Raw genomic sequence first — 56,602 nt, forward strand, 5'->3', positions numbered from 1 at the left:
CGGAGCGACCCAGCAACCGCCCCAACTGCCTTGCGCTCTCGCCACGGGCCTTGCCCACCATGATCGCACCTCGCTCTTCGGCGCTCAGATGGCTGTAGTGCTGTCCCATGCATCACCTCGTCGTGGGGTGTTGCACTTGATGTTAGAGACCGCCTTACTTTTCTTTTGGGCCAGCAAAAGAAAAGCAACTCGGCCGCCGGCAGGACGTCGAAACGCCCGCTGCGTAAGCGGCACGCTGGCGGTACGGCGACAATCGAAGATCGGCATTACGGGATCACCCCCTTCGACTGTTCACTGGGATGCCGAGAAGTGAAGACTGGCGCGAAAGGATCTCGCGCACAGGGTGCGCTCCTACAGGGGTAGGCTGCGCGTCGGTACATGGTGAGCACGGTGTTGCGAACGCAAGCCCGAGAGCCAGAACAAAGCGCCACTCACCCCCAGGCAATCAACCCGATCGCCCCCAACGCCAGCCCCAGCCCCAGCACATTCACCCCACTCAACCGCTCGCGGAACGCCGCCGTGCCCACCACCGCACCCAAGGCCACCACACCCAGATTCATGCTCGCGAACACCAGCGAAGGATGATCGGGCAAGGCCTGGTGGCCGCGTACGTAGAACACGATGTTGCCGAAGTTGGCCAGGCCCAGCAGCAGGCCGGCGATGGCGTCGCGCAGAGTGAAGAAGGTGCGGTCGTGCCAGCGGCGCCACAGCAGGATCGCCAGCGATACCACGAAGGCCAGTGCGAACATGGCCTGCAGCGAGGCCGCGAACGGGGTGCCCGCGCGCGCCACCTGCTTGAACAGGATGTCGATGAGGCCGAAGCCGGCGAATACCACCAGTGGCCACAGCCAGCCCCGCGCCTCGTCACTGCCGCGCGTGTCGACCTTCCACACCATGCACAGCAGCGCGAGCAGGCCGATCGCGACGCCGGCGCCCTTGGCGAGGCTCAAGGTCTCGCCGAACCACAGGAAGGCCGCCAGCAGCGAGATCAGCAGCGACAGGCGTTGCGCGGCGTCCGTGCGCACGATGCCGGCGCTGCGCACGGATGACGCCAGCGCGAGGAAGATCAGCGGCAGCAGCAGGCCCAGGCCCACGAAGCCCAGCCACGGCGCCTGCGCGCTGCGCAGCACGGCGAGTGCCGGATGGAACACGCTCCAGGTAAGCACGCTGGTCGCCACGTAGTTCCACGCGATGGCCTGGCCCACGTCCACTTGCAGCCGCCGCGCGAGCTTGAGCAGCACCGACACCAGCACGCTGCAGGCGACGCTCATCAACACATAGATCATGGAATGTCCTTGTCGGGCGGTGGCCGGGCGAGCCCCGCCTATACAACGGATCGCCTTGCGGGCGTCATCCGGCGGAATGAAGCTGCTCGGGGATCAGCTCGCGTGCGCGAAACGTTCGCGATAGCGCGCGGGGCTGAGCTTCACATGATGGCGGAAATGGTGGCGCAGCGTATCCGCGCTGCCGAAGCCGCAGACGTCCGCCACGCGCTCCACCGGGAGGTCGCTGCCTTCGAGCAGCTCGCGCGCGCGATTGAGGCGTTCGCGCGTAAGCCATTGCTTGGGCGAGCAGCCGGTGGCGTCCTCGAAGCGACGCAGCAGGGTGCGTTCGCTCATGCGCGCGCGTTCGGCGAGCTCGGGCAGCGGCAGGGGCTGGTCGAGGTGGCGCCGCATCCACTCCAGCAGCTTGCCCAGCGTCGCGCCCTGCTCCGGCAGCGGCGCCTGGATGAACTGGGCCTGCCCGCCATCGCGATGCGCCGGCACCACGGCGCGGCGCGCCACCGAGTTGGCCGCCTCCGGTCCGAAGTCGCGGCGAATCAGGTGCAGCGACAGATCCAGTGCGGCGGCGGAGCCGGCCGAGGTGAGCACGTCGCCTTCGTCGACATAGAGCACGTCCGGTTCGATGCGGATGCGCGGAAAGCGCGCGGCCAGTGCATCGGCGTAGCGCCAGTGCGTGGTCGCACGACGGCCGTCGAGCAAGCCCGTGGCGGCCAGCACGAACACGCCGGAACAGAACGACAGCAGTCGCGCGCCGTTCGCATGCGCCTTGCGCAGCGCATCGAGCAGGGCCGGTGGCGGCGCGGCATCGATCCCACGCCAGCCGGGCACGATCACCGTGCCGGCCCCGGCCAGGTCTTCGAGGCCCGCATCGGCCAGTACGCGCATGCCGCCCGCCGCGCGCATCGGCCCGCGGTCGACGGCACACAGCCTGAAGCGGTACCAGTCCTTCAGTTCGGGACGCGGCAGTCCAAACATCTCGACGGCAATACCGAATTCGAAGGTGCACAGGCCGTCGTAGACCAGCACCGCCACGTCGCGGTTGATCGGTGCGGATGGACGTCTGGAACGCTTTGGCGGATTTTTCATGGTGACTGGCATTCTTGCCAATGTCGGACGCCGGCGCCAGTGCCGATACTGGCGCCGCCTTTTCACATGGAGTCCGTCATGAGCAGTGTCGTCCAGCGCTTTCCCGCCGCCGCCAGCACCGATGCACTGGCGCATTTCCAGGCCCGCCTCGGCTTCGAAACCGACTGCGCCGACGTGTACTACGCGACCAACCACGAAACCAAGGATTTCGTGCTGCTGGACGTGCGCACCCCCACGCTCTACGCCGCCGGCCACGTGCCCGGCGCCATCAACATGCCCACGCGCACCATCAGCGAGCAGCGGCTGGCCGAGTATCCGGACGACACCTTGTTCGTCGTCTACTGCGCCGGCCCGCACTGCAACGGCGCCAACAAGGCCGCGGTGAAGCTTGCCCAGCTCGGCCGGCCGGTGAAGGAGATGATCGGCGGCCTCACCGGCTGGATCGACGAAGGCTTCGGCCTGGAGCGTTGAGGTGGACCACGTGCCCACCATCCGGCGCGCGAGCGGAGCGGACGTCACCGCCCTGCTCGCGCTCGTGGCCGAGCATGCCGCCTATGAACGCCTGCCGCAGCGGGCTGGCGAGCGGCCGGCCGCGCTCGCGGACGCACTCGACCATGAACCGCCGTGGCTGTATGCGTGGCTCGCGGAAGTCGATCGGGACGTGGTCGGCTATGCGAGCGCCACCCGCGATTTCTCCACGCTCGATGCCGCCTTCTACCTGCATATGGATTGCCTCTATGTGCGCGAAGACTGGCGAGGCCATGGCATCGGTCTCCAGCTGTGGCGGACCGTCCGCGATTTCGCCAGCACGCACCGCTGCGCCGCGCTCCAATGGCAGACACCGTGGTGGAACCTCGATGCCGCGCGTTTCTATCGCCGGCTTGGCCCGTCGGAGGTTGCCAAGCTGCGCTACCGCCTGTCGCTCGGCGAGGCCTGAGGCGCTACGATCGCCACTCCCATGGGCCAGGAGGTTTCATGCTGGAGCTTCGCCCCACTTGTGAGCAATGCAACAAGGCGCTGCCGCCGGATTCGACCGAGGCGATGATCTGCTCGTTCGAATGCACGTTCTGCAGCGATTGCGTGGCAAGCCTGCAAAACGTCTGCCCGAACTGTGGCGGCGGCTTCGCGCCTCGGCCCATCCGGCCCATGCGCGACTGGAAGAACGGCAACTCGCTGCTGCGCTATCCCGCGACGACGCACGTCACCTACAAGCCGGTCGCGCTGGCGAGCCACGCCGAATTCGCCACCGCGCCAGGCGCGCTGCCACCCGACCGGCGCTGACCGCGGACTAAGCGCAACGACAAAGCGTTGACGTACGCGTCCTAAAGATGGCGTGGCGAGTCCGCCCCTCGTTGCCGACCATGGTCATGCACCAGCCATCCCAGCCCTACCGCGAGCGATGGGTCCTGCTCGCCAAGATGGTCGCGGTACTTCTGGCGATCTTCATCACCGTCGCCGGCTCCCTATTGCTCGCGCAGCACACCGGCAGCGTGATGTCGATCTGGGTCCCCAACGGCGTTCTGGTCGCCGTGCTGCTGTATGCGCCGGAGCGGCGATGGCTGGCCTATCTGCTGCTCTACATCGCGGCCTTCATGCTGGCGCACTACGCGACGGCCGGAGGCCTGCTGGGCATGCATCCGTGGATGGCCCTCGCGCTGGCGCTGATCAACTGCCTGGAAATCCTCATCGTGGCGGCGGCGATCCACCATGGCTTTCCGAGGATCGCCGAAGACACGCGCTTCCTGCGGCTGGGCCGCATCGCGTTCGGCGCCACCCTGGTCGCGTGTGCGGTTTCCGCGCTGATGGCGGCCTTCATCCTGCGGGTGGCCATCGGCGCGCCCTACTGGAACACCGTGGACTGGTGGTTCCGCTCGCGCGTGCTGGGCATGGTGATCGTGGGCACCCTGAGCCTGGTGACGCTGATCCAGCAGCGCCGCATGTTCGGCCAGCCCGGCAGCCGCCTGCGCATGTCGCGCGACATCGCCTTGCATGCCGCCATCACCATCGCGGCCTTCGCGCAGTCACGCTATCCCCTGCTGTTCATCGTGTTCGCACCGCTGCTGTACCTGGTGTTCCACTATCGGTTCCCCGGCCTGGTGATCGGCATCGCCATCGTGTCGGCGGTGACCACGGTGGCGACGGCGCTGGGGCGCGGGCCTTTCGACCTGATCCTCGCCGTTACGCCGGGCGAACGCGCCCTGCTCGCGCAGATCTATCTCGGCGTGCTGTGCGTCGTCGCGGTGCCAGTGGCGCTTGCGCTGGCCGATCGCCGGCGGCTCGAGCGCCGGGTCAAGGACAGTGAAAGCCGCTACCGGTTGCTGGCCGATTACGCGAGCGACCTCATCATGCGCATCTCGCGCGATGGCAGGCGCCGCTATGTATCGCCGTCGGTGAAGGACCTGCTGGGCTGGGACATCGACGAGTTCATGGACAGCGGCGTCGAGCTGATCCATCCCGACGACCGCGAGCATGTCGCCGCGGCGGTCGCCCGGCTGTGGGAAACCGGCAAGCCCTCGCTCACCGAGTACCGCGTCCGCTGCCGCTCGGGCCACTACCTCTGGCTGGAAGCGCTGGCGCGCGTGGCGCCCAGCCCGGATCGCTCCGGCGAGATGGAGCTGGTCTACACCGGCCGCGACATCACCGAGGCAAAGGTGGCCCAGGAAGCGCTGGCCGAAAGCGAGCAACGGCTGCGCACGATCACCGACAACGTGCCCGCCGTCATCGCGCATATCGATGCCGAACAGCGCTACACCTTCGTCAACGGCTACGTGAGCGCCATGGTGGGCGTCGAGCCTTCCGCGATGATCGGACGCTCGGTCGAAGACGTCCGCGGCCCGGAGGTCTACGCCGTGCTCAAGCCGCACATCGAACTGGCGCTCGAAGGCACCACGACCACGTTCGAATACGAGGCGGACTACGCCAACCGGCGCTACTACTTCCAGGCCACCTACCTGCCGGCCCGCACCGCCAGCGGCGAGGCCAACGGCATCTACACGCTCACCACCGAGATCACGCGCATCAAGCAGGCGGAACAGCAGCTCGCCTTCCTCGCACACCACGACACGCTGACCGGCATCGCCAACCGGCGCTCGTTCAGCGAAGGCATCGACAAGGCGGTACGACATGCTGCATTGGTCGACGCGCCACTGTTGCTGCTGATGATCGACGTGGACCACTTCAAGCAGATCAACGATACGCACGGCCACGCGGCCGGCGATGCCGTGCTGCACGAGGTGGCGCACCGGCTGCGGGCAGCCATACGCGCATCGGATCTATTGGCGCGGCTGGGCGGTGACGAGTTCGTGATCCTGTGCGAGGACGTTGCCACGCGCGAGGAAGCCGAAGCGCTCGCGCGCAAGGTCACCGCCACCATGGCCACGCCCGTCCTGTTCGGGCATCGCCGGTTGCAGGTCACGCTCAGCGTCGGCGTGGCCCTGTGCCGCCGCATCGACACGGCCGACACGCTGATGCATATCGCCGACCAGGCGCTGTATCGCGCCAAGGAGCGTGGCCGCGCCCGCTACGACATCACCTCGGACGACGCGTGATCATCGGCACCAGCCGCCCATCCCGCGGCTTTCCTGCAGATGGAAATGGGTCTGGTGCGCGATGTTGTAGTCAGGTCCGAGCACGATGCCGAAGTAGCGGCAGCCTTCGTCTTCCACGCGGTGCAGGAACACGCCGGACGATCCGCGATGCCAATCGCTGCCGATCCGCACCACGCGGCCATCGCCCAGCCGGAACGCGGTGACGTCGATGGCCTCGGCGGTGGCATGCGAGCTCAGCGCCGCGTCCTGTTCGCCATACACGTTGCGGCAGGCATAACTGCCGACGTGATCCATCGTACGGACCGGTTGCCCGAATACCGCTTCCGCCGCCGGCTGCATCACGTGGCGGTCCAGCATCACCAGCGATGCAGCCAACGGGCAGGTCACCGTGGTGGGGTGCGTCAGCTGCGCGATGCCGGTGCCGCTCAACTGCACGGCATCGTGCCAGCCGCATCCGTCGCGGCCGGCGTGGTCCGGCAGCGGGGTGAACCGCGCGCCGGCCTGCGCGAGCGCGGCACGGCAGCGCGCGGGATCCTCATCCAGACGGTGCAGCTTGTAGCGCAGGAACAGGTCGGGTTCGGCGCGCACGTCCAGCGGCGCCCACGGATTGAAGCGGTCCGGCGGACGCCAGCCGCTGAGCCAGAGGCCCAGCACCACCACCACAAGCAACAGCAGCAGGAGCAGCGTGACGCGCATGAGGCGACGCTAGCCGCGGTTTCGTCATGGCGGGGTATGCGCGGCGTCGCGCCCTAGGGCAACACTGACTGCGTATCGCCGCCGTCATGATCCTGGAAGGCTCGCCGGCTGCGTCGCGTGGCGCCGGGAAGACTGGCCGTCTTGCCAAGCCGCGCGGCGCAGCCGGCGGGCCTTCCAGACATCACCCATCATGGAAGAACTCACCGGTTGGGTCCGCCCCGTCTGTCCGCAGGCCATAGGGCGGGTGACGACGCGAAGCTAGTCCCGTGGGGCGACGCGAAGCTAGTCCCGTGGGACGACGGCGATACGCAGTCAGTGTTGCCCTAAGGCTGGGTCCGCTTCTTCGCGAGCGGCGTTGCCTCCGGCGGCGCGGGTTCCCAGCCGAACACGCTGCGTCCGCCGTAGGCGTGCGAAAGACGGCGCTCTTCGGCAATCAGCCCGGGGACGGACGGACCACGCGCATCCCGCTCCAGCCGGCGCGACTGCTCGTCCAGCCGACGCAGCGCCGCCATGCGCTCGTCGTTCCCCAGCTTCGACTGCGTGATCGCGCTCTTCAGTACGTCGATGGTGTGGTCGTACACGCGCGTAGGCACGGGGAACGGGTGGCGATCCTTGCCGCCGTGCGCCATCGAGAAGCGCGCCGGGTCGGTAAAGCGGCACGGTGCACCATGCAGTACCTCGGCCACCATCGCCAACGCACGCACCGTGCGTGCACCCACGCCCGGCACCTGCAGCAGTTCGGTGAAATCCCTGGGGCCATTCGCCGCGGCGGCCGCGAGATTGCCGTGCAGGCGGCGCGTGACCACGTCGCTGGCGCGCACGTCATGATGGTCGGGCAGCATCAGGTGCGGCAGCAGTCCGAGTTGCAACGGCGCCTCGGGCCGTGCGCGATCGCCTTCGAGCAACTGCAACTCGCGCAGGATGCGGTCGGGGCCCAGCGTATGCAGCAGTTCCAGCTGCGCATCGCGCGAGTCGCGCGCACGACGGTCGGCGAGATTGATGATGCGTCCCTGGCCGGGGCCATCCACCGCGGCATGCGGATCATCGAGGAAACCTTGCAGGCCTTCCGACAGCCAGTGATAGCGACGCGCCTGGCGGCGCTCGCCGTTCATGCCCTGCTGGATCACCACCCAGCGGCCTTCGTCGCTGACCACGAAGCCATGCAGGTACAGATCGAAACCGTCCTGCACCGCGGCGCTGTCCACCTTCGCCACCAGCCGGCTCGCCTGCGCCAGCGCGGCGCCGTCAAAACCCACGCGCTCGCCGATGCCCATGAGCTCCGCCGGCGTCGCGCGCGAGTGCTTGCCACGGCCGCCGCACACGTGGATGCCCAGCTCGCCGGACATCGGCGCGAGCCCACGCTTGAGTGCGCCGATCACGCTGGTGGTGATGCCGGAGGAATGCCAATCCATGCCCATCACGGCGCCGAAGCACTGGAACCAGAACGGATGCGCAAGACGACGCAGCAGTTCGTCGCGGCCGTATTCGCGCACGATCGCCTCGGCCATCAGCGCGCCAAGCTTCGTCATGCGATCGGCCAGCCAGCGCGGCACGCGGCCGCCATGCAGCGGCAGGTCGGCGCTTCCGGATCGTCGGCTCATGCGTTGGGAACTCCACGAACGGCGCGCACCCGCGCGCATGCGGGGTGAAGTATCGCAAAGCCGCGTCTCGCGTCGCGCGACGACAGCCACGCCCGCGGCCGGCTTTTGTCGTGTACGCGATAAGCGGGCGACAGGTTCAGACGCGCGCTCGGCGCTCGTACTGATGGCTCATTCGCGCGCGGCCAGCGCGCGATTCACCCGCAGCGCCAGCAGCGTGCACAACACGCCCGACAGCAGATAGGCACTGACCGCCACCAGCCCGAAGCGCATCGACAAACCCAACGCGACCAGCGGCGCAAACGCCGCGCCGATCAGCCAGGCGAAGTCGGTGGTGAAGGCCGCGCCCGTATAACGCAGGTGCATCTCGAAGTTGGACGTCACGCTGCCGGCCGCCTGCCCGTAGGAAAGACCCAGACCGCCGAATCCAAGGATAATGAAGGCGTCCTGCCCCCACTTGCCGCCGCCCAGCAGCCATGGCGTGATCAGCGCGAAGATCGCGATCAGCGCGGCCATGGTGCCCAGCGTGGTGCGTCGACCCACGCGATCGGCCAGCAGGCCGGAGATGATCATGCCGAGGATGCACGCGAACGCGCCAATGATCTCCGCCACCAGCACCGAGTTCACCGGCTGCATCGAGCCGAGCACGATCCATGACAGCGGGAAGATCGTCACCAGGTGGAACAACGCGTAGCTGGCGAGCGCGGCGAACGCGCCGATGAAGATGTTGTAGCCCTGCGTGCGCAGGATGGTCAGGCTGCCGACGGGTTCGAGTTCGCGCTCTTCCATCGCGACGGTGTATTCCTCCGTCACCACCAGGCGCAGGCGTGCGAACAAGGCCACCACATTGATGGCGAAGGCGACGAAGAACGGATAGCGCCAGCCCCAGTCGATGAAGTCTTCATCGGAAAGGCTTTCGTGCAGGAACAGGAACAAGGCGCCGGCCACCAGGAAACCGATCGGCGCGGAGAGTTGCCCGAGCATCGCGTACCAGCCGCGCTTGTCCGGCGGCGCATTCAATGCGAGCAGCGAGGGCAGGCCGTCCCACGAACCGCCCAGCGCAATACCCTGCAGGATGCGGAACAGCACCAGCAACCCGATCGCCCAGTCACCGACCTGTCGGTAGCTGGGCAGGAACGCCATGCCCGCCGTGGCGCTGCCGAGCAGGAACAGCGCGATGGTGAGCTTGGTGCCGCGACTCCAACGCCGCTGGAAATCCATGAACAACGCTGTGCCGAACGGCCGCGCGATGAAGGCCAGTGAAAAGACCGTGAAAGCGTAAAGCATGCCGTGCAGCGTGTCGGTGAAAGGAAACAGCACCTGCGGAAACACCAGTGCGCAAGAAATACCGAACACGAAGAAATCGAAGTGCTCGGACGTACGACCGATGATCACGCCGACGGCAATCTCTCCGGGAGCCACCCTTGCGTGCGCATGCAGGCGACCGATCTGCTCCGCCGAGTGTTCCGGTGCGCCGCCATGTTCGGGGTACGTGCTTGACATAGTCGTTACTCGGGAAGGGGGAGGATGTCCCGGCCAACTGCATGGCGCCGCCACGCCTTGGCCGCGACAGAAGAGGGTGGATGCGCTTCTGTCCGGCGCCGATCGGCGGACCGTTCAACCATACCCATAACATCGGTTGCGCCGGTGACGTCTATGAAGGCTTTGCGTGGATGGCTGCTTTTCACCGTGACTCTGCCGCTGGCGGGGTGCCAGTCGGTGCTGATGTCGCCGTCCGGCGACCTGGCCAGGCAACAGCGGGACCTCATCATCACTTCAACCGTGTTGATGCTGCTCATCATCGTTCCCGTGATCGTGCTGACGCTGTGGTTCGCCTGGCATTTCCGCGCATCCAACAAGAAAGCCACCTACGATCCCGACTGGGATCACTCGACCATCCTTGAACTGCTGATCTGGTCGGCGCCGCTCCTGATCATCATCGCGCTCGGTGCCATCACGTGGGTCAGCACGCACAAGCTCGATCCGTACCGGCCGCTCGACCAGCTTGCACCCGGCCGTCCCATTCCCGCCAATGCGCGACCGCTGACCGTGTACGTGGTGGCGCTCGACTGGAAGTGGCTGTTCATATACCCCGAACAGGGCATTGCCACCGTGAACGAACTGGCCGCACCGGTCGATCGGCCGATCAACTTCAAGATTACGGCGTCGACGGTGATGAACTCGTTCTTCATTCCCGCGCTCGCCGGTCAGATCTATGCGATGCCCGGCATGGAGACCACGCTGCAGGCGGTGATCAACCGACCGGGCGAGTTCGAGGGCTTCTCCGCCAACTACAGCGGGCTGGGTTTCTCCGGCATGCACTTCGTCTTCCACGGCATGAACGAAGGCGATTTCGGCCGCTGGGTCGAACGCGCGAAGGGCGGCGGGGGCGACCTGAGTCGTGAGGCGTACGTGAAGCTTGCCCAGCCCAGCCGCTACGAGCCCGTGCATGCCTACGCAACAGTGGCGCCCGGTCTCTACCAGGCCATCCTCACGCAATGCGTGGACCCCAACAGCCGCGCATGCATGACCAGCACGCGCCCGGCGGGCGACACGCATACCGGCGACATGGAAGGCATGTCGATGTCCTCCCGTACCGAATGAATGCCGTGGTGATGCCATGCCCGATCTGACCAAACTGCTGTTCGGCCGTCTGACGCTCGAATCGCTGCCCTTCCACGAGCCGATCCTGGTCGGCACGTTTGCCGTGGTGGCGCTCGGCGGCATCGCCTTGCTCGGCGTGATCACCTACTACCGGCTGTGGGGCTACCTGTGGCGCGAGTGGTTCACCAGCATCGACCACAAGAAGATCGGGATCATGTACATGATCCTCGGCTTCGTGATGCTGCTGCGCGGCTTCTCCGACGCCATCATGATGCGCGCGCAGCAGGCCATCGCCTTCGGCGACAACATGGGCTACCTGCCGCCGCATCACTACGACCAGATCTTCACGGCGCACGGCGTGATCATGATCTTCTTCGTGGCCATGCCGATGGTGACGGGCCTGATGAACTTCGTGATGCCGCTGCAGATCGGCGCGCGCGACGTGGCGTTTCCGTTCCTCAACAATTTCAGCTTCTGGATGACGGTGGCCGGCGCACTGCTGGTGATGGCCTCGCTGTTCATCGGCGAATTCGCGCGCACCGGCTGGCTCGCCTACCCGCCGCTGTCGGATATCGTGTCCAGCCCGGATGCGGGCGTCGACTACTACATCTGGGCTTTGCAGATAGCAGGCGTGGGCACGTTGTTATCGGGCATCAACCTGCTGGTGACCATCGTGAAGATGCGTGCGCCTGGCATGACGCTGATGAAGATGCCGGTGTTCACCTGGACGGCGCTGTGCACCAACGTGCTGATCGTGGCCGCGTTTCCGGTACTTACCGCGGTACTCGCCATGCTGGCGCTGGATCGCTACGTGGGCACCAACTTCTTCACCACGGCATCGGGCGGCAACGCCATGATGTACATAAACTTCATCTGGATCTGGGGCCACCCCGAGGTCTACATCCTGGTGCTTCCCGCCTTCGGCATCTATTCCGAAGTCACCGCCACCTTTTGCCGCAAGCCGCTGTTCGGCTACGCCTCGATGGTCTACGCCACGGTGGTGATCACCGTGCTGTCGTTCCTCGTGTGGCTGCACCACTTCTTCACGATGGGCTCGGGCGCCAACGTCAACGCGTTCTTCGGCATCACGACGATGATCATCTCCATTCCCACCGGGGCGAAGATCTTCAACTGGCTGTTCACCATGTACCGCGGCCGCGTGGAGTTCGAGATACCGATGATGTGGACGGTGGCCTTCATGGTCACCTTCGTCATCGGCGGCATGACCGGCGTGCTGCTGGCGGTACCGCCGGCGGACTTCTCGCTGCACAACAGCCTGTTCCTGGTGGCCCACTTCCACAACGTGATCATCGGCGGCGTGCTGTTCGGCCTGTTCGCCGGCATCAACTACTGGTTCCCCAAGGCGTTCGGCTTCCGGCTCGATCGCTTCTGGGGCAAGTGCTCGTTCTGGTTCTGGCTGATCGGCTTCTATTTCGCCTTCATGCCGCTGTACGTGATGGGCCTGATGGGCGTGACGCGCCGCCTCAACCATTTCGACGATCCCTCGTTGCGCATCTGGACCTACCTGGCAGCGTTCGGCGCGTTCCTCATCCTGCTCGGCATCGGCTGCACCATCATGCAGTTCTACGTGAGCTTCCGTCGCCGCGTGGAGCTGCGCGACGTCACCGGCGATCCCTGGCACGGCCGCACGCTGGAATGGTCGACCTCGTCGCCACCGCCACCGTACAACTTCGCGTTCACGCCGCGCATCCACGACCACGATGCGTGGTGGATGATGAAGAAGCACAAGTACGAACGGCCGCTGGAAGGCTTCCGTCCCATCCACATGCCGCACAACACCGGCACCGGGTTCATCCTCGGTGCGCTGAGCTTCGTGTTTGGCTTCGCGATGATCTGGTACATGTGGCTGGTGGCTGCGCTGTCGTTCCTGGCGATCCTGGTGGTCGCCATCACGCACACCTTCAATTACGAGCGCGAGTACTACATCCCTGCCGATGAAGTGCACCGCGTCGAACAATCCCGCACGGAGCTACTGGCCAGCCATGTCTGACATGTCCTCCACGATGACGCCGGGCAGCGGGCCGACCGAGAAGCTGCTGTTCCACGAGGCGCAGGATTACCACCCCGCGAACGGCACCCTGCTCGGCTTCTGGGTGTACCTGATGAGCGACTGCCTCATCTTCGCCTGCCTGTTCGCGGCCTACGGCGTGCTGGGCCGCGAATATGCCGGTGGCCCGACCGGCGCCGAGGTGCTGGAACTGCCCACGGTGGCGCTCAACACGACGCTGCTGCTGCTTTCGTCCATCACCTACGGTTTCGCCGTGCTGGAAATGCAGCGCGACCGGAAGAATCCGATGCTGCTGTGGCTGGTGATCACCGGCCTGCTGGGCCTGGGCTTTCTCACCGTGGAGCTGCGCGAGTTTGCGCACCTCATCGCCGAGGGCAACGGTCCGCAGCGCAGCGCTTTTCTCACCTCGTTCTTCAGCCTGGTGGGCACGCACGGCCTGCACGTCACCTGCGGCATCCTCTGGCTGATCGTGCTGATGGTGCAGGTGATGAAGAAAGGCCTGATCCACGCCAACAAGCGCCGACTGCTGTGCCTGTCGATGTTCTGGCACTTCCTCGACGTGGTGTGGGTGGGCGTCTTCAGCTTCGTGTACCTGATGGGGGTGTTGCCATGAGCGCGCATGACGAACTGCAGCACGCCCACGACGACCACGGCCACGACGACCTGGGCATCCACGCCACCTTCAGGGGTTACATGACCGGCTTCGTGCTGGCGGTGATCCTCACCGTCATCCCGTTCTGGCTGGTGATGGGGCACGTGGTCAAGGACTCGGCCGCCGCGGCGGTGATCATCCTTGGCCTGGCGGCCGTGCAGATCGTGGTGCACATGATCTACTTCCTGCACATGAATTCGAAATCCGAGGGCGGCTGGAACATGCTGGCGCTGGTGTTCACCATCGTGCTCGTGGTGATCACGCTCAGCGGCTCGATCTGGATCATGTACCACCTCAACCACAACATGATGCCGCTGATGGATACGTCGAACCTGCCTTAGGGCAACACTGAATTAGTATTGCCCTAGACTATGGCGCGTTCCCACCGCAGCCCCATCGATGACTGACGAACCGATCCGCCGACCGCGCGGCCCCGTCGCACTGGCCTTGTTCGCCCTGTTGGGGCTCGTGCTGTTCAGCAGCTTCGTCGCGCTTGGCACCTGGCAGGTGAAGCGGCTTTCCTGGAAACGCGACTTGATCGCCCGCGTGGATGCGCGCGTCCACGCGACGCCCGTAGCGACACCCACGCCCGACCAATGGCCTGCCATCACGGCCGAATCCGCGGAGTATCGGCACGTGTCGCTGCATGGCCGCTTCCTGCACGACCGTCAGACGCTGGTATGGACGGCCACCGATTTCGGCAGCGGCTATTGGGTGATGACGCCGCTGCAACAAGACGATGGCTCGATCGTGCTGGTCAATCGCGGCTTTGCGCCCGCCGACTGGTGTGGCGCCAAGCGCGCCTGCCCGCTCGGCCCCGTGGGCGAGACGGCACTCACTGGCCTGCTGCGCATGAGCGAGCCCTCTGGGCTACTGCGCAGCAACGATTCCGCGCGCAACAGCTGGTACACGCGCGATGTGGCGGCCATCGCCAAGGCGCGCGGCCTCGATCGTGCTGCACCGTTCTTCGTCGACGAAGATGCCGCGCCCGGCACCCTCGACCAGGGCAAACCCTCATGGCCACAAGGCGGCCTGACGGTGACCGCGTTTCCCAACAACCACCTGAGTTATCTGATCACCTGGTACGCATTGGCGCTGCTGGTGCTGGGCGCCGCGATCTATGTAGGCCGCGACGAATACCGCTTGCGCAGAACTCAGCCCGGCCCATTGTAGGAGCGCACCCAGTGCGCGACCGCAACGTGTGCCGTCCCCGGTGCACTCGATGGTCGCCATGCCACGCACCGTGCAGGTGGGGCAGGTTGATCGCGCACTGGGTGCGCTCCTACAAAAGAGGCACGATGCCGTTACATATGCAGGAACGACTTGCCCTGCTTCAGCACCGTATCGCACACCTTCGTGGTGATCTGCGACTTCAGGTCGCTCGAACCGCCGCCGACGCTGTTGAGATCCATGTGCTGGCCGTTGCTGCCCTGCAGGATGCCCTTCGCGCCGCTGAGATAACCGGGATCGCTGGTGCCGCCCGATGTGCCGGAGGCATCGGCATGGGACGATGACTTCTTCTTGCCGGTGAGCTGGCCCAGCATGTCGCTGGTGTTCGAACCCTGATCCGAATTGCTCGAGGCCGACGTGGAACCGCCGCCCAGCTTGCCCATCAACTGCTGCTGGATGCCCGAGGCGCCCGAATCGCCGCCGAGATAGTTGTTCTTCACGCAGTACTCCAGCAGGCCGGCCACGTTGCCCATGCTGCCCGACGTCATGGATCCGCCGCCGGGAATCATGCTGCCCAGCTTGCCGAGATCCTGCGCGCCGCCCGTGCTGCAGGCGAGGCTCAAGGCGATGGCCACACAGCCCGTGGTGATGCCGCTGATGCGCTTGTTCATGTCTGTCTCCCTCCGTCAGGTGCGGGCATTCAACACCCTGGATCGTTACGTCCGTGTCACTGGCGAACTGATCCACGACGGCTTCACGAATCCGCCGCGATAGTGGATTCGCCGCGGAGTTGGGGAACCGTCCGGCACACCCGACAGTGACAGCGCACCACTCGTTGTTCGTTCAACGGAGTCGCAGCCATGGTATCGATGAAGAAGCGCGAGCGCGCCTGGACCGCCGTCTTGCTGTTCGTCGTCGTCGCCCTGACAGGCTTCGGCAGCGTCGCCTCGGAACGCGTCAGTTTCGACAAGGGCGCCAACTCCGCCACATTCACCGCCGCGCTGGGCGAAGGACACGACTACGTGCTGGGCGCCAAGGCCGGGCAGACACTGACGGTAGCCTTGCAGGGCCCCAGCGGCGTGTATTTCAACGTGGTGCCGCCGAACAGCCAGGAAGCGCTGGTCAACACATCGATCACCGGTGACGCGCGGTGGAGCGGCGACGTGAAACGGGATGGCGATTACACCGTGCGCGTGTACCAGATGCGGTCCGCGACGCCCCAGGGCAAGAACCCGACGTTCACCATCACGCTCGCCGTGCGTTGATCCTCGATCGGGAGCGCACCCAGTGCGCGACCGCAGCAATGCGAGGGGTCATTGCGGGGATCGCGATCGCGCACTGGGTGCGCTCCCGGCGTGGCTTACTTCGCGCGCAGCGCTGCCGCCTCGCGGGCAAGTTGTTCGATGCCGGCCCAGTCGCCGTTGCGCAGCTTGTCGGCCGGCGTCAGCCATGAACCGCCGACGCAGATGACGTTGGGCAATGACAGGAAATCCGGTGCCGTCGCGAGCGAGATGCCACCCGTGGGGCAGAACTTCATCTGCGGCAGCGGGCTGGCCCATGCACCCACCAGCTTGGCGCCACCGGCCGGCACCGCGGGGAAGAACTTCACGTGGCGATAGCCGCGTTCGAGCAGCGTCATCACTTCGCTCGCGGTGGCCGTGCCCGGCAACAGCGGAAGTTCGCTGTCGTCGGCCGCGTCGAGCAGGCCGGGTGATACGCCGGGCGATACCGCGAAGCGCGCACCGGCCTTCTGCGCCGCGCGAAGATCCTTGGCGCTGAGCACGGTGCCCACGCCGACCACGGCGCCTTCCACTTCCTCGGCGACCGCCTTGATGGCGTCGAGCGCGGCGGGCGTGCGCAGCGTGATCTCGATGGCTGGCGTGCCACCGGCGACCAGTGCGCGCGCCATCGGCACCGCGTCACGCGCGTTTTCGATGATCACCACCGGCACCACCGGCGCCAGGCGCAAGGTGGCTTCAACCTGCTGCTGTTTCTGTTCGATGCTCATGGTGTTCCGTGAATGCGGTCAGAAGAAATGCGTTGCGTCAGAACACGCCCGCACCGAGATCGGCGGTGGTGGCGTTGCGGCGGAACATGCCGAAGAGCTCACGTCCCAGCCCGAACTGATGCGTGGACAGGTCCGCCGTGGCCGGCACGCGCGCTTCGAATTCGGCCGCTTCCACCAGCACGTCCAGCTTTCCGTGCACGGCATCCAGGCGCACGATGTCGCCGTCGCGGATACGCGCGATGGCGCCGTTGTCCTGGGCTTCGGGCGTCATGTGGATCGCCGCCGGCACGCGTCCGGAGGCACCCGACATGCGGCCGTCGGTAAGCAACGCGATGCGATGGCCGCGGTCCTGCAGCACCGACAGCGTCGGCGTCAGCTTGTGCAGCTCCGGCATGCCGATCGCCTGCGGACCCTGGAAGCGCACCACGGCGATGAAGTCGCGGTTGAGCTCGCCGCGCTCGAACGCCTTGCGCACATCGTCCTGGTCGTGGAACACGATGGCCGGCGCTTCGATGACGAGACGGTCGTCCGGCACCGAGGATACCTTGATCACCGCGCGCCCCAGGTTGCCGCTGAGCATTCGCAGGCCGCCGTCGGTCCGGAACGGCTCGGCCACGCCGCGCAGCACGCCGCGGTTGCCGCTGTCCTTCGACACCGGCTTCCATACCAGCGCGCCGGCGTCATCCAGGTGCGGCACCTGCGTATAGCCGTCCATACCGGTGCCGAACACGGTGCGCACATCGGCGTGCAGCAGGCCCTCGCTGAGCAGCTGGTCGATCAGGAAGGCCATGCCCCCGGCCTCGTGGAACTGGTTCACGTCGGCATAGCCGTTCGGATACACGCGTGCGAGCAGTGGGATCACCGAGGACAGTGCGTCGAATTCATCCCAGCGCAGCTCGATGCCTGCCGCACGCGCGATGGCGACGAGATGCAGCAGGTGATTGGTGGAGCCGCCGGTGGCGTGCAGGCCGATCACGCCGTTGACGATGGCGCGCTCGTCGATGATGTGGCCGAGCGGCAGGTGCGACGAACCCGGTGCGCTCAGCTCGGCCACGCGCAGCACCGCTTCGCGCGTCAGCGCGTCGCGCAGCGGCGTGTCCGGCGCCACGAAGCTCGCACCCGGCAGATGCAGGCCCATGATCTCCATCAGCATCTGGTTGGAGTTGGCGGTGCCGTAGAACGTGCAGGTGCCCGGCGCGTGATACGAAGCCGCCTCGGCCTCCAGCAGTTCGGCCTTGCTGGCCTTGCCCTCGGCGTAGGCCTGGCGCACCTTCGACTTCTGCTCGTTGCTGATGCCGCTGGGCATCGGGCCGCTGGGCACGAAGATGCCGGGCAGGTGGCCGAAGCTCAGTGCGCCGATCAACAGGCCAGGCACGATCTTGTCGCAGATGCCCAGGTACAGCGCGCCGTCGAACATGTTGTGCGAAAGCGAGATGGCCGTGGCCATGGCGATCAGGTCGCGCGAGAACAGCGACAGCTCCATGCCGGCGCGGCCTTGCGTGATGCCGTCGCACATGGCCGGCACGCCACCCGCCATCTGCGCGGTGATGCCGATGTCGCGAGCGACGTTGCGGATCAGGTCCGGATAGCGCTCGTACGGCTGATGCGCCGAGAGCATGTCGTTGTATGCGTTGATGATGGCGAGGTTGGGCGTATGGCCTTCGCGCAGGCGTTCCTTGTCGGTGGTGCCGCAGGCGGCGAAGCCGTGGGCGAGGTTGCCGCAGGAAAGACGCTCGCGATGCACGCTGCCGCCCTGCGCGCCATCGATGCGACGCAGGTACTCGGCACGCGATGCGCGGCTGCGCTCGCGCAGTCGCTCGGTGACTTCGGCAAGAACGGGGTGAAGCACGGTCATGTTCTGACTCCGGGGAATTTCAGGTGGCGCATGGCATGAGGCGCCTTGATTCGTGATGGCGACGCGCTTACGGGCACCAGTACACGGCGACCGGCACGCGCTCCTGCGTCAGCACCGAGCGCACCGGGAAATGCGCGGCTTCGCCCAGGCCCAGCCGCGCATCGGCCAGCAGCTGGCGCTTGGCTTCGCCTTCGATGTGCAGGTACAGCGCGCGCGTCTGCAGCAGCGCGGACAAGGTGAACGTGATGCGCGGCTCGCCGGCGCCCGGTGCACGCATCGGCAGCACGCGCACGTCGCTGTGGGCATCGAGCGCTTCGGGCAGGCGATCGCCGCCGGGAAAGAACGACGCCGTGTGACCATCGTTGCCCATGCCCAGCACCACCGCATCGAACGGCAGCGGCAGCGACGCCACGCGTGCGCGCAGGGCGACGAGTCCAGCCTCGGGCGTCGGCGCATCGGCATACAGCGGCACGAATTGCGCGACCGATGCGGCGTGCTGCAGCAGCAAGGCCTTCACCATGGCGGCATTGGAACGCTCGCTGGTTTCGGGCACCCAGCGTTCGTCCACCAGGGTGACCTGCACCTTGGCCCAATCCACCGCCTGTCGCGACAGGCGCTCGAACAGATGCTTCGGCGTGCTGCCGCCGGATACGGCGAGCAGGGCATGGCCGCGTTCGGCAATGCCTTCGCGCAGGCGGTCGGCGAGTCGCTCGGCCAGGGCGTCGGCCAGGGCATGGCAATCGGTGAAGCTGTGGGTGGTGACGTTCAAGATCGGCGGCATGTCGGGGAAATGTGGGCTGCGCGGATGACACACGCGTGGCGGGAAAACGAGTCTAGGCCCGGCGCCGCAACGCACAGGTGAAACACCTGTGCATGGCGCTCGACGGTGTCGGACATCGGCTTATTCACTGTCCTCGTTCCAGGTGCGACCGTCGCGCTCGATCAGCGCCACCGCCGCGCTCGGGCCCCAGGTGCCCGAGGTGTACGGTCGCGGCGACTCGCCGCTGTCCGCCCACGCGGCGAGGATGGGATCGGCCCAGTGCCACGCCGCTTCCACTTCGTCGCGACGCATGAACAGGGTCGGGTTGCCGCGCACCACGTCGAGGATGAGGCGCTCGTACGCATCGGGCTGCTGCACGCCGAAGGCCTCGGCAAAGCTCATGTCCAGCGACACGTGGCGCAGGCGCAGGCCGCCCGGACCCGGATGCTTGATGGTGACCCACAACTTGATGTTCTCGTCCGGCTGCAGGCGCAGCACCAGGCGGTTCTGCGCCAGCACGCCGGCCGACGGATCGAAGATCGAATGCGGCACCGGCTTGAACACCACCACGATCTCGGACACGCGCTCGGGCAGGCGCTTGCCGGTACGCAGGTAGAACGGCACGCCGGCCCAGCGCCAGTTGGCGATCTCGGCCTTCACGGCCACGAACGTTTCGGTGTTGGACTTGTGGTCCTTCAGCTCGTCGAGATAGCCCGGCACGCTCTGGCCTTCGGCCGCGCCCGCGCGGTACTGGCCGCGCACGGTGAGCTGGCTCGCGTTGCTTTCGTCGATGTGCTTGAGCGAGCGCAGCACCTTGAGCTTCTCATCGCGCACCGCGTCGGGCGACAGCGAGGAGGGCGGCTCCATCGCCACCATGCACAGCAGCTGCAGCAGGTGGTTCTGCACCATGTCGCGCAGCGCGCCGGCATGGTCGTAATAGCCCGCGCGCTGACCCACGCCCAGCGTTTCGGCCACGGTGATCTGCACGTGGTCGATGTGCTCGGCGTTCCACAGCGGCTCGAACAGGATGTTGCCGAAGCGCAGCGCCAGCAGGTTCTGCACCGTTTCCTTGCCGAGGTAATGGTCGATGCGATAGGTCTGCGATTCGTCGAACACGCGACCGACCGCGTCGTTGATCTGGTTGGCGCTCTTGAGGTCGCGGCCGATGGGCTTTTCCAGCACCACGCGCGCCTTGCCCTTGTTGAGGCCGTAGGTGCCAAGGCGGTTGCAGATGTCCACGAACAGCTCGGGCGAAGTGGACAGGTAGAACACGCGCACGTGATCGGGCTGGCCGCCGATGAGCGCGGCGAAGTCGTCCCAGCCGTCGTCCTTGCGCGCGTCCAGCGAGCGGTAATGCACGAGCTTGAGGAAGGCGTCGATCTTGCTCTTGTCGCCGCCGTTTTCCTGCAGCGCCTTGCGCGTGCTGGCGCGGTAACCGTCGTCGTCGAGACCCTCGCGGGCGATGCCGATGATCCGGCTGGTCTCGGGAATCTGCCCGTCCGCGTAGCGGTGGTACAGCGCGGGCAGCAGCTTGCGAACGGCGAGGTCGCCGGTTCCGCCGAAGATCACCAGGTCGAAGGGGTCGACCGGCAGGGGAGAAGCAGTCACTTCAGTCACCTCGAGCGATGCGGGGAGCGACACGTGGCATGCATACCACGTGCGATGCCTGACGATCGTACCAGTGAAATACCAGACAACACCAGTTCCCCGGCGCGCCTTGGTCGGCCTACGTTGAGGAGGGATTCGACACCCGAATTGGTACCACCGGAAAGCCGCGTCGCAGCGCCTGATTGCGCGATTGGTATTCTCATTGGTATCGTGCAGGCATGGAAACCGCCCTCGTCAACGAATATCGCCGCCTCAGCCGTGACCCGGCCGTGAACCAGCCGCTGGCCTATCTGCGCCTGCGCCGGGCCATCCGCAACGTGGTCGAGCACCGGGACATCGAGCCGGGCCAGGCCCTGCCGAGCGAACGCGACCTGTCGCGCCTGCTGCAGCTGTCGCGCGTCACCGTGCGCAAGGCCATCGCCGGCCTCGTCGAAGAGGGCCTGCTGAACCAGCGGCACGGCGCCGGCACCTTCGTGGCCGAGCGCATCATCAAGCCGATGTCGCGCCTCACCAGCTTCACGGAAGACCTGCGCGCGCGCGGCCTGAACCCGCGCTCGGAGTTCTTCGAGCGCAGCGTGGGCGAGGTGACGCCCGAGGAATCGATGGCGCTCAACCTTTCGCCGGGCGTGCTGGTCGCGCGCCTGCATCGCGTGCGCTATGCGAAGGAAGAGCCCCTGGCGATCGAGCGCAGCGTGGTGCCCGCCAGCGTGCTGCCCGACCCGATGATCGTGCACGACTCGCTGTACCAGGTGCTGGAAACCCTCGGCGCGCGCCCGCGCCGCGCCTTGCAGCGCCTGCGCGCCGTGTCGTTGGGTGCCCAGCAGGCGCGCCTGCTGCACGTCCCGGCCGGCAGCGCGGGCCTCAACATCGAGCGGCGCAGCTTTCTCGACGACGGCCGCGTGGTGGAGTTCACCACCTCGTGGTATCGCGGCGACATCTACGATTTCGTGGCCGAACTGCAGACGGACTGAGGTCCGGCACTAGAACGCCAGCGCCACCGACTGGCCCACGCCCGTGGCCTGCCACTGCGCGGTGAGTGCGAGGATGCATGCCCGCACGGCCTCCATGTCCTGCTCGTCCACCGCCAGCGGTTCGCACTGCCTGGCCTGGCAGGTCACCCGGTAGAGATCCAGCATGTCCGTCGGTGCGCTGCTCCATCCAGCCCATCCGTCGGCCTGGAACACTTCGACCAGCCGCTCCACGCCATCGCTTTCGGCTTCCGCGCCCATGCGGACGTCCGCTGTCTCGCCCGCGGCCAGACGCGTGACGAAGCCGCGCCTGCGCAGCACGCTTTCCACGGCGAAATGCACCATATCGTGCGGAATGATGCCCTGCTTCGGGCAATCGACCTGCTCGTTCGGCGCATCCTCGCGGACGACCTCCATGCGATCGTGCTTGCCGGCGCCTTTGGTGAAGATGAGCTGCATGGGCCACCTGTCGCGGGACGATTCATCGCCGTGCTGAATAGCATCCGGGCAAGGTCGTGTCTGCGCCGGGGCGTCTTCGCTCCATAACCGTGTAAAATATGGAGTTTTTGACGTCCGTAGTATGGCGCAGGACTCTCCACGAACAAGCATCCGCGGCTCGACGTTCATTCGCCTGCTGGCTCGCCTGACGGACGCTGACGTTTCCCCGTCCCGCTCGTCCCTCTCGGACCGGTTGAGCCAGTGGCTCGACTGGACGCATGCGATCGCGCTGTCCACCGCGATGGATCGCCGGGCGTCCACGGAGGCTTTCGATGCCCCGCCCTTCGGCGATGCCGAGGCGGAAGAGTGCGCGCGCGTGCGCGCCTCGCTCGCGGAAGTGATCAAGGGCGCCGGGGAGAGCACCGACGGCGACGTGGAATACCCGGCCTTCCGCCAGCGCTACCTCACCATGCAACGCCGCATGCAGACCGCCACGGGCAACCTGCGTGGTCGGCTGCGCGACATGCTCGCGCAAAAGACGCCGGACATGGCGCGCCTCGCCGAGGTGGACGCGGTGATGGAACGCGCGCTGAGTCCGCGCGAACATACGCTGCTCGCCGCCGTGCCCCATCTGCTTGGCGATCATTTCGAACGACTGCGCAAGCGCGCGCAGGACACACCGGCCGATGCGCCGCCCGCGGAGAACATCTCTGCCGGCGCATGGCTCGACACTTTCCGCAAGGACATGCAGAGCGTGTTGCTCGCCGAACTGGATGTTCGTTTTCAACCGGTCGAAGGGCTGCTCGCAGCGCTTCGCACCCGCTAACTGGTCAATCATGTTCAGAAACCTCCTCAATCTCGGCGTGTTCCTCGTTGGCCTCGCCGCCATCGGCTGGATCGGCATCGGCTACATCGGTTCCAACCCGCTGGGCGCAGCCGTCGCGGCACTGATCGCCGCGTGCTACCTCGCCGGTGCCTTCGAACTGCATCGATATCGCCAGGCCACGGGCTCGCTGCTGCGCGCCGTTGCGGATCTGTCCACCGCGCCCGCCAGTCTGGGCGCATGGCTGGAACGCCTGCATCCCAGCGTGCGCAACCATGCGCGGCTGCGCATCGAAGGTGAACGCGCAGCGATGCCCACGCCGGCATTGACGCCTTACCTGGTCGGCATGCTGGTGCTGCTGGGCATGCTGGGCACGCTGCTTGGCATGATGGCCACGCTGCGCGGCACCGGCCTCGCACTGGAAAGCGCCACCGACCTTGAGGCGATGCGCGGCTCGCTTGCCGCGCCGGTCAAGGGCCTGGGCTTTGCGTTCGGTACCTCGATTGCCGGTGTCGCCAGCTCGGCCATGCTCGGCCTGCTGTCCGCGCTGAGCCGCCGCGAGCGCATGCAGGCGACGCAGCTGCTCGATGCGAAGGCCGCGACCACGCTGCGCGCGTTCTCGAAGACACACCAGCGCGAGGAAGCGTTCAAGCTGCTGCAGCAGCAGACGGCGCAGATGCCCGCGCTGGTCGAGCATCTGCAGGCGATGATGACTGCCATCGAACAACAGAACGTCGCGGCGCACGAGCGCCAGATGGCCAGCCACGAGGCCTTCCACGCACGTACCGAAGCCGTCTATACGCAGCTGGCTTCGTCCGTTGAAACGTCGCTGAAGGAAGGCATCGCCGGCAGCGCCAGTGCGGCCAGCGCGGCACTGCAACCGGTGGTGGAGGCGACCATGGCCGGCCTCATGCGCGAAACGGGTGCGCTGCACGACAAGCTTTCGCAGGCCGTGCAGCGCCAGCTCGACGGCGTGTCGGCGCAACTGGAGACGACGACCAAGGACGTGGCAGGCCTTTGGCGCGACGCAGTGGCCGAACATCGCGACGCCAATGGCAAGCTCGTCGGGCAGCTGGGCGAGACCCTTGATCAGTTCAGCGCCACGTTCGAACAGCGCGCCAGCCACCTGCTGCAGAACACGTCGACCCAGCTCGAGACCGCAACGAGCAACACTGCCCAGGCGTGGAACGATGCGCTGTCGCGCCAGGACACGCTCAACGCACAGTTGGCCGAGCGCAACCAGCAGGGGCTCACTGCGGCCGCTGCTGCCTTCGAGGAACATGCGGCGTCGCTGGTGCGCGTCGTGCAGGCTTCGCACACCGACCTGCAGGCCGCTTTGGAAGCCCGTGACCAGCAGCGACTGTCGGCCTGGACCGAAACCCTCGGCGCGATGACGGACGCCCTGGGCAAGCAGTGGGAGCATGCCGGCGAACAGGTGGCCCAGCGCCAGCAGGATATCTGCGACACGCTCGCGCAGACCGCGCGCGGCATCACCGCCGAAGCGCAGTCGCACGCCAAGGAAACCATCGCGGAGATCTCGCGACTGGTACAGACCGCCTCCGAGGCACCGAAGGCCGCTGCCGAAGTCATTGCCGAGCTGCGCCAGAAACTTTCCGACAGCATGGTGCGCGACACCGCCATGCTGGATGAACGCGCACGCCTGCTGGGCACGCTGGAAACCCTGCTCGACGCGGTCAACCATGCCTCGACCGAACAGCGCGAAGCCGTCGATGCGCTGGTCGGTACGTCGGCCGCGCTGCTCGAACGCGTCGGCACACGCTTCACCGACCACGTCGAAGCCGAAACAGGCAAGCTTGAGACGGTGGCCGCACAGCTCACCAGCAGCGCCATCGAAGTAGCGAGCCTGGGCGATGCCTTCGGCGCCGCCGTGCAACTGTTCGGCCAGTCGAACGAGATGCTGATGGAGCGCCTGCAAGGCATCGAAGCCGCGCTGGACAAGTCGCTCGCTCGCAGTGACGAGCAGCTCGCGTACTACGTGGCGCAGGCGAAGGAGGTCATCGACCTCAGCATGCTGTCGCAGAAGCAGATCATCGAGGAAGTGCAGCTGCTTGCCGAACAGCGTACCGCCGGGGCCGACGCGGCATGAACGAGGACATCGACCTCGAAGGCGAATCATCGGCGCCGATCTGGGCCGCCTTCGGCGACCTGATGTCCGTGCTGCTGGGCGCGTTCGTGCTGATCCTGGTCGGCGTGATTGGCGTGCAACTGCAGCTTTCGCACCGGCTCGACGAAGAGGTGAAGCAGCGCCAGGCCGAAGCGCAACGACGCATGACCTTGGAACAGGCACTGGCCGCGCCGCTGGCTGCCGGCCGCGTCACGCTGGTCAATGGGCGCATCGGCATCCGCGGCAACGTGCTGTTCGCACTCAACTCCGACCAGCTGCAGCCGGAAGGCCGCGAGCTGCTGAAGAGCCTCGCCGGCCCGCTCACCAATTACCTGAAGTCCCGCGACGAGATCCTGATGGTGAGCGGCTTCACCGATGATCGCCAGGTGCGCGACGGCAACCGCCAGTTCACCGACAACTGGGAACTCTCGGCCGAGCGCGCACTCACCGTAACGCGCGCCTTGATCGCCGAAGGCGTGCCCGCGTCGTCGCTGTTTGCCGCCGCGTTCGGCGCGGAGCAGCCGGTGGGTTCGAACACCAGCGAAGAAGGGCGCGCGAAGAACCGTCGCGTGGAGATCGCGCCCATCCCCAAGCCTTCCAGCGCGACCGCCGCCTCCCATGACTGATGCGGCGACGCGCGCACGAACCATGCTCGACGCGTGGCGCGCACAGCGAGCCGATCGCATCGACACCGTGCGCTTTCACTTCATCGACGCGATGGAACGACGCGCCCGCGAACAGACGGGCGCGGTGCGCAAGTTGCTCGACGGGAAGCTGTCGGCACTGCTCGATGCGTATGCGAACGACGTAGCGAAGGCGGCCTCCGCTCACGTCGCGACGACGGAATCGCCGGCCCGCGGCCCGCTCGGCGAACTGGTCGATGAACTCGCCCGCCACGCGGGCGACCGCCGCGTGCAACCGGATCCCGACGCGGAAGAGGCCGTTTCCCTGCCGCCACTGGAAGCACTGGACGAGTTCCAGCAGATCTGGTCGCAGGTGCGCACGCAGAGCCAGGTGCGCCAGTCGCTGGAACAGGCGCCGACGAACGCCGGTCCACTCAATTCGAGCGCACTCGTGCATCGCTCGATCGCACTCATGCGCGATCTCTCACCCGGCTACCTCCAGCAGTTCCTCGGCTATATCGACGACCTGGCATGGCTCGAACAGCTGGGCGCGAGCAGCGGGCCGGTCATCAAGGACGCGCCTGCGCCTGCCGCGAAAAAGCGCAGCAGGCGCAAAGCCAAAGAACCCTGATGGCGGCGGCGCGGAGCGGCTGAGTCGCGTACTCGCCGGCCTGATGTCGGAAGGGCCGTTTGCGCCATGGCGTGCCAGCAGCGCCACCTGCGTCAGTGCTTCTGGGCCACGGCCGTCCATGCGGCCAGGCAGGCAAGCTTCTGCTCTTTGCGCCAGGGCTTGCCCACGGCCATGCCCAAAGGCTTCAACCGCGCGGTCATCTCATCCACCGACTGCCCGAGCACCTGCGCGGCACGATCAGGCAGCGACTTTTCGTCCAGCTCGACGAGCGCGATACCGCATCGCAGGGCCGCGGCACGAAACGCATCGCGCACGGCCAGCGCTTCGGCCACCGGCACGTGTTCGGCCCATGCCAGGCTGTAATCGAGCAGGTCGGTGATCCAACCGGCCCGGTTCACCAGCAGTGCGATCACGACGGGCTTGCAAGCCATCGCCTCAAGCTGTCGCGCGATCGCCTGAAGTCCCTCCGTTGCCCGGTGCTCCTGCCGACGGCGTCCTTCCGCCACGGTCGCTCTTGCCTCGTCCGTTGCGCGGCCCGAGGCATCTCGCGCCATCTCGGCCGCGAGTCGATACGGCTCGAAGGACAACCTGTCGTCGACCGTGCCGGTTTCAAGCGACACGGAGAGGACGACGCGGGGCTCGCCCCGTTCAATGGAGACACCGACCGCCACGGCACCGCCCTTGTGCGCATGCAGACCAATGGCGGCGATGGTCGACGGATAGCGTTCGGGCCGTGGCATCGACATCTCCCGACGATCGGCAGGAACTCGCCGTGTTGGCCAGCCCCGCGAAACGGACGTCCAAATCAACCCATCCTGGCGTCTGTTCGACGCCAGGGGCTTCAACCGCCGCGATGCGCCAGCGCGTAATCGATCGCCGCACGCACTGCCGCCACCTGCGCGTCATTGCACTGCTGCGGCGTGGCGCGAGGACTGTCCGGGTAGACCTCGGTCGTGGTCGCGTAGCGCGCGTTGGTGATGCCCGCGCACAGGCTCCACTGCTTCACCGGAAACTTGATCACGCCAGGCAGCAGCAGTGGCGAGCCGATGATCTCGCCGCGGGCGTCGGCATCGGCGATGTGGGTCACCTTCGCCACGGCCTCGACCACGGCCTGCTGGAACGCCGGCTGCGGCTGATCGGCATCGTCCACCAGGTAGAAACCATCGGGCACCTCGCCGGGCTCGAACGGCTTGCCGTCGCGGGCAGCCAGCGCCGGGCGGAACTCCGATTCGTCCGAATCGGTCGTTTCGTGCAGGTCGATGTGCATCAACACCACATCACGCAGCGGTTCCAGCAGATTCACCAACGCCGCCGACTCCCCCGCCGGGCTGTCCTTGCGGAAGTTGCGATTGGGATCGAGCGCATCGGGATTCCAGCGATGGATGCGCTCGTACGCCCACGGACTCACGCACGGAACCACCATGACGTTCGCGCGCCCGGCATACTCGCCTGCGTGCTGCTGCAGGAACTGCAGCGCGCCATGCACGCCGCTGGTTTCGTAGCCGTGCACGCCGCCGGTCACCAGCACGACCGGCAGGTCGTCCCGCCAGCCGCGGCTGCGAACGACGATCAACGGGTAGTGCTCCGCACCGTAGGTCAGCGCGCCGTACTCGGACACGTCGAAGGCATCGCGCAGGCGATCGATGGCGCTCAGCACGTCCTGCGCGTAGCTGCGATGCTTGACCTGCTTCGCCAGCCACGCGGCGCGTTCCTGCGCACCCCACGGCTGGCCGGGTGTACCGATCGGATAGAAAGCTTCGTTGCCCATGGCGAGACCGTCGTGTGGGAAAGCGCGCATTTTATCATCCGCGCCCGGCCGTCACGGCGTCGATCGCACGTGCGTCGTCGGACCCGCAGCTCCACACCTGCGACTGACGCGGCCACCCCGGCCTGCACGGACGGCCAGACGGCCAAGTCACACAGCGGCCTCCCCAGCGTTAAAGAGAGTTGCCATACTGGCGTCCGGGGTTTTGAGGCCTGCCTTCCACGCAAGGCAGGCGCGGGACATCAGGGGGAAGACATGAATCTTTGGGCCGTCATGGCCGTCGGGGAGGGCTTCGCCCATCTCGAGGGAACCGCGAGTTTCGAACTGTATGGCGTGGTCTCGGCCGCCGATGCGCACGCGGCGCTGGACAAGGCGATCGACCTCGCCGTCCAACGCTGGCCCGAGATCGCGCAAGGTCGCGAGGGCGCCGGTGCGATGATCCACGCCGAAGAGGTCAACGAAATCACCATGACGCCGGGCATGGAAGTCGACGTGGTCGACGTCTCCTGGGTGTAAGCGCACTCTTGGGCGCAGCTGCTTCGGCAAATCGATGACGCCGCATCGCTGCCGAGCTCGCGTCCACTGCACGCCTTTTCGTTCATCGCCGGAGAAGACCATGAAGCGCCACACGACCACTGCGTTCCTGGCGGCTTGCCTGTTGACGGGCCTGGCCCTGTGTCCTTCGTCTGCCACCGCGGAAACCAAGGCGATCAGCGATGCCACGCACCTCGTGCAGAAGCCGCAGGGCGACAGTCGCGCCTCCATGGAAACCATGCAGATTCCCAGCCATGGCGCACTGATGAACGCCCTGGTCTACGTGGCGGCAGGCGCCGGACCGCATCCGACGGTCGTGCTGCTGCATGGCTTCCCCGGCAACGAGCGCAACCTGGATCTCGCGCAGGACATCCGCCGCGCAGGCTGGAACGTTCTTTACTTCAATTACCGCGGATCATGGGGAACGCCGGGCGACTTCTCCTTCTCGCACGGCATCGAGGACGTCGCTTCGGCCCTGGCCTATCTGCGGCAGCCGGAGAACGCCAAGCGGCTCCGCGTCGATACCACGCGCATCGTCCTGATCGGGCACAGCATGGGTGGCTTCATGACCGTGCAGGCCGGCGCGGCCGATCCTGCGGTCAAGGCCATCGGCATGATCTCGGCCGCCGACATGGCCGGCAGGGTTCAGGGCCTGCTCGGCAAGGGCACTCGCCAGGCCGCCATCCAGAGCACCAGCATGGGCCTGGCCGATGAGGGCATGGCACCGCTCAGCGGCTGCACGCCAGATGGCCTGGCACAGGAACTGGCCGAGCATGCACGCGATTGGAGCTTTCTATCCAAGGTCGCCGCGCTCAAGGATCGCCCGGCGCTGGTCATCACCTCGGACGATGGCCTCACGACGTGGAACGATGCTTTCAGCGCCGCGCTTCGCAAGGCCGGTGATCGACAGGTGACCACCCTGCACCTCGCCACCGACCACGCGTATTCCGACAAGCGCACCGAGCTGTCGCGCGCCGTGCTCGCGTGGCTGGCGCCATTGGCGCAGTAGCAACGCTATCGCTTGCCCGCCCTGGCGTTTACGGGGACGCCCAGTACGCACGCCCCATCCACGCGCCGGCCTGGCTGGGGTTCCACACGAACGTGGCCACGCTTTCGGCGGGCATCGTGTAGTCGAAGCGGCTCTGGCTTTCCGCGACGGATACGCGGCGAGCTTCCTTGTTGCTGTTCACCATGACCAGCACGATCGAGCCGTCGGCCTCGTTCTGGAAGGCGACGTTGTCCAGATGCTCCTTCTCCGTCGCGGTCGATTCCACGCGCACCGCGCCAGGCAGCACGAACTTGCTGAAGTGGGCCAACGCGTAATATTCATCGTTGCGGCTCACTTCGCCGGTCTTCGAGTTGATCAGGATCACGCCCTTGCAGAGCGCGCAGCCGCCGAAGTGCGGGCCGTGGTTTTCGTCCAGCGCCAGGTTCCAGTAGATGACGCCGCGCGCCCACTGGCGGATGCCCGTGACCAACAGGTTGCGCGAAAACCACAGCAGTTCGCCGTTGGCGGCGGATGCCCAATCGCCGCCGGAACATTCGGTGATGTAGGTGTCCTTGTCGGGATAGGCGCGATGCACGCGGCCCTGCGCGTACTGGCTGCCTTCGTAGCAATGCCAGGCCACGCCATCGATGTATTTCGCGGCATCCGGATCGGACAGCACGCTCAGGGGCTGCTCGGGCTGGTTCCAGTTGTGATCCCACTCCAGGATGCGCGTCTTCTGCTTGCGACGCGCCAGCTTCGGGCCGAGGTACTGCCCGATCACGCGCGCACGCGTGGATGCCGACATTTCCATGCCCGGGTACGTGATCGGCACGTAGCTCGGCTCGTTCTGCATCGTCAGCGCGTAGATCGGGATGCCGTAATTGCGATAGGCATCGACGTACTTGACCAGATAGCTCGCGTACGCGTCTTCGTACTGCTCCAGCAACTCGCCGCCAATCACATTCTGGTTGGTCTTCATCCATGCCGGCGCCGTCCACGACGACGCGACGATGAGCAGCGAGGGATTGATGGAGAGCGCCTCGCGCACCGTCGGTATCACGTTGCGCAGATTGGGCGTGACGTTGAAATGCGTCAGGCCCGGATCGTCCTGGCCGAAGGGCACGTCATCCAGCGTATACGGCTTCAACGAAAAATCGGACGCGCCGATGGTCAGGCGCATCATGGTCAGGTTGAGGTTCGGCGGCGGGCCGTACATCTCGTGCAGCAACTCGCTGCGCTGCAATCCACTCAGCCTGTTCTGCAGCAGCCACGCCGACGAATCGGTCATCGCCGCGCCGAAGCCGGTCATGGTCTGGAATTTCTTCTGGACATCGATGACGACGTCGACGGGCTCCGTGCCACGCGGTTTCATCTCGATCTCCGGCTGCCGGTCGAGCCTCAACCGGCGATCCTGGGTGCTCAGCCATAGATCAACCGACGGCGCGACGGGGCGCGCCGTCGGAACGATCTTGGGAGCGATCTTGGGAAACTCGAAATGCGGTGCGCGCAGCACCACCAGGGTGAGCAGCGTGATCAAAGCGATGAAGACGGGAGCGCCCCGGTTCGAACCCTGCTTGTACTCATCCATGGCGCTTGTAAAACCCGTCGTTCATGCTGCAACCCACTTGGATGACGAAGCTCCCGATGCTTCCGCGTTAAACATGCGCCGCTTCGCGCCTGACGAAACGGCTGCGTATGGTGACCCGGGACGAGATGGGCCCGCGGCTAGAGCGGACGGTAGCACTGAATCCCGATGGAAAGTGCCTCGGCCTCGGTAAACCTATCGGCACCGTGACGCGCTTCCTGAGGCCTTCGGACAATTCGCAAGCAAGAGACAGCGCTCAGCGCTGAATGATGCGGGTTTCAACTTTCAGCAGCCTTTTCCCGCAGGCGGATCTGCTGCGCGTCGGCTTCTCGCCGCCACGGCCAGGCGCAGGCGCCGCCCTCGGTCGTTCAGCCGCCGTGGCCCTCGGGCGATGCTTCCGGCGTCTTCGCCATTTCCGTGGTGCCGTTCCAGCCCATTCCCAGATAAAGCGGGCGGCCTTTGTCGGTGGCATGCAGGACGGCATAGCCGATGCCGCGCCTGCCGAACTCCTCGTCCGCGAGACGCATCAGTGCACGCGCCAGGCCGCGATGGCGGTAATCGGGCTCGACAAACACGTTCAGCACATAGCCGCGCTGGTCCTGCAGCGGATGCGCGGGATGCGGCGGCCAGTCGATCAGCATCAGCCCGATGCCCGCGACGACCGTGCCGCCGTCCGACATCATGAAGCCAAAGTACGATCCGTTCGCCAGGCGCGGCCTCAGCCATTCGCGGAAATGCGCCGTCATGGGCCTCAATACATCGTCGCCCTTGCCTGCATCGCGAAACATCGCTTCGCGATGCCTGCAGATCAGCTCGAGATCGTCTGCACAGAGTGTCCGTATATCCATCGTGCTGCCGAAGAAGGAATGAAGCCGTCCACATGACGACGCGCCACATGGGTACGCGAGCGGCACCCGGCCCTAGCGAACGCGCGTGAAGTAGCTCGCCTTCATGACGAGCGGGCCGTTGTTGCCCGGATAGACCGCCGTCTCGACGAGATGCTGGCCATCCGGCATGACGGAATAGATCCGGGTCGAAACGAGCACGCCTTGCTGCTGCAGCGCCATGACGAGCACGTTGGGCGCCGGTTGCTTCACCGACGCGGTATCCGCCTCGGGACTGTCCTTGACGGCGGCCGCCGTTCCATCGAGCGCCACCGTGGAAGCGGAATGCGCCTCCTGACCGGGTGCGTACACGATGTCGACACGTACGCTCAGCTTGTCTTCGCCCGCGTCGGCGAACGTGAACCGCACGCTCCTGGGGCGCTGCGCCGGCGGCATGGGCAGCCGCGATGTATCCAGGGCCCAACTTCCGAGCAAAGGCGACGTCGCCGTGCGACTGGGCACAACATCGTTTGCCGCTCCAGCCGCAGCGGCCGTGGTCAACAGGGACGTCAGGGCAACCAGCAGCGATACGACCAAGGTTTTCGGCAAGAGCTTCATGTCCTGTCCTTCCATGCAGACGGGTCAACGGGAAGTAGTGCGCGAGTGGGCAGGGCGAGTATGCCGCTTCGCGTGTACGAAAAGCAGCGCTCGATCGGCGACGGGGCGGCGTGATGAAACCTGGCCGCAGGCATCGCGACGCAAGATCCGATGCCGGAGACCCCAGCCGTTATGATGGACGCATGAACAATCGCGCAGACTCGTTCGACGCCACGCTGTCAGGCCAGGTAGACGCACAGGGCTTCGCCTTCGTCGAGGGCGACCGCATGCGATCGCTGCTCATCGCCGAAGGCGAACTGACGGACTGGGCGGCCTTCGTGGACAGCTGGAATCATCTGGAGCTGGACGAATACCTTGCCGCCAAGGGTCGGTTCCGCCGCAGGCGCCACGCGACGTTTTCCGCCGCGGCCGATGGCCCCGTCGTGCCGCAACCACACCAGGCCCACTTCCAGAGCCTGCAGTACAACACGCTGCAAGGCGACATCCAGCGCTGGTTCGAGCCGGTCGATGCCTCCGTGGTCAACGGCGCCACGCTGCGCACCATCCTTCGCTTCTGCCATGGCTTCTTCGGCAAGCTGGCGACACCTGCGATTCGCTGGCATATCGAAGTGCATCAGTTCCGCATCGAAGCCACGGCCGATTCCGCCGGCGAGCCCACGCCCGAAGGCAGTCATCGCGATGGCGTGGATTACGTGCTCGTGCTTCTCGTCGATCGCAAGAACATCGCCAGCGGCACGACCACGATCCACTCGCCCGACGGAAAACTGCTCGGCGACTTCACGCTGACGCACGCGCTGGACGCGGCATTGATCGACGATCACCGCGTCTACCACGGCGTGACACCAGTCATACCGCTGTCCGCAGGCGAACCGGCCTTCCGCGATGTACTCGTGGTGACGTTCAGGGCGGTGGCTGAACTGCCCGGCTGAGTCTTCGCAGACCGCTGCTTGCTTGCAAGCGCTGCGATGTACTCGCACAGCCTTGGCCAGGCGCGGACATCCGGTTACGGATCATCAAATACGGCGATTGTCGTGTCTTCCCGAGTCACTTCACAGCGGTAAGTCACGGCCTTGCCGCCCACATCGGCGGCAAACGTCAGCACGAAGCCATGCGGTTCCGAAACTTCATCCCTCAACTGCCATCTGGCGACCGGCGCACGCAGACTTGCCTGCACCTTTGCCTCGCAGGACCGGACTGCCGCTTCCATCGCGACGCGATCAGGGTTCGGGCGAGGGCGCCAAGGCCCGCTCAGCAACACCAGGCCCATCACCAGGCCGACGATCGCCAGAGTGAGCGAGCCTCTAAAAATCCTTCGCTTCGTCCGCCGCTTCACGGCCACCTCTTTGAGGACTGGTCTTCGCCCCTTCGAGGATACGTGACCTGGTGGGTCTTGGCGCGGCCGCGAAGTGGCTAGGCGGCGGCCACGGGATATTTCCAAACAAAGGTCCGGTTTGAGGAAAAGCTCCTCAGTGCCACAACTGGTCTTCGTTGGCGTCAATCATCCGCAGGGTCACGCCCGTCATGCAGGTGGGCAGACCCTCCCTGGGCGAGTACTCGTCGAATCCGACGGCGAACAAGCCCCAGGGCATTCGGCGATAGCGTCCTTCGTGATAGGTGATCGGACCGTTCGAGACAGGGTAGCCCGCCGCGGGCGGCGCCGGTGCCGGGCCCGGCGGCGTCAAGCCGGCCAGTTCGTAGCGGGAAATCAGACTGGCCGGCGAAATACACGGCAAACGGTTGACAACGATACTTATCAGCCGAACCTTCGGATTCTCCGGCGGATAGACGCGAAGCTCGATGCCATCGATTCGTGTGCCATCCGGCAACGTCAGTGCGTCACTTACCCACTCGCGCGAACCATGGAACTCCGGGTGGAAACGCATGCCGAGAGTCCGTTCGACATCTCCTGGCGTCGTTGGCACGACCGGATGAAGGCTCAACAATCTATCGACCAGCCCGGGCAACGTGACATCGTTGTGTGCGGCTGCCTGGGCATGGCCGAGAAGTGGACAACACCACAGGATCGAAAAGGCAAACCTAGCTGGAAACCGCATGGGTTCTTCCATGCTCCTTCGTTGTCATTCCATCGCCAAGGATATCCACTCGGGCAAATGGAAGCGTCTCCCTGGGCCGACATCCGGCGCGCGAGGATCCAGCATCCTGCGATGCCGATTACTTCGCAGGACATTCGACGCGATTGTCTTGAACCGCGATGATCTGCCACTTCCCGTTGCGACGTAACCACATGTCGGTCCATACCAGGCAGTGGCGTTCGTGCTTGGAATCCGGCAGCGCCACCGTTTTCGATTCCGCCCCATACACGACCGCGACGTCGGCGGAAAAGAACCGGACGTCCGCACTATCGAGGCGACAGTCGGTGGACCACGGTGTCTTGGGATCATAGGCGGGCGCGCTCGCCGGCTTTCCGTAGCGCATGCCCTTGGGTGCCGTACCCTGGAAGTCATCCGCCAGGATTTCCGATGCGACCCACTCACCTCCGCACGCCATGTTCGCCCAGGCTCTTTCCTTCGCGATCATCCACTGCGCCGTAGCACCATCCTTCGCTGGAACGTCGTCCGCCAGAGCGGCTCCGGCGCATAGCGCGGCAAGGATAGCTGCGGCAAAACGGCCGGTGTGACTCGTCATCGCTCTCTCTCCCCATCTCCTGGTTTCCCCTGGCGCTTCCGTCTGCTCGACCGTGGACAGTGCGTACCCATGGCGAACTAGATTGCCGTATCGAAGACGTTCTTCTCGATGCAGCCATGTCTGACGAGTGCGTACAGGCAGGCACTTCGGTCGCAAGCGGACATGGCATCCAACGGATCAGTGGCCGGGCTAGACGATTCGGTGTCGCTCATGATGCCTCCCGGCTGTCGTGGCAGGCCCGCCTTGGTCGAAAGCGGATGCAGAAGCGGACCTGGGCCACGCTAGATGGCCGGCTGATCAACGCCATAACGTATGGCGGCTTTCAGTGTCTCTACCCTGATATCGCGCAGCGCCTTGAACTTGATGCAATACCCGGTGATCTTTGCCTTTCCGAGGTCCTTTCCATATGTCTGCGCCAGGTACTTCCTGTCTTCGATGCCAAGAATGTAGACGGAAATTCCGGTTGTGTTTGCGCTGACGCCAATTCGGTAGAACTCCCTGGTGCTTCCGTTGGCGTACTGAATGGTCCGGGCTCCATACCCTATGCTGGGGTTGGAAACCGTTTTGCCCGCATCGTCCTTGCCATCCAGGAACCACAACCTGCCATCCGGCATCATCTCCAGAATGAGGCGGTGCAACGCCATCATGTCCAGGCGCTTCGGTTCAGGCTGGGCGGCGATATATTCCTTGATCTGTTCATCAACGCTCATACAGCCCCCTGCTTGGAGCGGGTACGGTGCTGGCCGCAACCGCTTCGAACCAAAGCTTCATGCGATCACCGACCTGCCAGGCCCGTTACCAACGGGGAGCCGACACCATCGCTCCTCGTCCTGCCCGATCGAATCCGATCAAATCGGATCGTCGATCGACTTGGCGAGTTCGGTGAAGAGCTTCGGGCCTGACTCGGTCATATGCCAGCAGTCTTCCAGGCGGATGCCGAATTCGCCGGGGATGTAGAGGCCCGGTTCGTCGGAGAAGCACATGCCGGCCGCCAGCGGCGTGGCGTCGCCGTGGACGAGGTAAGGAGATTCATGGCCGTCCAAACCGATGCCGTGGCCGGTGCGGTGGGGCAGGCCGGGCAGGTGGTAGCCGGGGCCCCAGCCTTCCTTTTCGTAGTAGGCGCGCACGGCGTCATCGATGGTGCCCACGGGTACGCCCAGCTTGGCGGTGGCCAGCGCGAGTTCCTGGCCGCGCTTGACCGTGTCCCACACCTTGCGCTGTTTCACGGTCGGCTGGCCCATCACCCAGGTGCGCGAGATGTCCGACTGATAGCCATGCACGGCGCAGCCCACGTCCATCAGGATGACCGAACCCTCGTGCAAGGTCTCCGGCTTGTGCGAGCCGTGCGGATACGCGCTGGCTTCGTTGATCAACACCAGGGCGAACTCCGGCGCGCCGCCCAGGGCGACGGTGGCGGCGTTCATCATGGTGGCGATCTCGCCGGGGCTCATGCCTGCACGGACGTTGCCGTGGACGTAGCGCAGCGCCGCCAGGGTGACGTCGTTGGCGATCTGCATCAGCGCCAGTTCCGCGGGGGATTTGATCAGGCGGACGGCTTTGACCAACGCATCGCCGGACACCACGGTGTAAGCGCCGCCACTTGCCTCGCGCACGCCGTCGACGATGAAAAGACGCGTGGTGGCTTCGAAGGCGATCGAACCGGACGTGACCCCGCGGTCGCGAAGCGCGCCAACGAGGCGGGCGAACGGGCTTTCGTGCTCGTTCCAGGGACGCACGTCGCCGCCCACCGCCAGGGTCTCGCGGATCGAGGGTTCTTCGAAGGCCGGGGTCACCACGACGATGTCGCCACGCGCCGGGATCACCGCGGCCGTCGTACGCTCCGAACGATGCCACTGGATGCCGGTGAAGTATTCCAGGCTCGAACCCGATTCCAGGATCAGGGCGCCGACCTTCTGGTCGACCATCAGCTGTTGCAGCTTGGCGATACGCGCACGTCGCTCCTCCACCGAAATCGGCCTGGCGCCGGTGGTCATGGAGGTCAGGCCAGTCAGCCCAGCCGGTTTGGCGGGCGCGGCCTGCGCTGCCCGGCCGGGCAGCAGGAAGGCCGTGGAGGCCGCGGCGGTGGCAGCTACAGCTCCGGTGAGAAAGTCGCGACGACGCATGGAGACTCCGGACCGAGGGTAAGGATGTCCCGCAGTATGCGACCGGAATCGGCGACGCGACTACTGCCGGGCAGGGTGCCGAATTGCATTTGCGCCGGCGCCGCGGCCCGTGCAGGACGGCAAGGGCGGGCAGGCTTAAACCTTGTCGGACCGAACGACATCCGACCAGCACCTTGCCTGGCCCGGAGATGCCGATGGACGGCTTGCTGATGTCGCGGAAGCGAATGGATCGACGCGCCGGCTGGCGGATCGCGCTAGCGCTGCTGGCCTTGCTCTGCTCCTTTCCGGTATGGGCGGACTGCGCCGAATGCGCGGTTGTCGCCCGGCGCTTCGTGGTGAACGAAGGATTCAACGGCGTGGTGCTGGTGGGTCATGGCGCGACGATCGATTACGTCGAGAGCTTCGGCGTGGCGGACGCCCAAACGGGACGGGCCTTGACCGTCGATACGCCGTTCGAGACGGGCTCGATCTCCAAGTGGATCGCTGCCGTGGTGGTGATGCGGCTGGTGCAGCAAGGTCAACTCGCGCTGGATCAACCGATTTCCAACTATCTACCCGACTACCGCCGCGACAACGGCGCCAGGCTGACGCTGCGCACCCTGATGAGCCACGCCAGCGGCGTTCCCAACGAGATCGATGACGCCATCAAGCGGGATCCGGCGACCCGCACGCTTTCGCTCGACAACAGCGAGGCCGTGCAACGCTTCGCCAGCGGCAACCTGCGTTTCGAGCCGGGCGCGGACTGGGACTATTCGCACTCCAACTGGCTGCTGGTGAAGGCGATCGTCGAACGCACCACGGGAAGGGACTACGCCTCGCTGGTCGAGGGATATCTGGTCCAGCCGCTGGCCCTGCACCATAGCGGCGTCTTCAGCGGAAGCTCGTTGGGCGTGGCCGGCATGGCGCACGGCTATCGACGACTCGCGCCAGACGCGGAGCCGCTCGACAAGCCTTCGCCGGACTTCATGATGCTCGCGGGCGGTTTCTACGCCAGCGCGAACGATCTCTTCGTCCTGATGGATGGCCTTTTCGCGGGCAGGCTTCTGTCGCCGGAATCCGTGCGCATCCTGATGGCGATCGAGCGACCACCCCAGCACTACGCGCTGGGTGGACGCACCAAGACCTTGCCGTTCGCCGGCAAGGATCATCCTGTTGCCTGGGAATACGGGTCCAACGGCGCCTATCGCGTGCTCGCCTGGCGCACGCTGGACGATGGGCACACCGTCATCCTGATGAACAACACCAGCTTCGATCACATGAAGATCGGCGAGCTGGGTACGGCGCTGATGGAAGCCAGTTATCGCTGAGTCATCCGGCGAGCAGGGCGACACGGGCCGCGTCAGGCGGCGCTGTGTTGAACGTCGCCGCGTCGGCGCCGATGATCACGGCGCGGCAGCGACGGCCGTGTCCCGCTCCGCCTGGAAACCCGGCCCGTGCAGCACCTTGCCCGGCAGTGCGGGCGTCAGCTTGCCATCGCGGATGACGGGAACGCCGTTGACCAGCACGTCGCGCATGCCCTGCGCGAGCTGTCGCGGCTGTTCGAACGTGGCCGGCGCGCGCAGCCGGGCAGGGTCGAAGATGGCGATGTCCGCCCACATGCCTTCCTTGATGACGCCACGCTGCTTCAGGCCCATGCGTTGCGCGGGCAGGGCCGTCATCTTGTGGATCGCTTCGGGCAGCGTCAGCACGTGGTCTTCGTTGACGTACTTGCTGATGATCCGCGCGAAAGCCGCGTAGGCGCGTGGATGCGGATGGCCCTGGCCGAGCGGGCCGGTGGGCGCCTGCGCGGCCGCGTCGTCGCACACCGACATCCAGGGCTGCCTGAGCGCGAGCGTGACATCCGGTTGCGCCATGCCGAACACGGCGACGTCGGTGGCGGCGTGGTCCTTGATCAACAGGTCGATCAGCGCATCGATCGGCTTCTCGTGCCAGGCCCGCGCGACCTCGTCCAATCGCCTGCCTTCGAATCGCTTGAGCGAGGGCTCCTGCACCGAGGTGATCTCCACGGCCTCGGGGCCGGGCACCTCCAGCCAGTCGTTGCTCCACGCCTCCGACGGCGTCTGCATGTCCTTCTGGATGCGCGCGCGTGACTGCGGATCCTCGAGTCGCTGCAGCAGCTTGGCGGTGCCGCCCACGTGCGCCCACGGCGGAATGAACGAAGCCAGGCCATTGCCCCAGGCGGTATAGGCGTAAGTGTCGGCGGTGACGTCGAGACCGGCGGCGCGCGCCGCATCGATCCTGGCGATGACCTTGGGCATGCTGCCCCAGTTGGCGTGCCCGGCCACCTTCAGGTGGAAGATCTCGACGGGAATATGCGCCTGGCGCCCGATCTCGAAGGCCTCGTCGAGCGCGGCCATCTCGCCGTCGCCTTCGCTGCGCATGTGCGTGGCATAGATGCCACCGTAGCTGGCCGCCGTTTCCGCCAGCGCGATGAGTTCCGGCGTGGTGCTGTAGGTGGCCGGGGGATATTGCAGGCCGGTCGATACGCCGAACGCGCCGTCGCGCATGGCACTGGCCACCACCGCCTGCATCCGCTGCAGTTCCTCGGCGGTCGGCTGGCGATCGCCGTAACCCATCACCATTTCGCGCGCCGTCGCGGCGCCGACATAGCTGCCGAAGTTCACCGCGATGCCGCGGCTTTGCAGGCGTTGCAGGTAATCGCCGAGCGTCGCCCAGTCGGGCTTGGCATGCGCGCCTTCTTCGCGGGTGATGGTGTCGTTGACCGGCGCCACCGATTCGCCTTCGCCGGTGATCAGCGTGGTGACGCCCTGGAAGATCTTGGACTGCGCATGGCCATCCACCAGCAGCGTGTGGGCCGACTGGTCGAGCATGTCGATGAAACCGGGCGTGATGGTCATGCCCTGCGCATCGATGACCTGCTTCGCACTCGCCTGGCCAAGCGTGCCCACGGCCGCGATGCGGCCGTCCTTGATCGCGATGTCGGCCGCGTAGGCCGCTGTGCCGGTGCCATCGATGACCTGGCCGTTGCGGATGAGGATGTCATAGGACGATGCGGGCGTCGCCGTCGCGCCGTGCACGGACATGCCAAGCGAGATGACCAACAGACAGGTGAGCAGGCGCATACCGGTTCTTCCATCCCTATCGTCGACGATGGTGGGTGGCGCGGGCGTTGGGACGTGCCCGCGACCGTGCGGCGGAACGGCAACGGCGGTCTCGTCACGCAGGCGGTCGAGGAGAGCCGTGCCGAAGCGTATCGGCACGGCTGCTGGCCGTCCATCTCGGTGACAGGTGAGGCACGCTCGCCTATGCTCGGCAGCCTGCGCATCGCACCCGCTCGCATGAGTGCATGCCGTGTGCGCGGCTCTTCAACGCAGGCGCACACGCAGCGGATCGGTTCGATGGCCTATCGGCACTTTCTCTTTGACCTGGATGACACCTTGCTCGACTTTCGCGCGAGCGAGCGGCTCTCGTTCCAGACCATGCTCGAAAGCTTCGGCGCGCGCGCCGCGAGTCCCGCGATGTTCGCCGACTACCAGCGCGAGAACCTCCAGCTCTGGAATGACTTCGAGCGCCGGCTGATCACCAAGGAAGCCCTGAAGATCGAGCGGTTCCGGCGAACCTTCGCACCGCATGGGATCGACATCGATCCCGCCGAGGCGAGCACGCGCTATCTGGAATGCCTTGCGGAGACCGTCGTGCTGATCGACGGTGCGGCGATGCTGTGCGAGGCGCTTTCGGCGATGGGCGAGGTGGGCATCATCACCAACGGCATCGAGCACGTGCAGACGAGGCGTATCGCCAAGTCGGGGCTGGAGCGCTGGATCCGGTTCGTGGCGACGTCGGAGGCGTGCGGCTTCGCCAAACCGGATGGCCGGTTCTTCCAGTACGCCCTCGACAAGTTCTCGCGTGTTAGCAAGCCAGAGACCATCATCGTCGGCGATCGCCTGGACGCCGACGTGCTGGGCGCCAATCGCTTCGGCATCGACAGCTGCTGGTTCAATCCGGGCCGGCTGGAGGGCGATGGTGTCGCCGTCGCCACCTTCGAGGCGGCGACCCTGGCGGAGATTCTGCAGGCGCTCACGCCCCCATAGCGCGGCGGTGGCCTTCGGTGACATGCTGCGATGGCTCCTGGCGCGGCGCATTGGCTATCTCGGGAAGGTGCAAGCAGGGCCGCCCCGCGCCGGGCCGTCATGGGGCGATTCATCGACCTGACTCAAGGACCACGCATGGCTGCCACGGATATTGCGGTTTCGCGCGCCCGGGAAGGGCAACGGGAAAGTGCCATGCCTGTGATCCTCATCGCCGTGCTCTTCGGCGTGGCGCACATGCTGACCAACGGCCAGTACGGCTTTCATCGGGACGAATGGCAGTTCCTCAGCGATGCGCAGCATCTGGACTGGGGCTTCGTGCCGTATCCGCCGCTGACCGCCGCACTGGAACACGTGGGTCTGGCGATGTTCGGATTGTCGCTGGTGGGCCTGCGCCTGTTCTCGGTACTTGCGCAAACGCTGGTGATCCTCGCCGCCGGCCTCATGGCGCGCGACCTTGGCGGCGGCCGGCGGGCGCAGGTGTTTGCGGCGCTCGCGGTGGCGCTGTCGCCATTGCCGATGTTCGAAGCGACGGAATTCCAGTACTCCTCGTTCGACCTGTTGTGGTGGGTGCTGATCGCGTGGTGCGTGATTCGCCTGCGGCGTGACGACGAACCGCGATGGTGGCTGGCGATCGGTGCGGTCGCCGGGCTGGCCCTGCAGACGAAATATGCAATCGCATTCGAACTCGCTGGCGTGCTGGCGGGCGTATTGCTCACCGACGCACGGCGCTATGTCATGAACCGCTGGTTCTGGGCCGGAGGCGCCGTCGCGCTGCTCATCGTTGCGCCCAACCTCGTCTGGCTGATCCGCCACGATTTCGTTTCCTACCATTTCCTGCAGGGCATCCACGCGCGCGACGTACACCAGGGACGGGCGGAAGGATTCCTGCGCGATCAGTTCCTGCTGAACGCCAACCTGTTCGCCGCACCGGTGTGGCTGGCGGGCCTGTACGCCTGCTTCAAAAGCCGACGCTATCGCATGCTGGCGTGGATGTACGTGGTGCCGCTGCTGTTATTCATGGTGGCGCAGGGGCGCTTCTATTACACCTGCGGCGCGTACCCGATGCTCCTGGCCATGGGCTCCGTGGTCGGCGAGCGATGGCTGCATACGCTTCGCCCCGCATGGCGCACCGGCATCGCCACGCTCATGTTTGCCGGCGTCCTGGCCATCGGCGGCTATGCGGCGCTTCGCATCGTCCCCATCGCGTCGAGCGGCCCATTGCGTGATTTCGCGCTACGCAACAACGGTGATCTCCGCGAAGAAATCGGCTGGGACGAGTTGGTCGCGCAGGTGGCGGCCATTCGCGACGCCCTGCCCGCCGAGCAACGCGCCCAGGTCCAGATCGCCGTGGGCAACTACGGCGAGTACGGCGCCCTCGCCCTGCTCGGCCCGCAGTACCACCTGCCCACGCCGATCACCACCATCAACTCCGGATGGCTGCGCGGCTACCCGCAGACGCCACCCACCACGCTCATCGTGCTTGGCAACTCGCGCGAGCGTGCCGATGAGCTTTTCACGGGATGTCGCCTGGCGGGACATACCCGCAACGCCCTGGGCGTGGACAACGAGGAAACCCGGGATCATCCCGACATCTTCGTGTGCGGCCCGACGCGCAAGCCGTGGGGCGACCTGTGGAAGCTCGGGCCGGAATTTGGTTGAGCCGCGACCACGAGGCTGTCAGCTGCTGTGCAGGCCATCCCGCGAGGAGGTGGCAGAAACGGGACAACACGCGGTTGCAAGGCTTGAAGCCGCCCGCACAACGCTGCACGCTCCGCGCTGAGGTCGGGGGTCCACGCCGGGGAACAGGATGAAGCAGCGGCATATCGATCTGTTGGTGGTGCTCGGCATTTTCGTGGCGTACTCGGTCACGATCCGGTTGGCGATGCACCTGGGCGTGCTGGAGAGCCTGCTTGGCGGCGCCGCCAACACCATTCCCGTGGTGGTGTTCGGCGCGATGGTCCGACGCATCATCCTGCGCAGGCTCGTCGGAAAGCCCGCCGCCGTGCAATGGCTGGCCCATGTTCCGCTGTGCGCCGCGTTCTCCGTGCTCTCCTATGGCCTGCTGATCGTGCTGCTGGGCTTGTTCAATGGCGGCGAGTCTTCCGGCTTTCTGGTCAAGCCCTTCTCGGTGAGCGGAACGGCCTGGCAAACGCTGGAGAACGTGACGACCTACGCACTCATCGCGGCGATGTCGTACCTGCAGGCCCAACATCGGCAACAGGACGTGTCGCCCGTTCTCTCCGAGACGCCGCCGGTCGACCGGCCGGAACCACTGCCACCGCGCGTGAGTGTCGGGCTGGAGTCGGCGCCAGACCATCGCGCCGCTCCGGTCACGCCTTCGGCCGACGGGGCCGCCAAGGAGCGCGACGATGCCGGCATGCAGCCGGACCGGTCACGCTACTTCGTCCGGATCGGTGACGAGCTGCGGCCGATCGACATGAATGCGGTGGTGAGCATCGGCGGCGCGGACGACTATGCCGAAGTGTGGACGCTCACAGGCAGGCACCTCGTACGCATGACCCTGGCGGAGTTCACCAAGTCGCTGGATCCGGCCAAGTACGCCCGCGTCCATCGTTCGTGGATCGTCAACGTGCATCGCATCGCGCGGGCGGAGCCCGCCGGTGGCGGACGGTTGCTCCTGCACATGGAAACCGGACAGACGATTTCCACCAGCCGCACGGGAGCGAAGCTGCTGCGCGACCGCGTCATCTGACCGTTCGCCGATCCGGCGTGTCCGTTCACCGATTTTCTTCCTGCATTCCCGCGTCGACCGGAATCATTCCTCCGACATGGATACCGCGCCGCCATGAACGCGGATCCGGAAATCGTCCCGGGAGAAACGCTTCATGCACACCGTCGCCTCAACCTCGGCTGCGACAGATCAGATCCACGGTTTCGCACCCGCATCACCCGCAGATGGATCGCCCGCCGCGCTGAAACGGGAAAGCGGCAGGGCATTTAGCGCCCTGTGGCTACTCGCACTCTGCATGCCTCATACCGTGTTTGCGCAGACGTATGCGTGGAAGGCCCCGACGACCTCGGATGCGACGGCGTCGCAGGAAGCCATGCCGGAACTGGCCACGCGCGTGCTGCACGACCTTCCGGACGATCCGAGCGCCGCGGGCCTCGATCGCCGCTACCGGCTCGAACTGGTCGCCGGCGAGTACGACGCGGCCTCGCACACCATGGCCTCGTTGAACGAACGGTGGCGCCACGAGACGGCGATTCCTTCCCGGGCGGCATGGGTCACGGTGCCTTATGAGATCTACGCCGATGCCCGGAAGGAGGCGGCCGCAGGCCACCTCGATGAGGCCGCAGCCTACGCCAAGGCGTTCCGCGCGCACTTTGCCCGGCTGGACGATTGGCCGTCCGCGGAGGTCGCGCGCACCTTCACCGACACGAGCCTGGCGGAGATGCATGCCGCCTTGCAGTCGGACCTCGAGGCGGCCAAGGGCGCATCCAAGCTCGATCAGGCCGGAGCCACCCGCCTGCTGGGCGACTATCTGGATGTCTCGGTCTTCCGGCAGGCGTCACTGTTCGCGCCGTCGCTGATGAAGGAGGACGACGCCCGTCGATATGTCACGGAGGAAAACGTCCTCGTCGAGGAAGCCGCCGGCGCCAGTGTCTGCGCCTACGTCATGCGCCCCAGGAAGGCGGGCCGGCTTCCCGCGCTGCTTGAGTTCACCATCTATGCCTCGTCGCCCGAGGCCATCCGCGGCAGGGCCCGCCTGTCGGCGGCAAGGAATTATGTCGGCGTGCTGGGCTTCACGCGCGGCAAGGTGTGCAGCCCCGGCCAGCCTTCCGCGTACCTGACCGATGCGGACGATGCCAGCGCGCTGATCGACTGGATCGGCAAGCAACCCTGGAGCGACGGCCGCGTCGGCATGTACGGCGGCAGCTACGAAGGCTTCGCGCAATGGGCAGCAGCCAAGCGCATGCCCTCGGCGTTGAAGGCGATCATGCCCAGCGCACCGGTGGCTCCCGGCATCGACGTGCCGATGGAAGGCAACGTGTTCTGGAATTTCGTCTATCCGTGGCCGTTCTTCACGCTCGACGGGAAGTTCAACGACAAGGCCGCCTACGGCGATGCACAGCGCTGGAGGCAGCTGGACCAGGCGTGGTACGCCAGCGGTCGCGCCTATCGCGACCTGGAGAAGATCGACGGCACGCCAAACCCCACGTTCCATGCGTGGATCTCGCACCCGTCCTACGACAGCTACTGGCAGGCCATGATTCCGTACCGCACGGAATTCTCGCGTGTCACGATTCCCGTGCTGCTGGTGGCCGGCTATTACTACGGCGGGCCTGGTGCGGCGGTCTACTACTTCCAGCAATTGGAGAAGTACGCACCGGCCGGCGAGCACTATCTTCTCATCGGCCCTTATCACCACCTCGGCGCGCAATACGGCGTGCTCGACGCGCAGGGCCGGCTGGTCGACACGCTTGCCGGCCTGCCCGTCGATGCTGTGGCCCAGCTCGACATGTACGAGCTGCGCTATCCGTGGTTCGACTATGTGTTCAAGCGTGCGCCACGACCCGCGTTGCTTCGCGACAAGGTCAACTACGAGGTGACGGGTGCGAACGTGTGGAAGCATGCGCCGTCCTTGGCCGCCATGGCCGATGCGGAACTGCGCTTCCATCTTGGCAGCGGCATGGCGGAACGCGGGTTCCACTCGCTCATCGAGCAGGCTCCTTCAGGAAAGCGGACGTCCATTCCCTTCACCATCGATCTCGCCGACCGAAGCGACCGGCATGATGCCGCCATCGGCGGCCGCGTGATGGACACGGCCATCGACACCCGCCATGGCCTGGCCTTCGTCAGCCGGCGATTCGACACGGCGACCGAACTGAGCGGCCTGTTCTCCGGCCAGCTCGACTTCATCACGAACAAGCAGGACTTCGACCTCGCGATCGATCTGTACGACCTAACGCCCCAAGGTCATTACATACAGCTCAGCCAGTACTGGACGCGCGCCAGTTACGCGGCGGACCGCACGCGGCGCCGGCTTCTGACGCCTGGCCGCGAGCAGCACCTGGTCATCGAAGGCAACCGCCTGATGAGCCGCGAGCTTGCGCCCGGAAGCCGCCTCGTCATCGTGCTGGGCGTCATCAAGGAAAGCGGCCGGCAGATCAATGTCGGCAGCGGCAAGGACGTCAGCGACGAAACGGTGGCGGATGCCGGCGCACCGTTGTCCATTCGCTGGCTGACCACCAGCTTCATCGCCGTACCGCTGCGGCGCCGATGAGCGTCAAACGTCTGCATGGTCGGCGGAATGCGGGAAGCGTCCGCTTCGGTCGGCACAGCGATATCGCCATGGTTCAAGCGAATGCCGTCAGGCGATGGATGCGTCGACGACGACCCGATTGCGCCCGTTGAGCTTGGCCTGGCGCATCGCCATGTCGGCGCGCGACATCAGGCTGTCGATGCTTTCGCCGGGGCGGTTGCATGGCGCGATGCCGATGCTGATCGTCAGGGGGCGATCGGGGCGCTGCACGACGCGCATCGCTTCGCGCAGCTGCTCGGCGCGCAGCTGAGCATGCTGCAGGTCGGCGCCGGGCAGCAGCACGACGAACTCTTCGCCGCCGATCCTTCCGATCAGGTCCGATTCGCGCATCTGCGAACGCAGGCGGTCCGCGAGCTTGACCAGCACGTCGTCGCCGGCTGCGTGGCCAAACGTGTCGTTGAGCTGCTTGAAATGGTCGGCATCGAGATAGAGCACCGCCGCCGGCATCCGTCGGAGGTAGATATCGTCCAGCGCATCGCGTGCGAGTTCGAGGAAGCGGTTGCGCTGCAGCAGTCCGGTCAGTCCGTCGGTGTGCGCCTGCGCCCTCAGTTGCTTCTCCAGCCGGTACTGTTCGAACAGGGTCCGCGTCATGAATGCGCGCAGCACGGTGGCCACCGACATGGCGATGGTCATGTACACCGCGTACTGGAAGATCGGGAGACCGCTGGTCGCGCCTATCAGCAGCATGGGCAAGGGGCCGAGCGCGCAGATGATCATCGCGACGATGAAATCCCAGCGCCCGATCCAGATCACCGACGAAGCCACTGGCAACAACAGGCCGGGCAGCACCAGCCGCTGCCCGGGCGCCTGCCCGATGCCGTTGAGGTTGACGCCCATTTCCAGCACGAGCACGCACGACAAGGCCAGCAGGCTGAGCGGAACGGGCCGCTTCTCGCGACGGGTGAGCAGGGCCAGCACGGCGAGCGGGACGGCCGGGGCAAGGCGCAGCAGCACGGGCACCGGTGAGCCGCTGACCAGCGCGCGCCCGCCGGCCGCCAGCAGATAGGCGGCAACGGCCAGCAAGGTCAGGGCCTGGATCGCCGGCGCCATGCGTTGTGCCAGATAGTGCGTGTAGTCGCTCCGCTGACGGGAATCGTCGGCGCCAGGCTCCTTGGCGAAACGGTTGTGCATGCGTATCCCTGGGCGCGTCCGGCAAACGGTTGCCGGAGACGCAGCAAGATGAATGCCATCGGGCGGGAAGCACGCTCAAGAGCAGCCATCGGCGGGCTTCCGCTTGCCGTGCGCGCGTCAGGCCTTACGCGGAAGGGCAGGCAGCGACGCCCAAGGGCACTGTCCGCGCGCGGCGCCCTGAAGGGAACCCCGGTTCCGTTCGATGGTGGCACCGCCCGCTGCTCTACCGCCGGCAAGCCATCCCGCAGGCCCGCGAGCTGCGCGTGGGAACGGTGTATGCGACGGCACTGGAATGGTTGACATCGCATGGAATTGATGCACAAATAGACGTCCATACCGCCAATTCGGCCGGTATCGTATCTCTCAAGAGACCCATCGCTCGTGGACACCCAGCGTTTCTGCATGCCCAGCCATACCGCACACCGCCTTCCGGCGATGTGTTGCGGTTGTTGATCGGCAACCGCGCAGAAACCCTCACCGGGCCCCAGGCCCCTACGCGACCGGCCCCTGGCCCAGCGAGTGTCCCATGTTCCGTTTTCCCCACGCCCCTGCGGCGAATCCGCTCGTGCCACGACATCAGCCTTGCTGTTGTTGTCGCTGTCGAATGTGCCGCGTCGCCTGACGTAGCTCCCGCGGGCGTTTCCACGCCCCTGCTCTGACGCCGTCCCCACGGCGAATCCCCGGCAGCTCCCCCGCTGTCTTCATCCGCATCCCCTTTACCTGGCCGCGCGCCGGGACGGGCGTGCACATAAGGACTTTTTGCACCATGGCCAAGCCAAGCCTGCTTACCCTCGCCATTGCCGCCGTACTGGCGGCATCCGTGCATGCCGAGGACAACAACGACACCACCAGGCCCACCCAGTTGGAGGCTGTCACCGTCACCGGCTCCAACATCAAGACCACCGACATCGAAGGCCCCAGCCCGGTGCAGGTGATCACCGCGGAACAGATCAAGAGCAGTGGCAAGACCACGCTGCCCGACGTGCTCCGCGCCATTTCCGCGAACACCGGCAACAGCGTGAACGAGCAGCTCACGGGGAGCTTCTCCGCCGGCACCGCGGGCATTTCACTGCGTGGCCTGGGCCAGAAGAACACCCTGGTGCTGGTCGACGGCAAGCGCGTGGCGAACTACGCCACGGCGTATGAACTGCAGGACACCTTCGTCGATCTCAACTCGCTTCCGCTGGCAGCAGTAGAGCGCATCGAAGTGCTCAAGGATGGCGCGTCGGCGGTGTATGGCTCCGACGCCATCGCGGGCGTCGTCAACATCATCCTCAAGCAGAACTACCAGGGCGCGGAAGCCGGCGCGAGTTTCGGCAGCAGCACCGAAGGCACCGGCCAGACGGAGAACAATTTCCATCTGCTGCTGGGCCACGGCGACGTGAAGAAGGACGGCTACAACGTGTTCTTCGCGCTGGACGGTACGCGCAGCAACCAGCTCAATGCCAGCGACGTGAGCTGGCTGCGCGGCAACGATTTCCGTGACAAGCCGGGCGGCCAGCTCAACTGGGTGCCGACCAACTACTACGACAACGATCCCACCCAAGGCTTCGCCAACGCCGTGGGCCCGGTGCAGAAAGTGCCCTACGGCGCGATCACGCCAGGCAAGACGGGCGATGTATGGGCCTACAATCCCGCCGCCTACGACTCGGTGATCCCCGGCGTGGAGCGCTACCACGCCGTACTGCGCGGCACGGTCAAGCTCACCGATGACATCACCGGCTACGGCGAGGCCATCTACAGCCGCAGCCATGCTGCTTTCATCTTCGGCGCGCCGCTTGCCATCGGCAGCGGACTGCGGTCATGGGACAACCAGCAACAACACCTGGTGAACATCAACACCACGTTGCCCGTGGGCAATCCCGCCAACCCCTACGACGTGCCCACGCCGGTCAACACCAACCTGTGGGGCGTAGGTCCACGCAACAAGCGCGACCGCACGATCTTCACGCGCTTCCTCGCCGGCGTGAAAGGGCATACCGGAAACTGGGACTGGGATGTCTCGGCGCAGCATTCCGAAAGCAGCCTGAAGGAATACGTCACCAACTTCGGCAATCGGTACGCGTTCGAATCGTTGCTGGCCCATGGCGGCTACGATTTCACCAGCAACGACAATCCTGCGTCGGCGGTGGATGCCCTGCGCCTGTCCACCATCCGCCCCGCGGTATCGCGATTGAGCACGGTGGATGCCACGGCAAGCACGCAGCTGTTCGACTTGCCGGCGGGTGCGGTCGGTTTCGCGGCGGGTTACCAGTTCCGCCACGAGGCGATGAACTCGCGCACCTCCGAAGCGGTGCTGTCGGGCACGGAACTGCGTCCGGCCATCGACGTGATCCAGGGCTCACGCAACGTCAACGCCGCCTACGCGGAGTTCAACGTGCCGCTGCTCAGCACGCTGGAAGTGAATGTCGCCGGCCGCCTGGATCGCTACAGCGATTTCGGCGACGCCTTCGCACCGAAGGCCAGCCTGCGCTATCAGCCGCTGGATTGGCTGCTGCTGCGCGGGTCGTTCTCGCGCGGGTTCCGCGCGCCGTCGCTGCCGGAGATCACCAACAGCACGGCGGTGAGCTACAGCAGCGTGGTCGATCCGTACGACCCGGTCACGCCGGGCCAGCGTCGTGGCTATACCGACGTATTCACGGCCAACCCGAACCTCAAGCCCGAACGCTCGACCAACTACAACCTGGGCTTCGTGATTTCGCCCACCAGCGATACCAGCCTGGGCGCGGACTACTACCACATCGTGCAGCGCGGGATCATCGGACCGGACAACGACCAGGCGTTGGTGAACCAGCAGGATCCGCGCGTTCAGCGCGACGCGCAGGGCCGCATCGTCACCATCTACAACCAGTACAAGAACCAGCAGAGCCTCACCACCGATGGCATCGACATCGACTTCCACCACGCACTGCATACGCAAGCTTATGGCGACTTCGCGCTGAACAGTTCGATCACGCGCCTGTTGAAGTACAGCGAACCGCTGGTGGCAGGCGAAGCACCGGTGAACGGGGCCGGCACCAACCTGTTCGGTTCACTGCCCAAGTGGCGTGCGGTCACGGGCCTCAACTGGGCGTACCGCGATGTCTCGAGCACGCTTACCTGGTACTACGTGGATGGCTACAAGCAGAACCCGGACAACCTGCTGACGCCGGCGTATCCCACGCGCGTGAAGAACTGGAGCACGTTCGATCTGTCGGTGGCGTACACGGGCCTGCCCAAGACCACCATCACCCTGGCAGTGCAGAACCTGCAGAACCGCCGGCCGCCGTGGGATCCGTCGACGCCATACTTCGACATCACGCAGGCCGATCCGCGCGGGCGCTTCGTGACGCTGGGCGTCGACTACCACTTCTGAGCGCAGCGATGCTTCCATGGAGCCTGATGGCCCGGCAGGCTCCTCGGTTCGCTTCAGATCGAGCGCATCAGCCCGCCGTCGACGCGCAGGTTCTGCCCGGTGATGTAACCGGCGCCGTCGGAGACCAGGAAGGCGACCGTCGCGGCGATCTCCTCCGCCGTGCCGTAACGACCGAGCGGCACGGCCTGTCTGCGTTCGACGGTTTCGGGCAGGGAGTCGATCCAGCCCGGGAGAATGTTGTTGATGCGCACGCCGGCCGGCGCGACTTCGTCTGCCACCATCTTGATGAAGCTCGCTAGGCCTGCGCGCATGACGCCCGAGGTCGGGAACATCGGTGATGGCTCGAAAGCCCAGGCGGTGGAGATGTTGACGATGGCGCCGCCGCCCTGGGCCACCATGATCGGCGCCACCAGGCGCGTGGGCCGGATCGCGCTCAGCAGATAGACGTCCATCGCGCTGTGCCAGTCGTCGTCCGACAGCTCCAGCACCTTGCCGCGCGGGCCATGGCCCGCCGAGTTCACCAGCGCATCGATGCGACCCCACTGCGCCATGGCGTTGTCCACGAGCCGCTTGAGGTCATCCGGCGACTGGTTGGAACCGGTGACGCCGATGCCGCCCAGCTCCTTGGCCAGCGCTTCGCCCTTGCCCGATGAGGAAAGGATGCCGACGCGATAACCGTCCTGCGCCAGCCGCCGGGCCGCCGCGGCGCCCATGCCCGAACCACCGGCGGTGATGAGCGCTACTTTTTCTACAGCCATGGCGTGTCCTCGAAAGTGGGGAATGCTCGCGCATTGATACACCGATGCGGCGTCGCCGGGCAAAAGGCCTCGCCGTGCGGATGCCGCTCAGAGCAGCACGAAGTCCTTGGGCTCCAGCGGCGGCGGCAGATCCGCGTCGCCAAGCAGTCCGAGCAGGTCGATCTCGATGTTGCGGCTGATCGCATCGAGCGGCAGATCGTTGGGCAGCAGATCGAAGGGATCCTCGATCTGTTCGCCGATCGCATCAAGCCCGAAGAAGGTATAGGCGATCACGCCGACGACGAGCGGCGTGAACCAGCCGAGCGGGCCGATCAGGCAGAACGGCAGCATGAAGCAGTACACGTGCACGGTTCGATGCAGCAGCAGGATGTAGGTGAAGGGAATCGGCGTTCCCTTGATACGTTCGCAGCCGCCGAGGACATGCGAGAAGCGATCCAGCTCTTCATCCATCCGCGCCAGCAGGATGTCGCCTGCACCCGCGTCGCGCACCGCCTTGGCCAGGTCACGTCCGAGCTGGTCGAGAATCGCGTTCGGCACATGGCGAACGTGCTTCAGGCGTTCGCTCGCCTCATGGCCGAGCCAGCGCTCCAGTTCCGCATGCGCGGTGGTGCCGCGCAGGTGGTGGCGCAATGCGTGCACGAAGCCGATCACGCGATGGACAAGCGCGCGCCGTTCGCGGGGATCAAGGTCCGGCAGGAATGTGCCGGTTTGCCGGACGAGGTTGCGCGCGCAGATCACCAGCTCGCCCCACAAGGTGCGCCCCTCCCACCAGCGCTGGTAGGCCACGCTGTTGCGGAACTGCAGGAAGATCGCCAGCGTCAGGCCGAGCAGGGTCAGCGGCGCGGCATTCAAGGTGAAAGCCACCGTGATGCCCCGGCGCTCCGCCACTACCACCGCCAGGGAAAGCAGCATGGTGTAGACCACGCGCGGCCAGATGATGGGGACGATGGAACCCTTCAACGCGAACAGCAGCGTGGTGACGGAGTGGGTGGTCTTGTGAGGTCTTACGATCATGCCGGCGCGCTCGAAGTTGCCGCATTATCGCCCTGCGGGGCCGCCATGCGTGAGGAAGCACGCTGCACAGGGCATCAGCGGTTCCGATCGAACCAGCGATATTGCACCGCCAGCGTGATGCTCTTGTAGTCGCCACCGATGCGCGTGACCAGCCCGTTGGATACCGCCACCTTGGCCGACCAGCCGGCCGCGATCGGTGCGGAGAAGGTGAGGCCGTAGCGCGCGTTCGACTGGCGATTTCGATCGGCCACGCCGTTGATGCTCGTCCTGCCGCCTTCCACATAACCCACCGCGCCAGCGAGCCACATGCCGGGCCGGAAGGTGTAGCCGCCATAGAGCTGGGCCGTGAAAATCGGGTCCTGGCTGCGCTCCCTGCCGCCGACATAGTCGTGATTGGTGGTGAAAAACCACGCACCGGCGGACGCCTCGAAAAACCACCTGCCCCAGGGATAGGAAAGGCCGACCTCCGGCTTGAACGACCACCGGTTGGTGCCGACATTGACCAGTCGCGACGACTCGTACACGCCCGTCGGGGCGGACATGGTAAGGCTCACGCCGAGGGAAGGGCCGGGCGGATGCCGCGCAAATTCCTCCGGCGACATGGCCGGATTGCCGATCAGGTTGAGGGCAAACCGCAGGCGCACATCGCCCGCACCGCCACGATGGATTTCCGTGGGCGCGTCGATCACGTTGCCGCTGAGGTTGGCGCTCATCGCCGGCAGCACGAAACCCAGCGACGAACTTCGCCCGGCCAGGCTGAAGGTATGTACGTACGCCAGCGCAAACGTGTTGATGTGCGCCTGCACGTTGGTGACCGGCAACGAAGGGTCCGTCGTGACGTCGCCGGTGAGGTAGCTGTAGCTGGCACCGACGAAGTTCGTGCCCACCGGCGAAGGCGAGTAGGTTCGCGGTTCCAGTTCCTGTGCATGGACTGCAGCCGCATGGAACAGCAGCACGGCGATGAGGCAGGCGCACAGGCCTGTGCTGTCCGTTCGCCGCCGCATCAGCAGCCGCCTCGTTGAACGTCCTGCATCACCTCGGGCATCGCGCGGCATCCGGTGTTCTCAGGCCTTGGAATGCCTTGCGTAGGACGAGCACGCGGAGAAACGCCGAAGGCTGCGAGCCGAGGCGGCGTGCATGAACCGGGCGAATTGGCGTGCAGCGTCCCCGCTCCACCGCATCCGGCACTGCAGAATCCAGTCGATGTGCATGCCCAGCTCCGACGCCGACATTCGTGATCAAAGGATTCGAACAAGGTCTTCGTGATGCGCCGGCACGTTGCTTGCGTCCAGCGTTTGGCCGTCCGCACGCGATGCCGCCGGGCGACACGCGCATCGTCTTGCACAGGCGTGCCACTGTGCTCGCCATGCTATCACCACCGATGAGCGACCCGTCGCCTCGCGGCGTTACCGATGATAGGTAAATCTACTTAAGCATGAAGCGACGCATTCCTTCGCAGGGCGGCGTGCGCCCGTAGAGCGATGTGTCTAGCCCAGCCACATGGGTTCGGCCGACAACTCGTGATGTTCCATCAGGGCGCACAGCTGCAGCCACCACCAGCTGCGGTCATCGGGCGCCACGGTCGACGAGGGATCGAGCAACTCTTCCTGCATGGCCTGCCACAACGCTGCGTCTGCCGTCCTGGCGTTGCGCATCGCCGTCATGCGCCGGTCCAGCGCCATGAAGCGGGCCTGCAACTCTTCGCGCGAGAGGTACATTGTCCTTTGCTTCCTGCGAGGCGAATGCGGGAACGTTAGGCTGGTGCAACGCCGGGGATGGAGTGTCTTGAGTCACGCCATGCCTTAAGACATAAGGACCATCGACCTATGCCGGACGAAGCAAGGCCGGCTTTGCCGGTGCGGCCGTTCGGCGGCGAGGCAATGGTAGAGTCCTTGACCATGTCCTTTCCCCAGCCTGACCAGCCGCCACGGCATGCCGCGGACTTCGCCCTGCGCGAGGTGACCAAGCACTACAACGGCGTCAGTGCCCTGAAGGACGTCAGCCTGTCGTTTGCCGCGGGCAGCACGACGGCATTGATCGGTGGCAGCGGTGCGGGCAAGTCCACCGTGCTTCGCCTGTTGCTTGGGCTGGACTGGCCCGACACCGGCACGGTCACTGCGTGGGGCGAAGCCCTGCAACGCGATCGCCTGCTCGCCCTGCGCCAACGCGTGGGTTATGTGATCCAGGAAGGCGGCCTGTTTCCGCATCTCACGGCCCTGGGCAACCTCGCGCTGCAGCCACGCTACCTGGGCTGGGAAGCCGAACGCATCCGCCAGCGCGCGCATGAGCTGGCTGAGCTCGCTCGCCTGCCGATCGATGTGCTCACACGTTATCCCGCCGAACTTTCCGGCGGCCAGCGCCAGCGCGTGGCCTTGATGCGTGGCCTGATGGCCGACCCGGGTGCACTGCTGCTCGACGAACCGCTGGGCGCGCTCGACCCCATCGTGCGCCATGAACTGCAGGACGAGCTGAAGCGCATTTTCAGCGAACTCGGCAAGACGGTGATCGTGGTGACGCACGATCTCGCCGAAGCAGCGTGGTTCGCCGACCGCCTGGTGCTGTTACGCGATGGGCACGTCGTGCAGGACGGTCGCTACGAGGACCTTCTCGACCGGCCCGCGGATGATTTCGTCAGGGCGTTCACCCACGCGCAGCGCGCACTGCCGGGCGGTGCCGCATGAAGCGGCTGGCCTGCCTGTTGTTGATGATGTTGCCCGCGCTGGGCGTGGCGCAGCCGTTGCGCGTGGGCTCCAAGCAGTTCACCGAATCGGTGATCCTCGCCGAACTCGCACGCGGCGAAGCACGGCGCATCGGCACCGAGGTGGAGCATCGGCGTGAACTCGGCGGCACCGCCATCCTGTGGAGCGCCTTGCAGCACGGCGACATCGATGCGTATCCCGAATACACCGGCACGCTCACGCAGGAACTGCTGAAGGGCGTGGCACCCGATGCCGGCATCGCTGCGTTGCGTGCACGGTTGGCGCCGATGGGCATCGGCATCACCGATTCGCTCGGCTTCGACGACAACTACGCCCTCGGCATGCGCGAGCAGCGCGCCGAGCAACTGGGCATACGGAACATCAGCGACCTCGCCGCGCATCCGGAGGTGTGGCTGGGTTTCTCCAACGAGTTCATGGATCGCGGCGACGGCTGGCCCGGCCTTCGGCAGCGATATGGATTGCCGTCCACGCAGGTGCGCGGCCTGGATCACGCGCTCTCGTATCGTGCGCTGGCCAGCGGCGCGGTGGATGTCACCGATCTCTACAGCACCGATGCCGAGATTGCCTACTACCACCTGCGCGTGCTGCAGGACGACCGTCATTATTTTCCGCGCTACCAGGCGGTGTTCCTCTATCGCCTGGCGCTGGAGCGGCAATCGCCCGTTTTCGTGGCCGCGCTGAAACGCCTGGTCGGGCGGA

General features: G+C 65.8%; 54 protein-coding genes (1 of these 54 cut by a window edge). 26 read left to right on the plus strand and 28 right to left on the minus strand.

Translation table 11 applies throughout. The features are described from left to right. The 3 genes from CA260_RS21550 to ftrA form a co-directional block, all read right to left on the minus strand. Positions 1–109 (minus strand): helix-turn-helix domain-containing protein (locus tag CA260_RS21550; RefSeq protein WP_146745395.1); only part of this gene is annotated, 109 nt, incomplete at its 3' end. Between the two features lie 322 nt (positions 110–431). Next, the gene (locus CA260_RS20225) at positions 432–1,286 is read right to left on the minus strand and encodes an EamA/RhaT family transporter (RefSeq protein ID WP_111984882.1); all 855 of its coding nucleotides are present in this window, start codon (positions 1,284–1,286) and stop codon (positions 432–434) included. A gap of 93 nt (positions 1,287–1,379) precedes the next feature. After that, a complete protein-coding gene (gene ftrA / locus CA260_RS20230; RefSeq protein WP_111984883.1) occupies positions 1,380–2,369 on the minus strand; it encodes a transcriptional regulator FtrA in 990 nt (329 codons plus the stop codon). A gap of 78 nt (positions 2,370–2,447) precedes the next feature. On the opposite strand from ftrA, the gene CA260_RS20235 reads away from it, so the two are divergent. The 4 genes from CA260_RS20235 to CA260_RS20250 all read left to right on the plus strand — a co-directional run bounded on the left by CA260_RS20235 (position 2,448) and on the right by CA260_RS20250 (position 5,917). Continuing rightward, on the plus strand, positions 2,448–2,840 hold the full coding sequence (locus CA260_RS20235) for a rhodanese-like domain-containing protein (RefSeq protein ID WP_111984884.1): 393 nt from the start codon (positions 2,448–2,450) through the stop codon (positions 2,838–2,840). 1 nt (position 2,841) lies between these two features. Continuing rightward, positions 2,842–3,306 (plus strand): GNAT family N-acetyltransferase, encoded by a 465-nt coding sequence (locus CA260_RS20240; protein WP_111984885.1) that lies wholly within the window; start codon positions 2,842–2,844, stop codon positions 3,304–3,306. 38 nt (positions 3,307–3,344) lie between these two features. After that, positions 3,345–3,650 carry a DUF1272 domain-containing protein gene (locus tag CA260_RS20245; protein WP_111984886.1) on the plus strand — a complete coding sequence of 102 codons (306 nt, stop codon included), beginning with the start codon at positions 3,345–3,347 and terminating at the stop codon, positions 3,648–3,650. A gap of 86 nt (positions 3,651–3,736) precedes the next feature. Further along, the gene (locus CA260_RS20250; RefSeq protein WP_172461940.1) at positions 3,737–5,917 is read left to right on the plus strand and encodes a sensor domain-containing diguanylate cyclase; all 2,181 of its coding nucleotides are present in this window, start codon (positions 3,737–3,739) and stop codon (positions 5,915–5,917) included. Here CA260_RS20250 and CA260_RS20255 read toward each other — a convergent pair whose 3' ends face one another. From CA260_RS20255 to CA260_RS20265, 3 genes are all read right to left on the minus strand, one after another. Next, positions 5,918–6,613: an extensin family protein gene (locus tag CA260_RS20255; RefSeq protein ID WP_111984888.1), complete on the minus strand. Its 696-nt coding sequence runs from the start codon at positions 6,611–6,613 to the stop codon at positions 5,918–5,920. 323 nt (positions 6,614–6,936) lie between these two features. Next, positions 6,937–8,253, minus strand: a complete 1,317-nt coding sequence (locus tag CA260_RS20260; protein ID WP_425479759.1) for a DUF763 domain-containing protein — start codon at positions 8,251–8,253, stop codon at positions 6,937–6,939. 129 nt (positions 8,254–8,382) lie between these two features. After that, the gene (locus tag CA260_RS20265; RefSeq protein ID WP_111984890.1) at positions 8,383–9,714 is read right to left on the minus strand and encodes an MFS transporter; all 1,332 of its coding nucleotides are present in this window, start codon (positions 9,712–9,714) and stop codon (positions 8,383–8,385) included. 153 nt (positions 9,715–9,867) lie between these two features. Between CA260_RS20265 and cyoA the strand changes: the two genes are divergently transcribed. The 5 genes from cyoA to CA260_RS20290 are packed head-to-tail and all read left to right on the plus strand — an operon-like array spanning position 9,868 to position 14,669. Continuing rightward, positions 9,868–10,815 carry a ubiquinol oxidase subunit II gene (cyoA, locus tag CA260_RS20270; protein ID WP_111984891.1) on the plus strand — a complete coding sequence of 316 codons (948 nt, stop codon included), beginning with the start codon at positions 9,868–9,870 and terminating at the stop codon, positions 10,813–10,815. 37 nt (positions 10,816–10,852) lie between these two features. After that, entirely contained in the window at positions 10,853–12,826 is a 1,974-nt protein-coding gene (gene cyoB / locus CA260_RS20275; RefSeq protein ID WP_202864124.1) for a cytochrome o ubiquinol oxidase subunit I, read from the plus strand. After that, positions 12,819–13,457, plus strand: a complete 639-nt coding sequence (gene cyoC / locus CA260_RS20280; RefSeq protein WP_111984893.1) for a cytochrome o ubiquinol oxidase subunit III — start codon at positions 12,819–12,821, stop codon at positions 13,455–13,457. The genes cyoB and cyoC overlap by 8 nt, the downstream gene beginning before the upstream one ends. Further along, complete coding sequence (gene cyoD, locus CA260_RS20285; RefSeq protein ID WP_111984894.1) at positions 13,454–13,837, plus strand: cytochrome o ubiquinol oxidase subunit IV; 384 nt, start codon at positions 13,454–13,456, stop codon at positions 13,835–13,837. Before cyoC ends, cyoD begins: the two co-directional genes overlap by 4 nt. 58 nt (positions 13,838–13,895) lie before the next feature. Then, positions 13,896–14,669, plus strand: a complete 774-nt coding sequence (locus tag CA260_RS20290; RefSeq protein WP_111984895.1) for an SURF1 family protein — start codon at positions 13,896–13,898, stop codon at positions 14,667–14,669. Positions 14,670–14,800: 131 nt separating this feature from the next. On the opposite strand, the gene CA260_RS20295 is transcribed toward CA260_RS20290, so the two are convergent. Beyond that, positions 14,801–15,337: a DUF2501 domain-containing protein gene (locus CA260_RS20295; protein WP_111984896.1), complete on the minus strand. Its 537-nt coding sequence runs from the start codon at positions 15,335–15,337 to the stop codon at positions 14,801–14,803. Between the two features lie 189 nt (positions 15,338–15,526). Here CA260_RS20295 and CA260_RS20300 point away from each other — a divergent pair, with 189 nt between their 5' ends. Continuing rightward, complete coding sequence (locus CA260_RS20300; RefSeq protein WP_111984897.1) at positions 15,527–15,931, plus strand: hypothetical protein; 405 nt, start codon at positions 15,527–15,529, stop codon at positions 15,929–15,931. A gap of 95 nt (positions 15,932–16,026) precedes the next feature. Here the strand turns inward: CA260_RS20300 and eda are convergent, their stop codons facing one another. The 4 genes from eda to zwf form a co-directional block, all read right to left on the minus strand. After that, complete coding sequence (eda, locus tag CA260_RS20305) at positions 16,027–16,674, minus strand: bifunctional 4-hydroxy-2-oxoglutarate aldolase/2-dehydro-3-deoxy-phosphogluconate aldolase (protein ID WP_111984898.1); 648 nt, start codon at positions 16,672–16,674, stop codon at positions 16,027–16,029. 37 nt (positions 16,675–16,711) lie between these two features. Then, entirely contained in the window at positions 16,712–18,529 is a 1,818-nt protein-coding gene (edd, locus tag CA260_RS20310) for a phosphogluconate dehydratase (RefSeq protein ID WP_111984899.1), read from the minus strand. Between the two features lie 67 nt (positions 18,530–18,596). Next, complete coding sequence (gene pgl, locus CA260_RS20315) at positions 18,597–19,310, minus strand: 6-phosphogluconolactonase (RefSeq protein WP_111984900.1); 714 nt, start codon at positions 19,308–19,310, stop codon at positions 18,597–18,599. 120 nt (positions 19,311–19,430) lie between these two features. After that, positions 19,431–20,897, minus strand: a complete 1,467-nt coding sequence (gene zwf, locus CA260_RS20320; RefSeq protein ID WP_111984990.1) for a glucose-6-phosphate dehydrogenase — start codon at positions 20,895–20,897, stop codon at positions 19,431–19,433. Between the two features lie 218 nt (positions 20,898–21,115). On the opposite strand from zwf, the gene CA260_RS20325 reads away from it, so the two are divergent. Further along, positions 21,116–21,868, plus strand: a complete 753-nt coding sequence (locus CA260_RS20325) for a GntR family transcriptional regulator (protein WP_111984901.1) — start codon at positions 21,116–21,118, stop codon at positions 21,866–21,868. A 9-nt stretch (positions 21,869–21,877) separates the two neighbouring features. Here the strand turns inward: CA260_RS20325 and CA260_RS20330 are convergent, their stop codons facing one another. Next, positions 21,878–22,324, minus strand: a complete 447-nt coding sequence (locus tag CA260_RS20330; RefSeq protein ID WP_111984902.1) for a hypothetical protein — start codon at positions 22,322–22,324, stop codon at positions 21,878–21,880. A 121-nt stretch (positions 22,325–22,445) separates the two neighbouring features. Between CA260_RS20330 and CA260_RS20335 the strand changes: the two genes are divergently transcribed. From CA260_RS20335 to CA260_RS20350, 4 genes are read left to right on the plus strand one after another with little or no spacing between them, the layout of a single operon-like run. Continuing rightward, positions 22,446–23,129 carry a DUF3348 domain-containing protein gene (locus CA260_RS20335; RefSeq protein WP_111984903.1) on the plus strand — a complete coding sequence of 228 codons (684 nt, stop codon included), beginning with the start codon at positions 22,446–22,448 and terminating at the stop codon, positions 23,127–23,129. 10 nt (positions 23,130–23,139) lie between these two features. Continuing rightward, positions 23,140–25,233 (plus strand): DUF802 domain-containing protein, encoded by a 2,094-nt coding sequence (locus CA260_RS20340; protein ID WP_111984904.1) that lies wholly within the window; start codon positions 23,140–23,142, stop codon positions 25,231–25,233. After that, entirely contained in the window at positions 25,230–25,877 is a 648-nt protein-coding gene (locus CA260_RS20345; protein ID WP_111984905.1) for an OmpA family protein, read from the plus strand. The genes CA260_RS20340 and CA260_RS20345 overlap by 4 nt, the downstream gene beginning before the upstream one ends. Further along, complete coding sequence (locus CA260_RS20350; RefSeq protein WP_111984906.1) at positions 25,870–26,505, plus strand: DUF2894 domain-containing protein; 636 nt, start codon at positions 25,870–25,872, stop codon at positions 26,503–26,505. The genes CA260_RS20345 and CA260_RS20350 overlap by 8 nt, the downstream gene beginning before the upstream one ends. Positions 26,506–26,597: 92 nt before the next feature. Here the strand turns inward: CA260_RS20350 and CA260_RS20355 are convergent, their stop codons facing one another. Next, entirely contained in the window at positions 26,598–27,245 is a 648-nt protein-coding gene (locus CA260_RS20355) for a hypothetical protein (protein WP_111984907.1), read from the minus strand. A 101-nt stretch (positions 27,246–27,346) separates the two neighbouring features. Further along, positions 27,347–28,273, minus strand: a complete 927-nt coding sequence (locus CA260_RS20360; RefSeq protein ID WP_111984908.1) for a M14 family metallopeptidase — start codon at positions 28,271–28,273, stop codon at positions 27,347–27,349. A 252-nt stretch (positions 28,274–28,525) separates the two neighbouring features. Between CA260_RS20360 and CA260_RS20365 the strand changes: the two genes are divergently transcribed. Next, the gene (locus CA260_RS20365) at positions 28,526–28,786 is read left to right on the plus strand and encodes a hypothetical protein (RefSeq protein ID WP_146745396.1); all 261 of its coding nucleotides are present in this window, start codon (positions 28,526–28,528) and stop codon (positions 28,784–28,786) included. A gap of 100 nt (positions 28,787–28,886) precedes the next feature. Then, positions 28,887–29,813, plus strand: coding sequence for an alpha/beta hydrolase family protein (locus CA260_RS20370; protein WP_111984910.1), 927 nt, complete (start codon positions 28,887–28,889; stop codon positions 29,811–29,813). 28 nt (positions 29,814–29,841) lie between these two features. On the opposite strand, the gene CA260_RS20375 is transcribed toward CA260_RS20370, so the two are convergent. The 3 genes from CA260_RS20375 to CA260_RS20385 all read right to left on the minus strand — a co-directional run bounded on the left by CA260_RS20375 (position 29,842) and on the right by CA260_RS20385 (position 32,819). Further along, the gene (locus tag CA260_RS20375; RefSeq protein WP_111984911.1) at positions 29,842–31,380 is read right to left on the minus strand and encodes a glycoside hydrolase family 30 protein; all 1,539 of its coding nucleotides are present in this window, start codon (positions 31,378–31,380) and stop codon (positions 29,842–29,844) included. A gap of 365 nt (positions 31,381–31,745) precedes the next feature. Further along, on the minus strand, positions 31,746–32,225 hold the full coding sequence (locus CA260_RS20380; RefSeq protein ID WP_111984912.1) for a GNAT family N-acetyltransferase: 480 nt from the start codon (positions 32,223–32,225) through the stop codon (positions 31,746–31,748). A gap of 72 nt (positions 32,226–32,297) precedes the next feature. Next, positions 32,298–32,819, minus strand: coding sequence for a hypothetical protein (locus tag CA260_RS20385; protein WP_111984913.1), 522 nt, complete (start codon positions 32,817–32,819; stop codon positions 32,298–32,300). Positions 32,820–33,001: 182 nt separating this feature from the next. On the opposite strand from CA260_RS20385, the gene CA260_RS20390 reads away from it, so the two are divergent. Then, the gene (locus CA260_RS20390) at positions 33,002–33,748 is read left to right on the plus strand and encodes a 2OG-Fe dioxygenase family protein (RefSeq protein WP_111984914.1); all 747 of its coding nucleotides are present in this window, start codon (positions 33,002–33,004) and stop codon (positions 33,746–33,748) included. A gap of 74 nt (positions 33,749–33,822) precedes the next feature. On the opposite strand, the gene CA260_RS20395 is transcribed toward CA260_RS20390, so the two are convergent. The 5 genes from CA260_RS20395 to CA260_RS20415 all read right to left on the minus strand — a co-directional run bounded on the left by CA260_RS20395 (position 33,823) and on the right by CA260_RS20415 (position 37,588). Further along, on the minus strand, positions 33,823–34,152 hold the full coding sequence (locus tag CA260_RS20395) for a hypothetical protein (protein ID WP_146745397.1): 330 nt from the start codon (positions 34,150–34,152) through the stop codon (positions 33,823–33,825). A 133-nt stretch (positions 34,153–34,285) separates the two neighbouring features. Then, positions 34,286–34,885 (minus strand): hypothetical protein, encoded by a 600-nt coding sequence (locus CA260_RS20400; protein ID WP_146745398.1) that lies wholly within the window; start codon positions 34,883–34,885, stop codon positions 34,286–34,288. Between the two features lie 106 nt (positions 34,886–34,991). Then, positions 34,992–35,465 carry a nuclear transport factor 2 family protein gene (locus tag CA260_RS20405; protein ID WP_111984917.1) on the minus strand — a complete coding sequence of 158 codons (474 nt, stop codon included), beginning with the start codon at positions 35,463–35,465 and terminating at the stop codon, positions 34,992–34,994. A gap of 281 nt (positions 35,466–35,746) precedes the next feature. After that, positions 35,747–36,175 carry a DUF1801 domain-containing protein gene (locus CA260_RS20410; protein ID WP_111984918.1) on the minus strand — a complete coding sequence of 143 codons (429 nt, stop codon included), beginning with the start codon at positions 36,173–36,175 and terminating at the stop codon, positions 35,747–35,749. Positions 36,176–36,313: 138 nt separating this feature from the next. After that, a complete protein-coding gene (locus CA260_RS20415) occupies positions 36,314–37,588 on the minus strand; it encodes a M24 family metallopeptidase (RefSeq protein WP_111984919.1) in 1,275 nt (424 codons plus the stop codon). Between the two features lie 224 nt (positions 37,589–37,812). Here CA260_RS20415 and CA260_RS20420 point away from each other — a divergent pair, with 224 nt between their 5' ends. Continuing rightward, on the plus strand, positions 37,813–38,895 hold the full coding sequence (locus CA260_RS20420) for a serine hydrolase domain-containing protein (protein ID WP_202864121.1): 1,083 nt from the start codon (positions 37,813–37,815) through the stop codon (positions 38,893–38,895). 75 nt (positions 38,896–38,970) lie between these two features. On the opposite strand, the gene CA260_RS20425 is transcribed toward CA260_RS20420, so the two are convergent. Further along, complete coding sequence (locus tag CA260_RS20425) at positions 38,971–40,671, minus strand: N-acyl-D-amino-acid deacylase family protein (RefSeq protein WP_111984920.1); 1,701 nt, start codon at positions 40,669–40,671, stop codon at positions 38,971–38,973. On the opposite strand from CA260_RS20425, the gene CA260_RS20430 reads away from it, so the two are divergent. The 4 genes from CA260_RS20430 (at position 40,621) to CA260_RS20445 (ending at position 46,886) form a co-directional block, all read left to right on the plus strand. Then, entirely contained in the window at positions 40,621–41,640 is a 1,020-nt protein-coding gene (locus CA260_RS20430) for a YjjG family noncanonical pyrimidine nucleotidase (protein ID WP_202864122.1), read from the plus strand. The two genes, CA260_RS20425 and CA260_RS20430, sit on opposite strands and share 51 nt — an antisense overlap. A 192-nt stretch (positions 41,641–41,832) precedes the next feature. After that, on the plus strand, positions 41,833–43,299 hold the full coding sequence (locus CA260_RS20435) for a glycosyltransferase family 39 protein (RefSeq protein ID WP_238149859.1): 1,467 nt from the start codon (positions 41,833–41,835) through the stop codon (positions 43,297–43,299). A 148-nt stretch (positions 43,300–43,447) separates the two neighbouring features. After that, positions 43,448–44,353: a LytR/AlgR family response regulator transcription factor gene (locus CA260_RS21280; RefSeq protein ID WP_202864123.1), complete on the plus strand. Its 906-nt coding sequence runs from the start codon at positions 43,448–43,450 to the stop codon at positions 44,351–44,353. Between the two features lie 274 nt (positions 44,354–44,627). Next, the gene (locus CA260_RS20445; protein ID WP_172461941.1) at positions 44,628–46,886 is read left to right on the plus strand and encodes a CocE/NonD family hydrolase; all 2,259 of its coding nucleotides are present in this window, start codon (positions 44,628–44,630) and stop codon (positions 46,884–46,886) included. Positions 46,887–46,973: 87 nt separating this feature from the next. Here the strand turns inward: CA260_RS20445 and CA260_RS20450 are convergent, their stop codons facing one another. Beyond that, positions 46,974–48,056, minus strand: coding sequence for a GGDEF domain-containing protein (locus CA260_RS20450; protein ID WP_111984923.1), 1,083 nt, complete (start codon positions 48,054–48,056; stop codon positions 46,974–46,976). Between the two features lie 766 nt (positions 48,057–48,822). On the opposite strand from CA260_RS20450, the gene CA260_RS20455 reads away from it, so the two are divergent. Beyond that, the gene (locus CA260_RS20455) at positions 48,823–51,411 is read left to right on the plus strand and encodes a TonB-dependent receptor plug domain-containing protein (protein ID WP_111984924.1); all 2,589 of its coding nucleotides are present in this window, start codon (positions 48,823–48,825) and stop codon (positions 51,409–51,411) included. Between the two features lie 53 nt (positions 51,412–51,464). On the opposite strand, the gene CA260_RS20460 is transcribed toward CA260_RS20455, so the two are convergent. From CA260_RS20460 to CA260_RS20475, 4 genes are all read right to left on the minus strand, one after another. Next, on the minus strand, positions 51,465–52,169 hold the full coding sequence (locus CA260_RS20460; RefSeq protein WP_111984925.1) for an SDR family oxidoreductase: 705 nt from the start codon (positions 52,167–52,169) through the stop codon (positions 51,465–51,467). 87 nt (positions 52,170–52,256) lie between these two features. Further along, positions 52,257–53,183: a bestrophin family protein gene (locus tag CA260_RS20465; RefSeq protein ID WP_111984926.1), complete on the minus strand. Its 927-nt coding sequence runs from the start codon at positions 53,181–53,183 to the stop codon at positions 52,257–52,259. 74 nt (positions 53,184–53,257) lie between these two features. Next, on the minus strand, positions 53,258–54,187 hold the full coding sequence (locus tag CA260_RS20470; protein ID WP_111984927.1) for a transporter: 930 nt from the start codon (positions 54,185–54,187) through the stop codon (positions 53,258–53,260). Between the two features lie 483 nt (positions 54,188–54,670). Beyond that, positions 54,671–54,901 (minus strand): hypothetical protein, encoded by a 231-nt coding sequence (locus tag CA260_RS20475; protein WP_111984928.1) that lies wholly within the window; start codon positions 54,899–54,901, stop codon positions 54,671–54,673. A gap of 180 nt (positions 54,902–55,081) precedes the next feature. On the opposite strand from CA260_RS20475, the gene CA260_RS20480 reads away from it, so the two are divergent. Together CA260_RS20480 and CA260_RS20485 are read left to right on the plus strand one after the other, a co-directional pair. Continuing rightward, entirely contained in the window at positions 55,082–55,864 is a 783-nt protein-coding gene (locus tag CA260_RS20480; RefSeq protein ID WP_111984994.1) for an ATP-binding cassette domain-containing protein, read from the plus strand. Further along, positions 55,861–56,602, plus strand: partial view of a glycine betaine ABC transporter substrate-binding protein gene (locus CA260_RS20485; RefSeq protein ID WP_111984929.1) — the 5' portion only. 734 nt of this gene lie beyond the right edge of the window; the window shows 742 of its 1,476 coding nt (coding positions 1–742); its start codon is at positions 55,861–55,863; its stop codon lies off the right edge, out of view. The genes CA260_RS20480 and CA260_RS20485 overlap by 4 nt, the downstream gene beginning before the upstream one ends.

It is taken from the genome of Dyella jiangningensis (genome assembly GCF_003264855.1).
In the GTDB taxonomy this organism is placed as follows: Bacteria; Pseudomonadota; Gammaproteobacteria; order Xanthomonadales; family Rhodanobacteraceae; genus Dyella; species Dyella jiangningensis_C.

Bases quoted from the DNA above. Each gene is read 5' to 3' on its own strand.
- CA260_RS20475 (WP_111984928.1), bottom strand. From the start codon at position 54,901: ATGTACCTCTCGCGCGAAGAGTTGCAGGCCCGCTTCATGGCGCTGGAC.
- CA260_RS20455 (WP_111984924.1), top strand. From the start codon at position 48,823: ATGGCCAAGCCAAGCCTGCTTACCCTCGCCATTGCCGCCGTACTGGCG.
- CA260_RS20355 (WP_111984907.1), bottom strand. From the start codon at position 27,245: ATGCCACGGCCCGAACGCTATCCGTCGACCATCGCCGCCATTGGTCTG.
- CA260_RS20410 (WP_111984918.1), bottom strand. From the start codon at position 36,175: ATGAGCGTTGATGAACAGATCAAGGAATATATCGCCGCCCAGCCTGAA.
- CA260_RS20330 (WP_111984902.1), bottom strand. From the start codon at position 22,324: ATGCAGCTCATCTTCACCAAAGGCGCCGGCAAGCACGATCGCATGGAG.
- CA260_RS20420 (WP_202864121.1), top strand. From the start codon at position 37,813: ATGGATCGACGCGCCGGCTGGCGGATCGCGCTAGCGCTGCTGGCCTTG.
- cyoA (WP_111984891.1), top strand. From the start codon at position 9,868: ATGAAGGCTTTGCGTGGATGGCTGCTTTTCACCGTGACTCTGCCGCTG.
- edd (WP_111984899.1), bottom strand. From the start codon at position 18,529: ATGACCGTGCTTCACCCCGTTCTTGCCGAAGTCACCGAGCGACTGCGC.
- CA260_RS20460 (WP_111984925.1), bottom strand. From the start codon at position 52,169: ATGGCTGTAGAAAAAGTAGCGCTCATCACCGCCGGTGGTTCGGGCATG.
- cyoD (WP_111984894.1), top strand. From the start codon at position 13,454: ATGAGCGCGCATGACGAACTGCAGCACGCCCACGACGACCACGGCCAC.
- CA260_RS20385 (WP_111984913.1), bottom strand. From the start codon at position 32,819: ATGAAGCTCTTGCCGAAAACCTTGGTCGTATCGCTGCTGGTTGCCCTG.
- CA260_RS20255 (WP_111984888.1), bottom strand. From the start codon at position 6,613: ATGCGCGTCACGCTGCTCCTGCTGCTGTTGCTTGTGGTGGTGGTGCTG.
- CA260_RS20225 (WP_111984882.1), bottom strand. From the start codon at position 1,286: ATGATCTATGTGTTGATGAGCGTCGCCTGCAGCGTGCTGGTGTCGGTG.
- cyoC (WP_111984893.1), top strand. From the start codon at position 12,819: ATGTCTGACATGTCCTCCACGATGACGCCGGGCAGCGGGCCGACCGAG.
- CA260_RS20465 (WP_111984926.1), bottom strand. From the start codon at position 53,183: ATGATCGTAAGACCTCACAAGACCACCCACTCCGTCACCACGCTGCTG.
- CA260_RS20295 (WP_111984896.1), bottom strand. From the start codon at position 15,337: ATGAACAAGCGCATCAGCGGCATCACCACGGGCTGTGTGGCCATCGCC.
- CA260_RS20405 (WP_111984917.1), bottom strand. From the start codon at position 35,465: ATGACGAGTCACACCGGCCGTTTTGCCGCAGCTATCCTTGCCGCGCTA.
- CA260_RS20290 (WP_111984895.1), top strand. From the start codon at position 13,896: ATGACTGACGAACCGATCCGCCGACCGCGCGGCCCCGTCGCACTGGCC.
- CA260_RS20415 (WP_111984919.1), bottom strand. From the start codon at position 37,588: ATGCGTCGTCGCGACTTTCTCACCGGAGCTGTAGCTGCCACCGCCGCG.
- CA260_RS20450 (WP_111984923.1), bottom strand. From the start codon at position 48,056: ATGCACAACCGTTTCGCCAAGGAGCCTGGCGCCGACGATTCCCGTCAG.
- CA260_RS20300 (WP_111984897.1), top strand. From the start codon at position 15,527: ATGGTATCGATGAAGAAGCGCGAGCGCGCCTGGACCGCCGTCTTGCTG.
- CA260_RS20340 (WP_111984904.1), top strand. From the start codon at position 23,140: ATGTTCAGAAACCTCCTCAATCTCGGCGTGTTCCTCGTTGGCCTCGCC.
- CA260_RS20335 (WP_111984903.1), top strand. From the start codon at position 22,446: ATGGCGCAGGACTCTCCACGAACAAGCATCCGCGGCTCGACGTTCATT.
- CA260_RS20370 (WP_111984910.1), top strand. From the start codon at position 28,887: ATGAAGCGCCACACGACCACTGCGTTCCTGGCGGCTTGCCTGTTGACG.
- CA260_RS20235 (WP_111984884.1), top strand. From the start codon at position 2,448: ATGAGCAGTGTCGTCCAGCGCTTTCCCGCCGCCGCCAGCACCGATGCA.
- CA260_RS20365 (WP_146745396.1), top strand. From the start codon at position 28,526: ATGAATCTTTGGGCCGTCATGGCCGTCGGGGAGGGCTTCGCCCATCTC.
- CA260_RS20390 (WP_111984914.1), top strand. From the start codon at position 33,002: ATGAACAATCGCGCAGACTCGTTCGACGCCACGCTGTCAGGCCAGGTA.
- CA260_RS20265 (WP_111984890.1), bottom strand. From the start codon at position 9,714: ATGTCAAGCACGTACCCCGAACATGGCGGCGCACCGGAACACTCGGCG.
- CA260_RS20260 (WP_425479759.1), bottom strand. From the start codon at position 8,253: ATGCGCGCGGGTGCGCGCCGTTCGTGGAGTTCCCAACGCATGAGCCGA.
- CA260_RS20445 (WP_172461941.1), top strand. From the start codon at position 44,628: ATGCCTCATACCGTGTTTGCGCAGACGTATGCGTGGAAGGCCCCGACG.
- CA260_RS20360 (WP_111984908.1), bottom strand. From the start codon at position 28,273: ATGGGCAACGAAGCTTTCTATCCGATCGGTACACCCGGCCAGCCGTGG.
- eda (WP_111984898.1), bottom strand. From the start codon at position 16,674: ATGAGCATCGAACAGAAACAGCAGCAGGTTGAAGCCACCTTGCGCCTG.
- ftrA (WP_111984883.1), bottom strand. From the start codon at position 2,369: ATGAAAAATCCGCCAAAGCGTTCCAGACGTCCATCCGCACCGATCAAC.
- CA260_RS20480 (WP_111984994.1), top strand. From the start codon at position 55,082: ATGTCCTTTCCCCAGCCTGACCAGCCGCCACGGCATGCCGCGGACTTC.
- CA260_RS20345 (WP_111984905.1), top strand. From the start codon at position 25,230: ATGAACGAGGACATCGACCTCGAAGGCGAATCATCGGCGCCGATCTGG.
- CA260_RS20325 (WP_111984901.1), top strand. From the start codon at position 21,116: ATGGAAACCGCCCTCGTCAACGAATATCGCCGCCTCAGCCGTGACCCG.
- CA260_RS20350 (WP_111984906.1), top strand. From the start codon at position 25,870: ATGACTGATGCGGCGACGCGCGCACGAACCATGCTCGACGCGTGGCGC.
- CA260_RS20250 (WP_172461940.1), top strand. From the start codon at position 3,737: ATGCACCAGCCATCCCAGCCCTACCGCGAGCGATGGGTCCTGCTCGCC.
- CA260_RS20425 (WP_111984920.1), bottom strand. From the start codon at position 40,671: ATGCGCCTGCTCACCTGTCTGTTGGTCATCTCGCTTGGCATGTCCGTG.
- pgl (WP_111984900.1), bottom strand. From the start codon at position 19,310: ATGCCGCCGATCTTGAACGTCACCACCCACAGCTTCACCGATTGCCAT.
- CA260_RS20375 (WP_111984911.1), bottom strand. From the start codon at position 31,380: ATGGATGAGTACAAGCAGGGTTCGAACCGGGGCGCTCCCGTCTTCATC.
- CA260_RS20435 (WP_238149859.1), top strand. From the start codon at position 41,833: ATGCCTGTGATCCTCATCGCCGTGCTCTTCGGCGTGGCGCACATGCTG.
- CA260_RS20245 (WP_111984886.1), top strand. From the start codon at position 3,345: ATGCTGGAGCTTCGCCCCACTTGTGAGCAATGCAACAAGGCGCTGCCG.
- CA260_RS20400 (WP_146745398.1), bottom strand. From the start codon at position 34,885: ATGGAAGAACCCATGCGGTTTCCAGCTAGGTTTGCCTTTTCGATCCTG.
- CA260_RS20470 (WP_111984927.1), bottom strand. From the start codon at position 54,187: ATGCGGCGGCGAACGGACAGCACAGGCCTGTGCGCCTGCCTCATCGCC.
- CA260_RS21280 (WP_202864123.1), top strand. From the start codon at position 43,448: ATGAAGCAGCGGCATATCGATCTGTTGGTGGTGCTCGGCATTTTCGTG.
- CA260_RS20380 (WP_111984912.1), bottom strand. From the start codon at position 32,225: ATGGATATACGGACACTCTGTGCAGACGATCTCGAGCTGATCTGCAGG.